This window comes from Mesorhizobium sp. CU3 (genome assembly GCF_006442965.1).
Taxonomy (GTDB): Bacteria; Pseudomonadota; Alphaproteobacteria; order Rhizobiales; family Rhizobiaceae; genus Mesorhizobium.
In genome coordinates this window covers 1-55,800 of record NZ_VFWX01000022.1, presented here as the reverse complement: position 1 = coordinate 55,800, position 55,800 = coordinate 1, and the positions used below count along the sequence as shown (strand labels likewise).

The following is a 55,800-nucleotide window of genomic DNA, read 5'->3' as shown; positions in this document are numbered from 1 at the left end:
GGATTGGCGTTTGTGACGGTCTCGAAGCCGCGGTTCTGGCGCAGCTCGCGCGCCGGCACCAGGAAATCGAGCTGCCTGAACGGCGCCTTCATGTTGTCGGGGTCGATTTTGAACTGGGCGACGCGCTGGTCGCGCTCGAAGCCGACCGTGGCGATGCCGTCCTTGACCGCCAGCCCTTCGGCGTCGACCTCCCACTTCTTGTCGATCGGTTGGCCCGAAGCGTCGACCATCTGCTGCATGCGGAAATTCGCGATGCCCGAAGGGCGCTTGTCGGCGTCACGCGTGATCGTGCCGAAGAACCAGAAGCCGGTATCGGCGACGCCGATGAAATCGCCGCCGGGCTTCAGGAACCGAAACGCCGACAGCGCGCCGAAATCGCGCGAAGGCGAACTCATTTCCAGCCCGCCGACGAATTCGAGCGTGCCGAACCGCGTCTCGTCATGGCCGATATGGAACTGATTGATCGGCCGCGCTGCAACCTCGACCGCCTCGATCGGAGCGCGTTGGGCGGCAATTGCCGGAGAAAGGACCGCGCCGCAGACCAGCATGCAGGCGAAAAGCGTCCGCCGCGCATACCGGCCAGGAAAGATCATCCGGCGCGCCGCAGGCCGCCGCGGCGGGTGTCGCGCGCGCTTTCCTCGCCGAACAGCGAGGCGAGCTGCTCGGTCATGGCGCCGGCCAGTTCCTCGGCGTCGACGATGGTGACGGCGCGGCGATAATAGCGCGTCACGTCATGGCCGATGCCGATGGCTAAAAGCTCGACCGGCGAGCGCGTCTCGATGAGCTCGATGACGCCGCGCAGGTGCCGCTCCAGATAGTTGCCCGGATTGACCGAGAGCGTGGAATCGTCGACCGGCGCGCCGTCCGAGATCATCATCAGGATCTTGCGCTGCTCGGGACGGCCGATCAGCCGGTTATGCGCCCAAAGCAGCGCCTCGCCGTCGATGTTTTCCTTGAGCAGGCCCTCGCGCATCATCAGGCCGAGATTGCGCCGTGCGCGCCGCCACGGATGGTCCGCGGACTTGTAGATGATGTGGCGCAAATCGTTGAGGCGGCCGGGGTTCGGCGGCTTGCCGTCCTTCAGCCATTTTTCGCGCGCCTGCCCGCCCTTCCAGGCCCGCGTGGTGAAGCCGAGGATCTCCACCGAAACGCCGCAGCGCTCCAGCGTACGCGCAAGGATGTCGGCGCAGGTCGCCGCCACCGTGATCGGCCGGCCGCGCATCGAGCCGGAATTGTCGAGCACCAGCGACACCACCGTGTCGCGGAATTTCGTGTCGCGCTCCTGCTTGAAGGACAAAGGCTGCATCGGATCGATGACGACGCGCACTAGCCGCGCCGGATCGAGATAGCCTTCCTCAAGGTCGAAATCCCAAGAGCGGTTCTGCTGTGCCATCAGCCGCCGCTGCAGCCGGTTGGCCAGCCGTCCGACGACACCGGAAAGATTGGCCAGCTGCTTGTCGAGGAAAGCGCGCAGCCGGTCGAGTTCTTCTTCCTCGCAAAGGTCCTCGGCGCCGACCGTTTCGTCGAAGGCAGTGGTGAAGACCTTGTAGTCGATCTCTTTCGGCAGGTTGAGGAACGGGTTGTCGTTGCGCTTGGCCTCGCCCGGCGTCTCGGCGTCGGCATCGTCCTCGTCGGAGAGATCGTCGGAGGTGGCGTCGGTCGCTTCCGTCTCGGCCGATTCTTCCTCGTCGGCGGAGGCCTCGGCATCCTCGGACTGCGACTGCTCGGAGCCGGAATCCTCCTCGCCGCCTTCCTCGCTCTGGTCCTCGCCCTGCTGTTCGTTTTCCTCGCTGTCTTCGGAGTCCTCGGTCTCCTGGTCGTCGCCGAGCTCCTCGGCCATCTCCATGGAGACCAGCATGTCGCGCACGACGCGCGCGAATGCCTGCTGGTCGTCGAGCTTGGCCGACAGGCCGTCGAGATCGCCGCTCGCCTTCTCTTCGACCCAGGGGCGCCACAGATCGACCAGCCGCTCGCCGCTCTTCGGCACGGCGCGGCCGGTGAGCTTCTCGCGCACGATCAGCGCGATCGCCTCTTCGAGCGGCGCGTCGGCCTTGTCCTTGACGTCGACGAGGTTCGCCTTGGCGTATTTGTCCTCGAGCATCGAGCCGATATTGTCGGCGACGCCCTGCATGGCGCGGCTGCCGATCGCCTCGACGCGCGCCTGCTCGACCGCGTCGAAGATGGAACGCGCCAGTTTGCCTTCCGGCGCCAGCTTGGTGTGGATGCGCTGATCGTGGCAGGCGCGCTTGAGCGCCATGGAATCGCCGATGCCGCGGGTGATCGCGATGTCGTTGCGGGTGGCTTTCTTCGGCAATTCGGGCAGCCGCGCGCGGCTGCCGGCCAGCGCCGGCCGATCCTTGGCGAAACCGACCTCGAGATCCTTGTCGCCGGCGACGGCCCGCATACAGACGGTGACGGCGCGCTTGAAGCTGTCCGCTTCAGACCCGTTTTTCGGCTTGTTGCGCGTGTTGTCGCCCGGACCCGCCATTCATCATTCCCTGCGCGATTTCATGCTGAAAGGCCGGAGGCCTTTCAACTGCGCGCTACCCCAGCACCACGTTGGCGGCGCTTTCCGGCAATTCCTCGCCGAAGGCGCGCTGGTAGAATTCGGCGACCACCGAACGCTCCAGCTCGTCGCATTTGTTGAGGAAGGTCAGCCGGAACGCCATGCCGACATCGCCGAAGATCTCGGCATTCTCGGCCCAGGTGATGACGGTACGCGGGCTCATCACGGTCGACAGGTCGCCATTGATGAAGGCCGAGCGCGTCATGTCGGCGACGCGCACCATCTTGTTGACGATGTCCTTGCCCTTGGGGTCGCGATAGTGCTTGGCCTTGGCCAGCACGATGTTCACCTCGTTGTCGTGCGGCAAATAGTTCAGCGTGGTGACGATCGACCAGCGGTCCATCTGCGCCTGGTTGATCTGCTGCGTGCCGTGATAGAGGCCGGTGGTGTCGCCCAGGCCCACCGTGTTGGCGGTGGCGAACAGCCGGAAGGCCGGATGCGGGCGGATGACGCGGCTCTGGTCGAGCAGCGTCAGGCGTCCCGACGATTCCAAGACGCGCTGGATGACGAACATCACATCCGGGCGGCCGGCATCGTATTCGTCGAAGCAGAGCGCGACGTTGTGCTGGTAGGCCCAGGGCAGGATGCCGTCGCGGAATTCGGTGACCTGCAGCCCTTCCTTGACGACGATGGCGTCCTTGCCGACGAGGTCGATACGGCTGACATGGCTGTCGAGGTTGACGCGCACGCAAGGCCAGTTGAGGCGCGCCGCGACCTGCTCGATATGGGTCGACTTGCCGGTGCCGTGATAGCCCGACACCATGACGCGGCGGTTGTAGGCAAAGCCGGCCAGGATCGCCAGCGTCGTCGCCTTATCGAACAGATAATCCGGATCGATATCCGGCACATGCTCGCTCGCCACCGAATAGGCGGGAACCACCATCTTGGAGTCGAAGCCGAATTTCTCCTTCACCGACACAGTCGTGTCGGGCAGGTTGGCGATGTCGCGATCGACCTTGTTCATCTCTATCAACGTCTCCACAAGCGAAACGCCGCGTTTCGCCGGCAATCGATTTTGTCCGGGGGCGGTCTTAGTGCCTTTTCCAACCTTATGAAAGTTGGAAAACGACATGGACCGTAGGGCCGCTCAGCACAAACCTGCCTGCTTGAGCACGCGATAGGCCTGCAGCACATCGCGGAACCGGTCTTCCGAACCTCTGTCGCCGCCATTCGCATCCGGATGGTGGCGCTTCACGAGTTCCTTATAGCGCGCCTTGATGTCCTGACCAGTCGCCTTTGTATCAAGACCAAGCGTTTCCAGCGCCTTGGCCTCAAGCGGCTTGGCCTTGCGCTCACGCGGCTCCCTGGGCCCGTTGGTGAACAGGTTGAAGGGATCGCGCATGCGGTTGTAGTAGCCGGCGCGGCCCGAGCGCTGCTGCGCGAAATCCGGCGCCGAGCGCGTCCCGCCGCCATTGGCGCCCATGCGCCAGGTCGGCCTGTGGCCGGTCAGCGCCTCTTTCTGGAAGCGGGCGATCTCTGTGTCCGACACGCCGGAGAAATAATTGAAGCCCTTGTTGTATTCGCGCACGTGCTCGAAGCAGAAGCGGAAATACTCGCCCTCCTTCAGCCGTCCGACCGGCGCGCGATGCGTGCCGGCCTCCTTGCAACCGTCCCACTGGCAGATCGGCGCGCGCGACTTCAGTTCGGCGTCCTTCTCCGGCCGGATCCGGATTTTCTCGAAATATTTGGGATACGATTTCATCTCACCCATTTATGGGCTGTTCGCATATGCGAAACAAGAATTGACATTTCGCCGATGATCGCCCTAACCGCTGAATCGCGGCTTAAAAGCGGTCGAAAACATATAGCTGCGGCTTATGCCGTCAGGATTTTGCGGCTGTGCCGCAGATAACTTGCGGCTATGCCGTCATGTGGTGAAGGGAAGCCCGAATGTCCATACAGGCAACGATGGAAGATAAGCTGAAGGCGGCATTTTCGCCGGAGCGGCTGGTCATCATCAACGAAAGCCATTTGCACGCCGGTCACCATCACCACGGCTCCGACCATCACGGCGCCTATGACGGCACCGGCGAGACGCATTTTCGCGTCCGCATCGTTTCCCCGAATTTCGCCGGCATGAGCCGCATCGACCGCCACCGCGCCGTCAACGAACTGCTTGCCGACGAACTGAAAACCGGCGTGCACGCGCTCGCGATCGAGCCGGCGGCGCCGGGTGAGAAGACGCGCTGGTAACGTTTGAGAGACCGAAACCCGGCTAGATCACCGCTTCGATAAGAAACGGCCCGGGCCGCGACATGGCGCTATCCAGCAGCGCATCAAATCTTTCGCAGGTGTCGGCACGGGCCGCTTCTACGCCCATGCCGTTTGCCAGCGCGACCCAGTCGAGCGCCGGCTGGTCGAGGTCGAGCATGCGCCTGGCATTCTCGCCGATTGAATTCACCCCGACATTGCGCATTTCGCCGTGCAGGATAGCGTAGGTGCGGTTGGAAAAGACGATGCTCACCACGTCGAGCTTTTCGCGCGCCTGCGTCCACAGGCCCTGCACCGTGTACATGCCGCTGCCATCGGCCTCCAGGTTGACCACCTTGCGGCCGGGACAAGCGATTGCAGCACCGGTCGCCATCGGAATGCCACCACCGATCGAGCCGCCAGTGCCCATCATATAGTCGTGCGGCGCGGCGAAGGCCGAGAGCGCGAAGTAGCGCCGCGCCGAGGTGACCGCCTCGTCGCAGACGATCGCATTGTCGGGCAGTTTTCTTGCAACCGAGAGCGCCATCGCATCATCGGTCAGCTTGCCACTCGGCGTGGGCTCATCGGGGAAGATCGAGGCGGCGGCAAAGTGCTGCGACGGCTTTATGCCGAGCTCGTCGCGGAGCGCCGCAAGTGCTGCCTTCAAATCCTCGCCATGCGCGGCAAGTGTCATAATCTCGCAACCGTCTTGAACAAGCCGCCCTGGCTTGCCGGGATAGGCGAAGAAGGCCACAGGCTCCCTCGCGCCGATCAGGATCAGGACATCGATGTCGGCCAGAAGAGCGCGTGCCGCATCGATCGGATAGGGAATGCGGGTCGGCGCGACACGCCCGCGTCCGCGTTGGATGCGTGCGATCAGAACCTCGCTGAACAGGCGCACGCCCCTGGCCTGCGCGATCTGGCCGGCGATTTCCAACGCATCCGCGCGTGCCGCTTGCCCGCGCACGATCATGCCGACGCGGCCGGATGCGCCACGAACGGCTTCGGCAATCTCACGCACGGCATCCATGTTCACGGCCGGTGGTGCCGGGAGATCCACCTTCGCCAATCGCACGGGGCTGGCCTCGCCCCAGGCGGCATCCGCAGGCAGGATCAGCGTCGTGACGCTCGGCGGCGTCAACGAAGCGCGGATGGCTTCTTGCGCGGCCGGAGCGATATCGGCCGGGCCGGCGATGCGGCGAACCCAGTTCGACATCGGCGCCGCGAGCCCTTCGATGTCGCTGGTCAACGGCGCATCCAGCGCCAGGTGGTAGGAGGCATGATCACCGACAATGTTGATCATCGGCACGCGGGCGCGACGGGCGTTGTGCATGTTGGCCAGGCCGTTGGCGAGCCCTGGCCCGGTATGCAGCAGCGTCGCCGCCGGCCGGTCGGTCATCCGGGCATAGCCGTCGGCGGCCCCGGTCACCACGCCTTCGGCAAGTCCGAGAACGCAGCGCATTTCCGGCTTGCGATCGAGTGCGGCGACGAAGTGCATTTCCGACGTGCCGGGATTGGCGAAGCAGACATTGACGTCGTTTGCCAGCAGCACGTCGCACAGAACGTCGGCTCCATTCATGCAATTACCCCTCTGTGTCGAAGAGCAATTGAGCCCGTATGCCTCCACGCCGCAATACGCTGTCGCCGTCTTTGACGTGATCCAGGCCGGGGACGCGACCCAGCTTCGTCTGCTCGGCTGTCAGCCGACATTCGCCTTCAAAAACGCCATCACCTTGACCGTCAGCGCGTCGCCGTCCGTGCCGAAATCGCCATTGATCGACATGTGCGTGTAGGCGCTGCCGTCGAACAGCGTGACCGCGGTGCCGGTGGCGCGCAGGCGCTCGGCGAAGGCTTTCGACTCCTCGCCGCGGCCAGGGGCGCGTGAATAGGCGATGAAGGTCGGTGGGTGCTTCTTGCCGTCGACATGGCTCGCCGGCGACAAGGCCGCCCATTGCGAAGGATCGGAAAAGACCCGCGCATAGGCCCCCACCATGCCGCCATCCTTCGACAGCGCGGCCAGATCATAGGCCCTGGTGTCGTCGAGCACGAGCGCGGCAACGCCCGGCAATCCGCCGCGCATGCCGGTGAGCGCGATCAGGTGGCAACCGGCCGAGTGGCCCATGCCGGCGATGCGGTTCGGGTTGCCGCCATAGCGGGCGATGTTGGCGCGCACATAGGCATAGGCCTTCTCGACATCGCCGGCCTGGGTCGCGACATCGGCCTCGGGCAGCATGCGATAGTCGATCGAGACGAACACGAAGCCGTTGGCGAGCAGGAAGGCGGGTTTCGCCCCGACCTGGCTGCGCTTGCCGAACATCCAGGCGCCGCCATGCACGAAAAACGCCACCGGCAGGTTCTTCGCGCCGTCAGGCGCGTAGATGTCGAGCTTGGCAGGTCCGTAATCGAGGGTGACGGGCGATGGCCGATCCCGGGCCGCCAACGCCCCGGCCGGAAGCAGCGCAGCCATCGAGGCCAGAAGCAAGGTTCGCCGATCGATCATCGTCGTTCTCTCCACGTCGCCGGGCTGCAAAATGCACCGCTGGGCGGCGGAGTTCCAATGAAGGATTGGTAAGGTACCCTAAACGACCGGCCTGATGCGCAGCCTGGCGATGCGGTTCTTCTCGCGCTTCATCACCACGAAACGCTTGCCGTGAAAGGTAAAAGCCTGCTTCTCCTCCGGGATCGACTGCGTCTCGTGGATGACAAGGCCGGCAATCGTCGTCGCCTCCTCGTCGGGCAGGTCCCAGTCGAGCGCGCGGTTGAGATCGCGGATCGGCACGGTGCCGTCGACGACCACCGAGCCGTCCGCTTCCTTCTTGACGCCCTGCATGTCGACATCGTGCTCGTCGGCGATCTCGCCGACGATCTCTTCGATGATGTCTTCGAGCGTCACCAGCCCTTCCACCTCGCCATATTCGTCGACGACGATGGCGAAATGCGTCTTGCGGCGCAGGAAGGCGTTGAGCTGTTCCTGCAAGGTGGTGGTGTCGGGCACGAACCACGGCTTTGCTGCGATCTTCATCACGTCGATCCGCGAGAAATCGTTGCCGACCTCGTTCAGGGCTCTCAGCAGATCCTTGGCGTGCAGCACGCCGACGATGTTGTCGAGCGAGCCTTTCCAGAGCGGCATGCGGGTGTGCGGGCTGGTCAGGATCTCGCGCACCACCGCTTCCGGCGCGTTGTCGGCATTGACCGAGCGCATATTGGTGCGGTGGACCATGATGTCGGAGACTTCGAGCTCTTCGAGGTCGAACAACCCTTCGAGGCGATTGCGCGGCTCCTGCGGCGAGGAACTCTCGCGGCGGGGATCCTCGTCCGTCTGTGCCGTCTGCTCCGCCCGCTTCGCCTCAACCGGCTGCAGCCTGTAGCCGAAGGCGGCGAGCAGGCGCGTGCGCAGCAGAAGCGCCAGAAGCACGATGGCGGCGAAGACGGCGGCGACGATCCAGCCGGCGTCGATCATCTGGAACGGCTCATGCCGAGCCTCCCGAATGGCTCGCCTTCAGGAAGGTCAAAACCTCCGACGGCGGCACGTCCTTGGCGATAAAAGCCTGTCCGATGCCACGCGTCAGGATGAAGGTTAGCGCGCCGCGCGACACCTTCTTGTCCTGGGTGATGAAACCGAGCAACGCTTCGGCATCCGGCAATTCGCCGGGAATATCGCTCATCCGCCAAGGGAGGCCGACGGCGCGCAGATGCGCCTCGACACGATTTGCATCGTCCGGGCTCGCCAAATTGAGCCGCGCCGAAAAGCGGTGCGCCAGCGCCATGCCGATGGCGACGCCTTCGCCATGGACGAGGCGCGCGCCGTCATAGCGCGTAGCGGCTTCCAGCGCGTGGCCGAACGTGTGGCCGAGATTGAGCAGGGCGCGATCGCCGGTCTCGAACTCGTCGCGGGCGACGACGTCGGCCTTGGCGCGGCAGGCCTCGGCGATCGCCGCGACGCGCGCCGGACCCCCGGCGAACACATCCTGCCAGTTCTGCTCCAGCCAGGCGAAGAAGGCCGGGCGGTCGATCAGCCCGTATTTGGCAAGCTCGGCATAGCCGGCGCGGAACTCGCGGATCGGCAGCGTGTCAAGCACGCCGGTGTCGGCGAGCACCAGCTTGGGCTGATGGAAGACGCCGACCAGGTTCTTGCCGCGGGCGCTGTTGATGCCGGTCTTGCCGCCGACGGAGGAATCGACCTGCGCCAGCAGCGAGGTCGGGATCTGCACGAAATTCATGCCGCGCCGCACGATGCCGGAGGCAAAGCCCGCGAGATCGCCGATGACGCCGCCGCCGAGCGCAATCACGGTATCGCGGCGCTCGAGTTTTGCCGCGAGCACGCCATCGACCACTTCTTCCAGATGTTCGAAGCTTTTGGTCTTCTCGCCCGCCGGCAGGGTGATGACGGCCGACTGGATGTCGCCTTTTTCAAGCCCGGCCTTCAGCTTTTCGAGATGCGCGGCCGCGACATTCTCGTCGGTGACGATGGCGGCGCGAGTGCCGGGCAGCCGGCGCGCGATCTCCTCGCCCGAGCGTGCCAGCAGTCCGGCGCCGATCAAAATGTCATAGGCGCGCTCGCCGAGCCCGACCTCGACCTTCACCGCTTCGCTCACGGTCCCACCTCGTCGCTGGTCGCGATCGCGGCGATGCCCAGATGGGCGCAAACCGCACTGATCACTTCGCCGGCGATGACCTCCTTACGATCGTCGCGCGTCGGCACTGTCAGGTCTGCTGTGGCGTAGACCGGATAGCGCTCGCCCATCAGCCGCTCCAGCACGCCGCGCGGATCGGCGTTTTTCAGAAGCGGCCGGTTCGGCTTCTTCGAAACCCGTTCCATCAAGAGGTCTAGATCGGCCTTCAGCCATACCGAAACGCCATGCGCGGCGATCGCTTCGCGCGTTTGCGCGTTCATGAAGGCGCCGCCGCCGGTCGACAGCACCTGCGGGCCGTTTTCCAGCAAGCGCAGGATCACCCGCTGCTCCAGCGCGCGGAATTCCGGCTCGCCATAGCGCTCGAACAATTCCGCTATCGTCATGCGCGAGACTGTTTCGATTTCATGGTCGCTGTCCATGAACGGCAGCGACAGCATCGCCGCCACCTTGCGGCCGACCGCCGTCTTGCCGGCGCCCATGAGGCCGACGAAGACGATCGAGCGGCTGCCGAGTTGTTCGAGCAGCGCGACACGGCCTTCGTCCGGCGGATTTGCTGGCGATGCGTTCATCAACGGACCCCTTTGCGCCGTATCGACATCAAAAGCCAGTTTGCGTCAAGCAGGGCAGCGGCAACCGCGCCGTGGCCGGCTTTGGCCCTAAGCCGGGGGCGAACATGCTTGGTCCTTGAATTGGCCGGATTGGCGTCCCATAAGGGCACAGGGGCTGGAATCGCAGAACAAGACGACGGGGCAAAAATTGAATGCCGACTTTGTTTCGGTTTGTCGTGACGCTGGCGGTTCTGGCCGGCATCGCCTATGGCGCGATGTTCGCACTGGCGATGTTCGTCGAACCGAAGAAGGCGGAGATTAGCGTGCGCATTCCCGCCGAAAAGCTCAACCCCAAGAAAAACTGACCTCGGCCTGATGAACAGCGCCGCCCGCATCGAAGCCTTCCTCGAAATGATGAGCGCCGAGCGCGGCGCGGCGGAAAACACGCTCGCCTCCTATCGCCGCGACCTGGAGGATGCCTCCGAAGCGATCGGCGGCGGGCTGGCGACGGCGGACGCATCCGCCATCCGCGCCTATCTCGACGATATCGCAGCCAGAGATTTCGCGACGACCACGCAGGCGCGCAAACTGTCGGCGATCCGCCAGTTCTTCAAATTCCTCTATGCCGAAAACCTGCGCGGCGACGACCCGACCGGCACGCTGGACAGCCCGAAGAAGGGCAGGCCGCTGCCCAAGACAATGAGCGAGGCGGAGACCGGCCGCCTGCTCGACCGCGCGGCCCAGGAAGCGTCAGATTCCGGGCCTGACGGCGACCGGACGGCGGCGTTGCGCCTGCATGCGCTGGTCGAGGTGCTCTACGCCACCGGCCTGCGCGTCTCGGAACTGGTCGGCCTGCCGGTGACGGTGGCGCTGCGCGACGACCGTTTCTTCATGGTGCGCGGCAAGGGTGACAAGGAACGCATGGTGCCGCTGTCGACCAAGGCGCGAACCGCCATGCGCGCCTGGCTTGCCGCCAGGGCCGAGCGCCCGGCCTTTGCCGAAAGCCCGTTCCTCTTTCCGGCCTCCTCAGACAGCGGCCATCTTTCCCGCCAGGTTTTCGCCCGCGATCTCAAGGGGTTGGCCGCGCGTTCGGGGATCTCGTCGGCAAAAATCTCGCCGCACGTGCTTCGACATGCTTTTGCCAGCCATCTCCTGCAGAACGGCGCCGACCTCAGAGCGGTGCAACAGCTTCTTGGCCATGCCGACATCTCGACGACCCAGATCTACACCCATGTGCTGGAAGAGCGGCTGGTGCGGCTGGTCAACGATCATCATCCGCTTGCCGACTAGGCCTCATATCGCTATGTGAGGGCGACGTTCCACCGCCCGGAGCCGGCATTTCAGCGGTTCCGCCAGTCCTTGCCTTCCGACGGATCGGTCCGCTCAAGCATGTATAACTACCTCGACTTCGAAAAGCCGGTGCAGGATCTGGAGCTCAAGATCCTTGAGCTGAAGAAGCTTGCCGAGAATGGCGAGGCCGTCGATGTCGCGGAGGAGATCAGCAGGCTGGAGAAGCGCTCGCGCGACGCATTGCGCGACCTCTACAAGGCGCTCACGCCCTGGCAGAAGGTGCAGGTCGCGCGCCATCCGGACCGCCCGCATTGCGTCGACTACATCAAGGGCCTGTTCACCGACTTCACGCCCTTGGCCGGCGACCGCAATTTCGGCGACGACCAGGCGATCGTCGGCGGCTTTGCGCGCTTCCGCGGCGAGCCCGTCGCGGTGATCGGCCAGGAAAAAGGCTCCGACACGGCGAGCCGCATCAAGCACAATTTCGGCTCGGTGCGGCCCGAGGGCTACCGCAAGGCGGTGCGCCTGATGGAACTCGCCGACCGCTTCCAGATCCCGCTTTTGACGCTGGTCGACACTGCCGGCGCCTATCCCGGCGTCGGCGCCGAGGAGCGCGGCCAGGCCGAGGCCATCGCCCGCTCGACGTCGGCCTGCCTGTCGCTGAAAGTGCCATCGATCTCGGTGGTCATCGGCGAAGGCGGCTCCGGCGGCGCCATCGCCATCGCCACCGCCAACCGCGTCTACATGCTGGAACACGCCATCTATTCGGTGATCTCGCCGGAGGGTGCGGCCTCGATCCTGTGGCGCGACACCACCCGTTCCAAGGATGCAGCGACCAACATGAAGATCACCGCGCAGGATCTTCTGGAAATGAAGATCATCGACGCCATCGTTCCCGAGCCGATGGGCGGCGCCCAGCGCGCCCCGGAAACGGTGATCGCCTCGACCGGCGACCTCATCGCCAAGACGATGAAGGACTTTGCCGGCGCCAACACCGATTTCCGCGAGCAGCGCCGCGAGAAATACCTGGCGATGGGTCGCAGCCTCTAGAGCAATTCCAGGAAGAACGTGAGCGGTCAGGCGCGGCGACTTCGCCGTCGCCCTCCGTGCGAAATTGCGTAAAAACAAAGAGATAGAGCGGTTCGCCGTTTCCATGAAACGGTAAAACGCTCTGGCCCATCCCGTGCTTTGGGCCAGGGTCGCGATAGACACCCCGCTTTAACGGCTGCTAATTAAGCTTTTCGTTTCAGGGGGATTTGAGATGGCGAAATACGAGAAACCCACGCTGGTCAAGGCGGCCCGCCTGCAAACGCTGACGGCTCAACAAGCGAGTTCCCAGCCGCCGGCGGACGATGGCAATGCCGACGGCAATGACGAGGGTGGCGACATAGTCTAGTCTGCGCCAATCTGGAGCTGCCAAAACGTATAATCGCCCTGGAACTGTGCCGGCCAGCACACGGCAAAGTGGCGGCCGGGCAAGATTCCGCCACAAAAATGCCGCCGCATTCGGCTCAATGGGATTGTCGCGAGGGGTTGGCCCGGATTTCCGGTCGAGGCTTGCGGTAAGGAAATTTCAAGGTTAACGGGCTTACGGTCCACTGGTGTTCAGCCTGCGGGCCGGCAATGCCGGGAGCCGTTGGCCCGAGAGAAAAGACATAGCCGTACCGATGTTTGCCAAGCTTGCCCGCACCGGAGTCCTGATTGCCGCGATCGGCGTCGCCGGCTGCAACGATTCGTCGATGAAGGATTTTGCGCCGGAGGCCAACAAGCCGCTGCCGGACAAGATCCTTGCCGACATGCAGGCCAAGGGCATGGTGCGCACCTCCTCGGTGATGGCGCGCATCTTCAAGGAAGAAGGCAAGCTGGAGATCTGGAAGGCCAAGACCAACGGCCGCTACGATCTCGTTGCCACCTACGACATCTGCAAATGGTCGGGCAAGCTAGGCCCGAAATACACCGAGGGCGACCGCCAGGCGCCGGAGGGCTTCTACACGGTGCGGCCGTCGCAGATGAACCCGCGCTCGAGCTACCATCTGTCCTTCAACATCGGCTTTCCCAATGCCTATGACCGCGCCAATGGCCGCACGGGCCAGAACCTGATGGTGCACGGCGCCTGCTCGTCGTCGGGCTGCTATTCGATGACGGATGCGCAGATCGAGCAGATTTATGCCTTCGGCCGCGACGCCTTCCAGGGCGGCCAGACCGAGTTCCAGATCCAGGCCTTCCCCTTCCGCATGACCGCCGCCAACATGGCGCGCTATCGCAACGACCCGAATTACGAGTTCTGGAAGATGCTGAAGGTCGGCTACGACAATTTCGAGATCACCAAGGTGCCGCCGAAAGTCGACGTTTGCGAAAAGCGCTACGTCTTCAACCAGGTCGCGCCCGAGGGCACCGCCTTCAACCCGACCGGCCCGTGCCCGGCGACGACGCAGCCGGACTCGCTGAAAGTCGCCTACGCCAATTACGAGAAGAGCTACGATGCGGCCTTCAATTCGGCCGTGAATTCGAGCAATCCGCCGCCGAAGCCGACCATTGCCGGCGTCAAGGAAGCCAGCATCGTTTCCGACTGGTCGAAGCGCCGCGCCCGCGGCGAGCGTGTGCCGATCGACCCGCCGTCGATGAACGCCGACGGTTCGGTGACCGAGACGACCCGCATGGGCCGCATCGATTCGCCTGCCGGCCGCAAGATGGCCGCGCTCGACGCCGAGAAGGAGGCCAAGCGCAAGGCCGAGGAGCAGCGCGTCGCGGCGATCGAGGCGGCCAAGGCCGCCAAGGAGGCCGCGAAAGCTCAGGCATTGGCTGAAAAGGAAGCCGCCAAGCAGGCTGCCCAGCAGCCGGTCGTCACCGCGGGTGTCGAGCCCACGCCGGCTCAGCCGCAGCAGGCGGCCGACGCCGACCAGGGCACCGTCTCGAAGCTGAAGAAGAAGCTGCTCGGCATGTTCGGCGGCTGAGAGCACTCCGCTTGGCAAAGCAGCCTGCCACCTACGATCTCAAGGGATTGAACTGCCCGCTGCCGGTGCTGAAGGCCCGCAGGCGGCTGGCGGCGATGCGGCCAGGCAGCAGGCTGTGGCTGGAAACCACCGATCCGCTGGCGGTCATCGACATCCCGGCCTTTTGCGCCGATGCAGGCCACCAGTTGGTCGAGACGGCGGCAATGACCGGCGGGCACCGCTTCCTCGTCGAACGCGGCAGCGCGGCCTGAGCCAGCAGAGTTTGGTTACATCCCGGCGATAGCCAGCGGATTGGCCTCGAGCGCCGCGCGGTCCGGCGTATCGATCGACGGCTTGTTGGTGAAGGCTGCGAACAGGCGCTGGATGTAATCTTGCGGCATGTCGAGCGTGATCAGCACCAGCCGCGTGCCGCGCTGGCCATCCGGCCAGGCCGGCAGCCGCGCCGGCGGATGCAGTATCTTCTGCACGCCATGGATGACCAGCGGGCGCGACGGATCCTCCATCAGCTCGATGACGCCTTTCATGCGCAACAGCTTGTCGCCATGCGTGGAACGCAGCAGGTCGAGGAACATCTCGATCGCCGAGAACGGCACCGGTCCGTCATGCACCAGCGAATGCGAGCGCACGCGTGCATCGTGGCGGTGGTGATCATGGCCGTGGTGATGACCGTGACCGTCATCGTGGCGGTGACCGTGATCATGGTGATGATCATGCGCGGCTTCTTCGCCCAGCCAGCGCCGCACGTCGGCGCTTTTGGTCTCGGGGTTGTAGAGACCGCAATTGAACAGCGCCGCAGCATTGGCATCGTTGACGCCGAGAACCACCGCGCCCGGATTGACCTGCCTTAGCCGCGTCCGCAAGGCTTCGATATCGGCCGCGTCCGCCAGATCGGTCTTGGTCAGCACGATGCGGTCGGCGACCGCGGCTTGCTTGAGAGCCTCGACATGCGCGTCGAGCGTCGCTTCGCCGTTGACCGCATCGACCACTGTAATGACGCCATCGAGCCGGAACGCCTGCACCAGCGCCGGATGCGCCATGATCGATTGCAGCACCGGCGCCGGATCGGCCAAGCCGGTGGTCTCGACGACAACCCGCGCCAGCTTTTCGATGCGGCCAGTCTGCAGCCGGTCGACCAGGTCGGCCAGCGTGTCGACGAGGTCGCCGCGCACCGTGCAGCACAGGCAGCCGTCGGAAAGCTGGATGACGCCGTCGGAAGCCTGCTCGACCAGCAGATGGTCGATCGCCACCTCGCCGAACTCGTTGATGATGACAGCCGTGTCGGTTAGCTGCGGATCCTTCAGCAGCCGGTTGAGCAGCGTCGTCTTGCCGGCGCCGAGAAAACCGGTGAGCACCGAGACGGGGATCGGAAAGCCTGCCACGAGCCTAGTTCGCCGCCTTGACCGGCTGGTCGCCCTGCGCGGCGGCATTGGCCGTTCCGGTCGCCAGCGGCTCGGCGCCGGTCGGCGCCGGTCTGTCGGGCCGCCAGCTCGGCAGCGGCACATCGGCATAGTTCTGGTCGGTCTGGTCGACGAAAGCCTTCGGCGCCGGACCGGTAGCGCCGCCGAGCCCGACCGCGATCAGCGTCGGATGGTCGAGCTTCACCTGGTAAGGCGACTTCGGCTTATCCTTGGCGGCGACCTCGGGGGCTGCCTCGGACTGCTCCTCTTTCGGCTTCTTCTTGCAGATCTCGTCTTGCATGTCGTTGGGCGACAGCGTGTCCCCATAGGGCTTCAGCGCCGCCAGCGTCGTCGAACCCGCCGCCGGCGTGTCGAACCCCTGGTCGAGCAGCTTTGCCGCCGTCTCGGCGCGGCTGACGGCCGATTTCTCGCCGAGCACCACGGCCACCAGCGTGCGGCCGTTGCGCGTCGCCGAGCCGATCATGTTGAAGCCGGACGAGCAGACGAAGCCGGTCTTCATGCCGTCGGCGCCGGGATAGCGGCCGATCAACAGGTTGTAGTTGGGGATCGCCTTCTTGCCGACAGCCAGCCCTTCGATCGAGAACCACGGCGCATATTGCGGGAAATCGCTGCGCAGCGCCGTCACCAGCACGGCAAGGTCGCGGGCCGTGGTGTATTGCTCCGGCGAATAGAGCCCGTTCGGGTTGACGAAATGCGTGCCGACCATGCCGAGCCGTGCCGCCTCGGCATTCATGCGGTCGGCGAAGGCCGCCTGCGAGCCGCCGATATTCTCGCCCACCGCCATGGCGATATCATTGGCCGATTTGACCAGCATCATCTTCAGCGCATTGTCGAGCCGCATCACCGAGCCGGGCTTGAAGCCCATCTTGCTCGGCGGCTCGCCGGCCGAATGCTTTGTCACCTTGATCGGCGAATCGAGCGCGACCTCGCCGGCCTGGATGGCGCGGAAGGTGACGTAGGCCGTCATCAGCTTGCTGAGCGAGGCCGGATACCAGCGCTTGAAGGCGTCCTGATGCTCCAAAATGGAGCCACTCTTCAGATCGAACAGCACCACCGGATTGGCGCGGACAGCGCCGGCAAATGCCGGAAGCGCCAGCGCGCCTGCCAGCAATAGGTTGAGGAAATGCCTCTGCCGCATGATCAAATCCGAAATCGCCTCTTGCCGTAATCGCTGCTGGGTCCGTAAGATTTCGTTACGCGGTCGCCAACACAATGCGGCCAGTCCCTCGACTCCGGACCGCATGCTTGCGGTGCTATTTACCCTATGTGACGCCAAAATGGCAAAATGCCAGACATTCACAATTGAAAATCATGATTGCTGAGCAGCGGGTCTGAACCGCCGCCCCAACCAGGAAATGGACGAAAAAATGCCGATTCTGAACCGCGCCGCGGAAATGCAGGAAGAAGTCGCCGGCTGGCGACGACACCTGCACCAGACACCGGAGCTGAATTTCGACGTCTTCCAGACCGCCGACTTCGTTGCCGAAAAGCTGAAGGCCTTCGGCTGCGACGAGGTGGTGAGAGGGCTCGGCAAGACCGGCATCGTCGGCGTCATCCATGGGCGCAAGGGCGACGGCCCGGCCATCGGTCTGCGCGCCGACATGGATGCGCTGCCTATCGAAGAGATCACCGGCAAGCCCTGGGCCTCGACGGTATCCGGCAAGATGCATGCCTGCGGCCATGACGGCCACACCGCGATGCTTCTGGGTGCGGCCAAATATCTCGCCGAGACGCGCAACTTCGCCGGCACCGTGGCGGTGATCTTCCAGCCGGCCGAGGAAGGCGGCGGCGGCGGCAACGAGATGGTCAAGGACGGCATGATGGAGCGCTTCGGCATCGCCAAAGTGTTCGGCATGCACAACATGCCTGGACTGCCCGTCGGCCAATTCGCCATCAAGCCCGGCCCGATCATGGCCGCGACCGCCGAATTCACCATCACCGTCAAGGGCCGCGGCGGCCATGCGGCGATGCCGCATGGCACGATCGACCCGATCGTCATCGCCAGCCAGCTGGTCGTGGCGCTGCAGACGATCGCCTCGCGCACCACCGACCCGGTCGAGGCCGTGGTCGTCTCCGTGACGAAATTCCATGCCGGCGACGCCTACAATGTCATCCCCGAAAGCGCCGAGATCGCCGGGACGGTGCGCACGCTGAAGAAGGACGTCGCCAAGAAGGCGGAAGAGCGCATGCGCGCCATCTGCGCCGGCATCGCCACCGCCTTCGGCGCCACCATCGAGGTCGACTACGACGCCAATTACCCCGTCACCTTCAACCATGCCGAGGAGACGGTCTTTGCCGGCGACATCGCCGCCGGCGTCGCCGGCGACAACCATGTCCACCGCGCCATCCAGCCGGTGATGGGCGGCGAGGACTTTTCCTACATGCTGGAAGCCCGCCCCGGCGCCTTCATCTTCATCGGCAACGGCGACACCGCCGGCCTGCACCACCCGGCCTACGACTTCAACGACGAGGTCATCCCGCACGGCATGAGCTATTGGGTGAAGCTGGCCGAAACCGCGCTGGCGGCCTGAGCGGCGCGGGCCTGGCAACCAAGGGCGGCCGCGTGTTGAAAGACGGCCGCCCGATCGGGTTTCAGACTCCCCTTGGCGAACCGGCCCGAAGCGTTTATGTGTCGGGCCGCGTGGTCCCGTAGCTCAGTAGGATAGAGCGGCAGATTCCTAATCTGTAGGTCACAGGTTCGATTCCTGTCGGGATCACCATTTCCTTCAGGGGATGCAGCGGTTCAGCTTGAGACAATTTCGTAGTGAAGGACCTGGGCGTCGCCGAGGAACGATCTGCGCCCTGGCGAGATGACGCCGGAACCGAAGAGAAGGATATCTTCGCGGCGCACGAATACCTCGTGGCCGGATGCCATCGACACAAATGTGCCCGACGAGCTTCGCTCGATAAGCCGGGCCTTGCCGTTCGAAATGTTGAAGCTCGCGTGGTGCCTCGAGACCCAGGGCCGCTGGATTACGATATCGCACTCCGGAGATCGGCCGATCGTCACCAATTCGTTGTTTGCGCAGGATCGCATCTGATCTTCATAGCGGATGACCAGATTGATCTGCGGCGGCAGGGCGGAGCGCCTGTCGACAAAGGTGCCCCGGTCGGCGATGTGCGTACTGAGGACCCCATCATCGCTCCTCAGCGTATAGACATCGAAGAGTTCCTGCTTTCCCTTGAAAGCCATCTTGTCGAGGAGCCGCAAGCTACTGCGGCTGCCCGCGGAAAGGGCTTCGAAGAAGCTCTGGCTGATCAGGACCTCCCCGGGGTTGGCCGTGCTGGACAACCTTGCTGTGACATTGACGACGTCGCCGAATACCGCGCCCCGCGCGCGGATGACCGGGCCGAAATGCAATCCGATCCGTGCGATCAAAGGTTCTTTCGGCAGTTGATGGCTGATTTCGCAGACGGCCATCAGCGCCGCCTCCGAACTCTCGAACAGGCTGAGCACATCATCGCCCTTCGAGTAAATGAAGTCGCCGCCGTTCCGGGCGACGATCTCGCGGATCGCATCGAGGCAATCAGAAATCTGTTGCAGCGCGGCATCGTCGCCGATGCGCTCATAGAGCGGCACGCTGCCCGCGACATCAGCCAAGAGGACTGCTGCTAGAACTCTTTCCTGATCCATCGGCTCGTATCCGCCCCGAGAACGCGGCGTGTATAACATACCAAAGTCAATCTTGACTTATCACTTGTGTGCCGAGGGGCCAGGCGGTGCTGTGGCGCTATTGTCCCGGACGGACAGGCATCTGCCTTTCGGCCAACCAGCTTGTCGGCCTCAAAATAGCGGCGAGAAAGTTCCCTCCCCTAACCGGGGCTACCCGCTGCCGGATTGGCGATGATCGCCGCGCGGAAGCGGGAGACGAAGTCGTCCAGCGCCTGCCGGTCTGCATCCGAGATCGCCCAGTAGGAAAAGGCGTCGTCGGTCCAGTGCACGAGCAGGAAGCCGCCGGCCGAAAGATCGTCGGCCACCGGCATCGATTTCGCCTCGTTCTGACGCGGCGCCGCCACCAGCGTGATCAGATGCTCGTGGTGGCGATAGACCAGCGCCGGCATCGGCCTGTCGCCGATCACCTCGACGCGTCCGCCGAGCAGCGCATAGCCGTCCTTGGCCATGTCGGGCGCCGGCGGCGACACACCGATGCGGCCGTCGAGCCATGGCTTCACCGTGTGGCGGTCGGACGAGACGATGTCGACCGGGGTTGCCGCAAGCAGGCTGCGGCGATGGCCGTTGGCGACGGCGACGGCAAAACTGTCGGAGCCATTGTCCGCCGTCGTCAGCCATTGCGTTGCGCCGCTGGCCAGCAACGCCGTGAGCACGATCGAGGCCGCCATCTGGCGCCAATCGAAGGAGTTCAACCAGCGCGGCGCGCGCGGCCGTATCGCAATGACCTGGCCTTGCTGCTGTTGCGGCGGCGTGGACGCATCCACCTTCACGGCGCCGGTCTGCTCCGCCTCATCGGCTCCCTTCACCTCGGCGATCGCCGCGATGCGCGCCAGGAAATCGTCGCTGACGGCGGGGCGCGGCACGTTAGCAAGCGCGCCGCGCAGAGCGACGAGCCGCGCATGCTCGGCGGCCAGTTCCGGATCGGCGGCCATGCGGCGCTCGACGGCGAGCGCTGCCGCGGCGTCGAGCTCGCCATCGACAAGGGCGTGGATCATCAACTTCATATCCTGCGGGTCTTGCGGCAATCCGTCCTCGTGCGGGCCATTTTCAAGCGGGCTCATGGCGCCCTCCAAGTTCGCTTATCAGCAGGCCGCGGGCGCGTGCCAGCCGCGACATCACCGTGCCTTGCGGCACGCCGAGCATCGCGGCGATCTCGCGGTAGCTGAGGCCGTTCATGTCGCGCAGCACCAGCGTCTCGCGGAAAGCTTGCGGCAGTCTTGCGATTGCCGCTTCCACGGCAGCCGAATTCGCCTTGGCGATCAGCGCCGCTTCCGGACTGTCCGCGTCATTGTCGGGCGGCGGCGACACATCGTCGAGATCGCCAAGATCGCCGACGGCGACGACGCTGCGCGGACGGTTGCGCGCCATCCACGTATAGGAGGCGTTGCGCACGATGGTGAGCAGCCAGGCGCGCGCATTGCCGCCGGCAAAGCCGGCAATGCCGGCATGCGCCTTGAGGCAGGCTTCCTGCACGACATCCTCGGCATCGGCGGTGTTGCCGGTCAGCCAGCGCGCGAGCGACAGCGCGTCGCCGAGATGCGGCAGCACCACTTCGGCAAAACGCGCGGCCAGGACCTTTTCGCTCAACACCGTTCCACCGCCAGGCGCTCCCGAAAGGGATTTGCGGCCACCCTCACCGGATGGCGGCGACCTGTCCCTGTCCGTGCGGGCGAAGATTGCGACCGCAGGCGACGGCGCCTGCTTCGGGGGAGGTGAAGGCATTGGGGTCACCGGAGTCAAGTGTCTGGTAAGCAAGGCGCGCCTCGGAAGCGAACGGCGCATCGCTGGCTGCAATGGGATGCTCGCCGTCATGGTCGTAGGTCTCGATGGTTGCGATCGGCACGGATCAGGGCCGGCGGCGCGGTGGTATGGCCCAGAAAAGATGCGCCCAGGTCGCCCGCTCCGAAGGACGGCGGCGGCTGATACCTTCGCCCTCTTCGGTCGCGATCAGTCTGTCTTCATGCCGCTTCATGCTGGGTCTCCTGCTGCTGCGCTCGATACGGCGCATGCCCTGAAGACCGGCGGACCCCGCCATTTATTCCCGGCCGGCGGAATTTTCTTGCTCACGCTAAAGTGATCGCATCCGTGGCGATTGAGCTCGGTTGCGCCGGATTTTGTTATCCGGCTCACGCTGGGTCGGCCAGGCGCATGGTATCAGTCCATCCGGCTTTCAGCGGAGGGGGACCATGCCGGATATGAGCTCAAGCAAGCCTTTGCCTTGGACGACACTCAGGGTGATCGCCGCCCTTTTGATCGTCACCTTCGTCTACCGCCTATGCATACCCTCGCATGAATATGATAGCCGGGGCTCCGTCATTCTCGACATCGTGCTGAACATCGGCCTGCTCGTCGGCCTCATCGGCACCGGGCGCAGTCTTCAACAACAGGCGCCCGACGACGACCGTTGGAAGGTCGGCACGCCGCTTTACTGGGCGGCGCTGATTTCCGGCATCGGCCTGCTGCTCATCCGCTTCACCAGCAATTCGGGCTGGTGGACCGGACACCTGATGTACAACCTGTCCTGATTGCGTTCGGGAAGCCGCGCTTTACTGCGCCGTCCAGCCGCCATCCATCGGCAGCGTCGTGCCTGTGATCTGCCTGGCGGCGTCTGAGCACAGGAACAGCGCCAGCGCGGCCAGTTCCTCGACGGTGACGAACTCCTTGGTCGGCTGCGCGGCCAAGAGCACGTCGTGCTTGACCTGCTCCTCGGTCATGCCGCGCGCCTTCATCGTGTCGGGGATCTGCTTTTCGACCAGCGGCGTCCAGACATAGCCGGGCGCGATGGCGTTCACGGTGATGCCGTTTTGCGCCACTTCCAGCGCCACCGTCTTGGTCAGGCCGGCAATGCCGTGCTTGGCCGAGACATAGGCCGACTTGAACGGCGAAGCGACCAGCGCATGCGCCGAAGCCGTGTTTATGATGCGGCCCCATTTGCGGCTCTTCATGCCGGGCACCACCGCCTTGATGGCGTAGAAGGCGGCCAGAAGGTTGATGCGGATGATCGCCTCCCACTTGTCGTCGGGAAACTCCTCGATCGGCGCGACATGCTGGATGCCGGCATTGTTGACCAGGATGTCGAGGCTGCCCAAGGCGGCCTCCGCATCGTGGATCATGGCGGTGACGGCGGCGCCGTCCATCATGTTGGCATCGGAATAGCGGCACTTGACGCCGAAATCCTTCTCGATGCCGGCGCGCTCCTGCTCGATCGCCGCGGCGTCGCCCAGGCCGTTGATGGTGACGTTGGCGCCCTCGGCGGCGAAGGCGCGGGCGATTGCCAGGCCGATACCGCTGGTCGAGCCGGTGACGAGCGCATTCTTCGAAGACAGGGAACCCATGGGAGATCTCGCGACAGGAGGGAGGAAGGCAGGCAATTGGAAGGCACATAGTTTGTGCGCTGCAGCATGACAATGCCACAGCCATGTGTCGGCGCTATTACAGCCCGGCAAAGGCTTTGCCGGCTTGCGGGTGGTCCGTCGCGACGCTGACACGGCACTGTCATGCTGCCATGCAACATACTTGCCAGCGCATTCGCGCGGGGTCATTTCAAACCTTCGGGGCACCAGCCATGGAAATCGCCGATGTCGTGAGGCGCGCCTATGCGATGCCGCTCACCAACCCGTCCTTCCCGCCCGGCCCCTACCGTTTCTTCGACCGTGAATACATCATCATCACCTACCGCACGACGCGCGAAGCGCTCGAGGCCGTCGTGCCGGCGCCGCTCGAGATCGACGAGCCGCTGGTCAAGTACGAATTCATCCGCATGCCGGATTCGACCGGCTTCGGCGACTATACCGAGACCGGCCAGGTCATTCCGGTGCGCTACCGTGGACAGCATGGCGGCTTCGTCCATTCCATGTATCTCGACGACGATGCGCCGATCGCCGGCGGCCGCGAGCTCTGGGGTTTCCCAAAGAAGCTCGCCAAGCCCAAGATCGTCCATGAAGGCGAAGTGATTGTCGGAACGCTGCACTACGGCAGCGTGCTCTGCGCCACCGGCACGATGGGCTACAAGCATCGCGAGGCCGACCACGACCAGGTGCTTGCAGCGCTCGCCGCGCCCAATTTCCTGATCAAGATCATCCCGCATGTCGACGGCAGCCCGCGCATCTGCGAGCTGGTGCGCTATTACCTCACCGACATCACGCTGAAGGAAGCCTGGACGGCGCCGGCCGCGCTCGACCTGCGCCCGCATGTCATGGCCGACGTGGCCAAGCTGCCGGTGCTCGACATCGTCTCGGCGGTTCACTTCAAAGCCGATCTGACGCTTGGCCTCGGCGAAGTCGTGCATGATTACCTCGCCGACCACGGCCAGCAGGCCGCCGGCGCCGCCCATCTGGAGAAAGTCAGTGCTTGAGCGCACCCGCAACAAGGCGGCCGCCGCCACCATCGCCGAAATCACCGCGCAATATGACCGCATCGCCCTGGTCTTCCAGGGCGGCGGCGCGCTCGGCGCCTACCAGGCAGGCGTCTACCAGGCACTTGCCGACGCCGGCTGCGAGCCGACCTGGCTATCCGGCGTCTCGATCGGCGCCATCAACGCCTCGATCATCGCCGGCAATGAGCCGAGCCGCCGCCTGCAGCGGCTGGAACAGTTCTGGCAGACGATCTCCGGCCGCAAGATCTGGGCTTATACGCCCGAAGGCGACCTCTATCGCGACATCCGCAACCAGACCTCGTCCTTCATGACGATGGCGATGGGCCAGCCCGGCTTCTTCAAGCCGCGCAATCCCAATCCGTGGTTCCAGCTCTCGGGCGCCGAAGGCGCCACCAGCTTCTACGACACGGCCGAGCTGAAGGACACGCTTGAGAGCCTGATCGATTTCGATGTGCTCAACGACGGCAAGAAGCGGTTGAGCGTCGGCGCGGTCAACGTGCGGACCGGCAATTTCGTCTATTTCGACACCGACAAGGTGCGCATCGGGCCGGAGCACATCATGGCCAGCGGCGCGCTGCCGCTGGCCTTCCCCTCGATCCGCATCGAAGGCGAATATTACTGGGACGGCGGCATCGTCTCCAACACGCCGCTGCAATATCTGCTCGACCAGGAAGAAGACCGCTCCTCGCTGGTCTTCCAGGTCGACCTGTTCAGCGCCCGCGGCGTGCTACCGCGCGGCATGGCCGACGTCCTGTCGCGCCACAAGGACATCATGTATTCAAGCCGCACGCGCCAGAACACCGACAATTTCCAGCGCATTCATGCCTTGAAGATGAAGCTGCTCGATGCATTGAAGCGCGTGCCGCCGGAGCAGCTCAAGGACGGCGAGAGGGAGTTGATCGCCGACTATTCCAACGCCGGCGTCGTCAACATCGTCCACCTGATCTACCAGCACAAAGGCTATGAGGGCCACGCCAAGGACTATGAATTCTCCGGCACCTCGATGCGCGAACATTGGGAGATGGGCCTGGAGGACACCGAGCGCACGCTGCGCCACAAGAAGTGGCTGATGCTGCCGACCAATGTCGAAGGCGTCGCTATCCACGATTTGCACCGCGAAGACCCGACCTGATACTCCCCCGTAAAAGAAGACCCGCCGGTCGGTCGACCGGCGGGTTTTCTTTTGTGGTGAGATCTTCTTCGATGCCGCAGTCGACGGCTGATCTTAAGTTCATAAGGGAACAGCGCCGCGAACGGCGCCGTCGGCGGCCCTGGCGTTTCTAAACTGTGCTCAGAACACCTGGCGGAAGATGATGAACAGCACGAAGGCCAAGGCGATCGAGCAAGGCAGCGTCAGCACCCAGGCCAGCAAAAGGTTGCGCACGGTCGACCACTGCAGGCCGGAGCCGTTGGCCGCCATCGTGCCGGCGACGCCGGACGAGAGCACATGGGTGGTCGAGACCGGCAGGCCGAACCGGTCGGCCATGCCGATCGTGACCATCGCCACCAATTCGGCCGCGGCGCCCTGGCCATAGGTCAGGTGGCTCTTGCCGATCTTTTCGCCGACGGTGACGACGATGCGCTTCCAGCCGACCATGGTGCCGAGCCCGAGCGCCAGCGCCACCGCGACCTTCACCCAGAGCGGGATGAACTTCGTCGCGTTGTCGACCGCCTTGTGATAGTCGGTCACCGCCTTGAGGTCGTCGGGCTGCATCGGCAGCAACTGCTTCTTGTCGATCAGCTTCAGCGCCTCGCCGATCAGGTAGATGTCGTTGCGCGCATTGCTGACCAGGTCGGTCGGCACCTTCTCGACCGTGGCGTAGGGATTAAGCTCAGCCGTGGTGTTGTGGATATAGGTCTGCAGCGCGAGCGTCGTCTGGTCGGTCCACGTCTTGGTGCGCACTGCTTCCTGCACGGCCGCCTTGGCGGCAGCGGCATCCGCGACCGTAACGCCGGGCTTCACATATTTGCCCAGCGCCTGCTCGACCGAAACGGAAGCCGCCTTGTAGGCGTCGAGATAATTGATGTCGGGCGTGCGGTTCAGCGCATAGGCGGTCGGCACTACACCGATCAGGATCAGCATGATCAGGCCCATGCCCTTCTGGCCGTCATTGGAGCCATGCGCGAAGCTGACGCCGGTGCAGGTGAAGATCAAAAGCGCGCGGATCCACCATGGCGGCGGCGTGTTGCCCTTCGGAGCCTCGTAGAGCGCCTTGTTGCGGACCAGCAGCTTCATCACATAGAGCAGGATGAAGGCGGCGAAGAAGCCGACGATCGGTGACACCAGAAGCGTGATGCCGACATTGGTCGCCTGCCCCCATTCGACGCCGCTGGTGGCGCTCCCAGCCGGCGCCATGAACTGGTTGGCGAGGCCGACGCCGATGATCGAGCCCACCATGGTGTGCGAGCTCGAAGCCGGCAGGCCGAGGAACCAGGTTCCGAGGTTCCACAGGATGGCGGCGACCAAAAGGGCGAACACCATGGCGAAACCGGAGGACGAGCCGACCTGCAGGATGAGCTCGACCGGCAGCAGCGACAGAATACCGAACGCCACCGCGCCGCTGGAGGTCAAGACGCCGAGGAAGTTGAAGAGGCCCGACCACATGACGGCGAACTCGGCCGGGAGCGACCGCGTGTAGATGACGGTGGCGACAGCGTTGGCGGTGTCGTGGAAGCCGTTGACGAACTCGAAGCCCAGCGCAATCAGCAGCGCTATGCCGAGTAGGATCCACGGCACGGTCTTGGCGATGGCCAGGTCCTGGCTCAGCGCATAGCCGACATAGACGATGCCGACGAGCACCAGCACGCCGAAGGCCGGCAGGAACCATTTCGCGCCGCTCGATTGTTCAAGCGGATGATCCGGTCTCGGGATACCCGCCTCACTGGATACTACGTCCACCATTGTCCCACTCCAATTGCATTGCGGCAAAGAACCGGGAGGACGCTATGACCCGAGGATGAAGCTGGTGTGACGCTCTTAACCAGTTTGGTCACTACCAAACCAGTTGGTCACTACCAACCGTTTGGTCACCACCAGACCGTTTGGTAGCAACCGAACCGTTTGGTGACCTATCCGGCTATCTTCAGCAGGGAAGCAACCAGCAACTCGCGCTCGCCCTGCGACAGCACGTCAGAGTCAAACAGGTTCATGCTGCGCATGCCCTCGATGGCGAGAAAGCAGACCAAGAGCGAGCCGAGGTCGTCGGTCTGCTCCTTCAGCCGTTCGAACAGCTGTCGTTTGAAGGCTTTTATCGGCGTCAGGAAATCCGGATCCTCGGCAATCGCCGAGAACATCCAGGAAGCCGAGGGTTTCGGCTGCTCGCAATCGTCGGCCGACAGCTTGATATAGGCCGCGAGCATGCCTTCATGGTCGGCTTCGGCAGCGCGGGCTTCCAGCGCCTTCCGGAAGTCGCTGAGATAATTCTCGACCAGCCCCTGCATCAGCTTGGCCTTGGTCGGGAAATTATAGAGCAGGCCGCCCTTCGACACGCCGGCGCGGGTCGCGACGGCCTCCAGCGACAGGCTTCCCGGTCCTGCCTCGCGCGCCACATCGGCCGCCGCGGCAAGAATCCTGTCGCGCGAATTTGCCCTGCGAGCTCTCATCACGCCTCCCCTACATTAGCCTACGCGGAATTGACAAGACCGTCCAGACGGTACAGTAAGACGCCCGCCATTTGAAATCGGGACTTGTCGTCGATATCTGTCCCGGCATCGATTGTTTTGCCGGTTGCCGGCCGAGGGGGACTGTCCGTGAAGCGCTTTTTCATCATCTTCGGCTTCTTGCTGCTGCTCGTCCTGATCTGCGTCGGCATCGTCGGTTTCAATTTCATGCGCGATGCCGGCATCAAGCAGTATTTCGCCACCATGAAGCCGCCGGCGGCGACTGTATCGACCGTGATCGTCAAGCCTTCGGACTGGACGCCCGGTGTCGAGGCGATCGGCACCGTCAATGCCGTGCGCGGCGTCGATTTGACGCTTGAGACGAGCGGCATCGTCAAGCAGATCCTCTTCCACGCCAACCAGAAGGTGGCTGCCGACGCGGTGCTGGTGCAACTCGACGACGCCGTCGAGAAGGCCGATCTGGTGGCGCAGAAAGCGCAGGCCGCTTCCGACCAGGCGGCGCTGACCCGCGCGATCGAATTGCAGCGGCGCGGTGTCGGCACCGACGCCACACTTGATGCCGCGCGCGCCGCGGCGGACGCCTCGGCCGCGCAGGTCAACAAGCTGCAGGCGGTGCTCGACCAGAAGCAGTTGTCCGCGCCGTTCAACGGCACGGTCGGCATTCCGAAGATCGATATCGGCCAGTATCTGGCGCCGGGCAACTCGGTGGTCACGATTCAGGACCTCGACACGATGCGGGTCGACTTCACCGTTCCCGAGCAGCAGCTGCCGCTGCTGAAGATCGGCCAGACCATCCGCATTGGCGGCAGCCTGGCGGATCTGTCTTTTGCCGGCGCCATTCGCGGCATCGACCCCAAGATCGATCCGGCGAGCCGCCTGGTCTCGATCCGTGGCGAGGTTGCCAACACTGAAGGCAAGCTGACCCCGGGCCAGTTCGTGCAGATCCGCGTCGAACTGCCGAAGGAAAGCAACGTCATCGACGTGCCGCAGACCGCGGTGACGTCGAGCCTCTATGGCGACTTCGTCTTCGTCGTCGAGCCGGCGAAGCCTGCGTCCAGCGCAGCCCCGGCAAAGCCGGAGGACGCCAAAACCGATGCGCAGAAGCCGGCCGCCGATGCCGCCAAGCCGGCTGACGCTTCGAAGCCCGCGACCGACGCAGCCAAACCAGCTGATGCAGCCGCCAAGCCAGCCGATGCCGCGCAGCAGCCGGCACTCGTCATCTCGCAGGTGTTCGTTAAGCTCGGCCGCCGCAACAACGGCATGGTCGAGATCACTGAAGGTCTCAAGGAAGGCGACCAGGTCGTTACCGCCGGCCAGAACCGACTCTTCAACGGCATGTCGGTCGCCGTCGACAACACCATCGATCCCAGCAAATCGGCGAACAAGCAGGTTCAGCAGCCATGAGCTTCTCCGACCTCTTCATTCGCCGGCCGGTGCTTTCCACCGTGCTGGCCTGCATGATCCTGCTTCTGGGCTTCCAGGGCATTTTCGGCCTGTCGATCCGCCAGTATCCCAAGGTCGACGAGACGGCTATCACCATCACCACGGCCTATCCCGGCGCCAGCGCCGACCTGATCCAGGGCTTCATCTCCGCCCCGATCGCGCGCGCCGTCGCCTCGACGGAAAACATCGATTACGTCACCTCTTCCAGCCGTCCTTCTTCAAGCACGGTGACGGTGCAGATGAAGCTCGGCTCCAACCCGGACGTCGCGCTGGCCGAAGTGCTGTCGAAGGTCCAGGGCGTACGCGGCACCTTGCCGGACGCATCGAAGGATCCGGTGATCGTCAAGGGCACCGGCCAGCAGTTCGCGATGATGTATATCTCGATGCAGAATCCGAACATGACCAAGGAGCAGCTCACCGAATACATCGAGCGCGTCATTCGGCCTCGCATCTCGACCGTGGAAGGTGTCGCCGACGTCCAGATCTTCGGCGCCCAGGAATATTCGATGCGTATCTGGATCGATCCGATCCGGCTGGCCGCGCGCGGCGCCACGGCTGTCGACGTGCTGACCGCGATCAACAACTCGAATTTCCTGTCGGCGCCCGGCAACACCCAGAACGAATATGTGGTGTCCTCGATCACCGTGCATTCGACCCTGCAGACGCCCGAAGCCTTCGCCGAGCTGCCGATCCGCTCGACGAACGGCCAGGTCGTGCGCCTGCGCGACGTGGCGCGTGTCGAGCTCGGCGCGGAAAATACCGACACCAGGGTGAGCTTCAACGGCAAGCCCGGCACCTTCCTCGCTATCTTCCCGACACCGGCGGCCAACCCGCTGACGACCGCGGCCGCCGTCACCAAGCTCGTGCCGCAGATCCAGGAGACGCTGCCCAAGGGCATGACGATCGAGGTCGTCTACGACGCGACCGGTCAGATCAGCGCTTCGATCGAGGAGGTGTTCAAGACCATCGGCGAGGCCGTCGCCATCGTCATCGTGGTCATCCTTCTGTTCCTCGGCTCGTTCCGCTCGGTGATGATGCCGATCGTGACCATCCCGCTGTCGCTGATCGGCGTCTGCTTCATCCTTTTCGCAGTCGGCTATTCGATCAACCTTCTGTCGCTGCTTGCCATGGTTCTGGCGATCGGCCTCGTCGTCGACGACGCCATTGTGGTGGTGGAGAACATCCACCGCCACATGGAAGAAGACCACATGTCGCCGATGCAGGCGGCCTTCAACGGCATGCGCGAGATCGCGACGGCCATCGTGGCGATGACCATCACGCTGGCCGCGGTGTTCGCCCCGCTTGCCTTCACCGGCGGCCTGACCGGGGCGCTGTTCCGCGAATTCGCCGTCACGCTGGCCGGCTCGGTGGTGCTGTCGGGCTTGATCGCCATGACCATCACGCCGATGATGTCCGCCCGCCTGCTGAAGCCGGGCGCGCATGGCCGCTTCCAGCGCATCGTCGACGGCACCTTCAGCCGTGTCGAGCGCGTCTACGAACGGGCGGTTACCGCTTCGCTCAGGAACCGGCCGGTGACGCTGATCATTGTCGTCGCGCTTGTCGCCCTTACCGGCTTCATGTTTACCAAGACCTCGACCGAGCTGGCGCCGGAAGAAGATCAGGGCTTCCTGCTCTCGATCGTGACCGCGCCGCGCTACGCGACGTCGGACTACACCGAGACCTACGTCAACCAGATGCTCGGCCTGGTGAAGGATATTCCCGAGACCAGGGCGCAGTTCTCGGCAGTCGCCTTCGGCGGCGCGACCAACGGCGCCTTCGTTGGCTTCGCCTTCAAGGACTGGGCGGAGCGCAAGCGCAGCTCGAAGCAGTTGCAGGCCGATATCCAGGGCCGCCTTTCCAAGGTTGCCGGCGTCGAGGCCTTCGTCTTCGCGCCGCCGACGCTGCCCGGCTCCGGCGGCGGCCTGCCGATCTCCATGGTGGTGCGCTCCACCGGCGATCCCTCCGAGGTCTTCGAGCAGGCGGAGAAGATCAAGAACAAGGCACAGGCCTCCGGCCGCTTCATCGTCGTGCAGAACTCGATGGCCTATGACGCGCCGCAAGTGACGGTGACCATCGACCGCGAGCGCGCGGCGGCGCTTAACCTGCCGATCGCCGATATCGGCAACACGCTGACGCTGCTTGTCGGCGGCGCCGAAGTCGCGCAGTTCGACCGCGACTCCAACAGCTATGACATCATCCCGCAGGTGCCGCAGGAGTTCCGCGACAATCCCGAGAAGCTCGGCGAATATTTCGTGCGCAGCGTCGACGGCAAGATGGTGCCGCTGTCGGCGGTGGTGAAGATCTCCACCAATGCCTCTCCGGCGGCGATCGAGCAGTTCAACCAGCTGAATTCCTCGACGATTTCCGCCCTGCCGCTACCTGGCGTCACCACCGGTGATGGGCTGAAGGCGCTGGAGGACATCGCCAGGGAGAGCCTGCCCGATACCTTCTTTATCGACTATTCCGGCCAGTCGCGGCAGGAAAAGGAACAGGGCAACACCATCCTGATCGCCTTCGCCGCGGCCGTGGTCGTCATCTACCTGGTACTGGCGGCGCAGTTCGAAAGCTTCCGCGATCCGCTCATCATCATGATGGCGGTGCCGCTATCGATCTTCGGCGCCATCGTGCCGCTCAACATCGGCCTGGGAACGCTCAACATCTACACCCAGGTCGGTCTGATCACGCTGATCGGCCTGATCACAAAGCACGGCATCCTGCTAGTCGAGTTCGCCAACCAGCAGCGCGAGATACATGGCATGCGGCGGCGCGACGCCATTATCGCCTCGGCCAAGGTGCGCCTGCGGCCGATCCTGATGACGACCGCCGCCATGGCGCTGGGCGTCGTGCCGCTGATCGTCTCCAGCGGCGCGGGCGCCGCGGCCCGCTATTCGATGGGCCTGGTGATCTTCACAGGCATCCTGGTCGGCACCATGTTCACGCTGTTCGTCGTGCCGATGTTCTACACCTTTATCGCCAGCAAGGACCTGCCGCATCTCGCCGAGAAGCCCGATCCGAAGCTGATGCCGGCGCTGCCGGGCTGAACAGCTCAAAACAAAAGAGGCCGGAAATTCCGGCCTCTTTTTTGGCGGTAGCCACACAGCTCCAGTCTAAAGCACCGGAGGCGGCAACCCGCCTGCTACTTGACGATCACGATGCTGGTGTTGGCCGGGCCGAAAACCTCGACAAGCTGGTAGAAATCGGCCGCCGCATCCGGATGCAGCCGCACGCAGCCATGCGAGGCCGGCTGTCCGAGGCGCTTGATGGCGTAAGTGGCGTGCACGGCATAGCCGCCGCTGAAGAACACCGAATGCGGCATCGGCGCGTTGTCGTATTTCTTCGAATACCACATCTCGTGCATGCGGGTCGGCTTGAACGATCCGGTCGGCGTGATGTGGCTCCGGTCGCCCGTCGACACCTTCCAGGTGAAGGTCGGCCGGCCATCGACCGTGACTTCCATGATCTGCTGCGACAGCGAGACCTTGGCGACGACCTGATTGGCATGGGCGGCATTGCTGCCGATGAGCAGCGCAGCGCCGGTGAGCGCGGCGGCGGTGATGTTGATGAGCTTGGCGGAAATGGCGGTATGCATGACGACCCCTCTGTGTGTTTTGCCGTTCTCGTCCGGCTTCAATTTCGATGGACCGCTTTATCGTCGCCGCCTGTTTCGGTCATATTTCGCTTGATGCGCATTTATGTTTCGAATCCGTTTCTCGATCTTAACGGCCATGCCAATCGAAATTCTCCTTTCGAGTTCGGTATGGTTAACGGTAGCGAGGCTGAAACACGGGACAAACTCACCTATCACACTGATATAAAGACATTTTCGGCAATCTCGATACCGGGTTGCAACAAAGCACGGCCCGCGCGGCATGATGCTGATACACGGCGATCGCAATCTCGCTGCAACGGGAACAGAAACAGCAAAACGAAAATGGGCAGGACAACGAATCTCCGCTCCTGGTTTCTCAGGATCAGCGTCGCGGCGATCATCCTCGGCGGCGCCGGCTCATTGGCCGGCTACCCGGTGACGACGCTGGCCGCGATGACCCCTGGCGAGGTTTCGACGCTGCACATGTCTCTGTTCATCGCCTCGGTCTGGATCATCTCCAGCCTGCGTGTCCACCGGCTGAAGGCCCTCTGGCGGGTCGGCCTTCGGTTGATGAGGACGCGCGGCCCCTCCGGCTACTTGCTGCCGAGAGGACCGAAGGCCCGCGCCGCGACGGGGGGCTCCGTAGGCGGCGCGGGCGCTTCGGGAGTTTCTTGAAGCGCCTACGCATACCGATTTTTTTTTGGGGCCGATTTTTTGGGGATAGCGATATGAACACGAAATTTGCAGCTTCGGTGCTTTCCGCACTGCTCTACGCGCAAGGCCTGCTCGGCTTTGCCGCGCTCGCGACCGTGCTCATGAAGGAGCGCGCCGCCAACATCGAAATCACCGCCAGTGCCGACTTGCCGTCGGGCCCCTCCGTCTTGGTGGTTCGCTGAGCGCCGGGCATCGGACCCAAAGGAACCGGCTTTGGGGGATCCGATGCCGAAAGAGCAAATCAGCCCTGATCGCGCTATCTCATTCGCCGCGCGGCGTCGGCGGATCGAAACGATAGCCGGCGCCGCGGATCGTCGTGATGGTCTCGGTGTCGAGCTTGCGGCGCAGTCGCACGATGCGCGAATCGATCGAGCGGTCGAAGGCGTCGGCATTCTCGGCAGGCGCCGCGGCGATGATGTCGTCGCGCGTCAGCACCTTGCGGGGGCTCGCCAAAAACAGCCTGAGCAGCGCAACTTGCCCGGGCGAGAGCTGATCCTCTGTCCCCGAGCGGTGCATGACCATGGCCGACCGCAGGTCGACGGTCGTATTCTCCAGGACGATCAGTTCGCCCGCCGCCCTGCCGCGGCGCATCAGCAGGCCGCCGATGCGCGCGGCAAGCTCGCGCACGTTGAGCGGGCTTTCGACGACGTCGGCGGCGCCGAGTTCCAGCGCCAGCACCTTGTCGACGAGGTCGCGCGGCCGGCAGATCAGGATGAAAGCCGGACCGCCGTCGCCGCCCCCGCCTTGACCGCCATAGCGCTTGAGCAATTCCCGCCCATCCGCCTGGCTGACGTCGTCGCCGACGACCACGACGTCGATGTCGCCGGCCGAAAGCAGCGATTCCGCTTCCCAGGGCTGGCGCGCCTGGCGCACGTCATGCCCCCGCCGCTCGAGATGATCGGCAAGGTCGCCGGTCACCACATCGGCGACGGACACAAGCGCAATGACGGATCGTGCGGCCATTTTCTTTCACCCCGCCACAGACAACTCGAGATGAGTGCTGGACATCATGTTTATACCCAATCTACTTTCCACTGAAAGCGGGAGCGAGCGCGTCGTGAAGGCACGCATTATCGTCGTCGAGGACGAACCGGATCTGCGGGAAGCGGTTGCCGAATATCTCGGCGCCAGCGGCTACGACGTCGCCACGGCCGAAAATGCCGCGGCCGCACGGAGTTTGTTCGAGGAACAGTCATTTCATCTGGCCATTCTGGACATCGCCATGCCCGGCGAGGACGGGCTGTCGCTCGGTCGCTGGCTGCGCTCGAAAACGCAGATCGGCATCGTCTACGCCACCGCCGCAGGCACGGCGCTCGACCGCATCGTCGGGCTGGAGCTTGGCGCCGACGATTACATCGTCAAGCCTTATGAACTACGCGAGGTGCTGGCCAGGGTGCGCAGCGTGCTGCGCCGTGTGCCGCAGCCGGCCGAACCGCAGGCGGCCAAAGCCGCGACCAGCGATCGTCGCTTGATGAATTTCGGCGGCTTCCAGGCCGATTTCGATGGCCGCCTGGTCACCGGCGCCAATGGCGCGGTCATCGAGATGGCCAAGAGCGAGTTCGACGTGCTGGAGGTCTTCCTCACCCGCGCCAACCGCCTTCTGACCAGGGCTGCGATTTCCGAGGCGATCGGCTTCGTCGAGGATCCGGAATCCTCGCGCGCCGTCGACATCCGTATCATGCGGTTGCGCAAGAAGATCGAGGCCGATCCGGCCAACCCGAAGTTCCTGCGCACGGTGCGCGGCGAAGGCTATATCTTCTCGCTCCCCACAAGCGACGGCAACTGACCGCGGCGCTGCGCATCCTTCCGGATACGCGATTAAAGCGCGTCGCGTTGAAACGAATTCAAGCAACGCGCTTTAACTCTTTCTTTAGATGCATGTCGTTGCCGCAAAACCGCTGCGCACTTTTGCGCGACATGCATTAGCGCTGTAGCATTGCGATCCAGCACATGGCCCATGACCTATTTCGGGGCTTGTGTGCTGGATTTCATGGTTTACCGATATGGCTATGGGGATGAAGCTTGACCATGACTGCTGAGGCGGCACGCATCGATATGCATGGCTCGCGCCCGGGCGGCGCGGCGATGGCGGCCGTGCATGTCGTGCGCCGGCTGCGCGAGGCCGGCGACTGGCAGCGCGAAATGGACGGCATACTGGAATCGATGTGCCGCAAGATGGATTGCCAGCGCGGCATCCTGTTCCGCTTGCGCGAGCTGCCGGGCGAAGGCTTCGCCCAGTCCGTCAATTCCTACTGGATCGATCCGGATTTCGGCGGCGAGCTCGCCTTGCCCACCGTGATCCTGCAGTCGATCATCAACGAGGACCCGCTCCTGGAGCGCCTGCAGGAGGACGAACGGCAGGGCAAGATCTTCTCCGGCCACACGCGCGACCTAGACGGATTCCTCAGAACCGATTTCGAGAAGCAGAGCATCAAATCGTTCCTGTCGGTCTCGGTCTTCGCGCATGGCCACCTCTGGGGCACGCTCGCCATCAACGACTGCGTGGCAGAGCGCGAATGGACGGACGAGGAAGAGGCGACGCTGCACATCATCGCCCTGGCCATCGGCGACGCCATCGAGCGTTCGCCCTCCGAAGCGCATGCCAGCGAAGTCATCCGCCGCACCATGCTGCAGGCCTCGCTCGACGCCATCATCGTCATCGACGAAGCCGGCTCGATCATAGAATTCAATCCCGCGGCGGAGAAGATGTTCGGCTTCCCGCGCAGCGCCATCCTCGGCAAGGACCTGCTCGACACCATCGTGCCGATCTATTACCGCAAGGGCTATACTTCGGGCGCCGACTACATGTCGGGCCGCGGCGCGCCGATGGTCGGCCAGCGGATGGAGACCGTCACCCAGAATGCCGCCGGCGAGATCTTTCCGATCGAACTGACGGCAACCGAGATGCGCGTTGCCGACCGCCGCCTGATCTTCGGCTCGATCCGCGACCTGCGCGACCAGTTCCGGGCCGAGGAGGAGATCAACCGCCAGCGCGAGAAGCTGCACCAGAACGAGAAGATGGCGGCGATGGGCTCGCTGCTCGCCGGTGTCTCGCACGAGCTCAACAACCCGCTTGCCGTGGTGGTGGCGCAGTCGACGCTCCTGCACGAATTCGCCGCCGACCCGCAGACCAAAGTGCGCGCCGAAAAGGTGCGCGCCGCCGCCGAACGCTGCGGCCGTATCGTCAAGAGCTTCCTGTCGATGGTGCGCCTGCATCCAACCGAGCAGGCCGAGACCGATCTCAACCAGGTGATGCGCTCGGCGCTCGAGGTCACCGCTTATGGCGCGCGTTCGAGCGGCATCGTCATCGACACGGATTTCGCCAACGGCCCGCTGCTCGCCATGGCCGATGCCGACCATGTCACGCAGGTGGCCGCGAACTTCCTCATCAACAGCCAGCACGCGCTGGCCGGCGCCGAGGGCGAACGACGCATCAAGGTACGGACCTTCCGCAGCGAGCGCGGCAATCCGGGCTTCTCGGTCGAGGACAATGGCCCGGGCATTCCCGAGGCGATCCGCTCGCGCATCTTCGAATCCTATTTCACCACCAAACCGGTCGGCGTCGGCACCGGCATCGGCCTGTCGATCTCGAAGTCGATCGTCGAACGCCATAACGGCAACATCTGGTTCGAAGAGGTGGATCCGCAGGGCGCGCGCTTCGTCGTGCAACTGCCCGCGATTGCCGGCGGCGCCGCAAGTGCCGGCGAAGGGCCGGCGCGCTCGAGCGGGCTGCGCCATGCCTTGATCATCGACGACGAGCCCGATGTCGCGGGTTCGCTTTCGGACATATTGGAGCTGATGGGCCTGAAGTCGCGCGTGGTGGCAAGCTGGACGTCCGCCGCCGAGGTCCTGAACGGCCATATGCCGCCCGACATCGTCTTTTCCGACCTGCGCATGCCCGGCACCAGCGGCATGGCGATCTATCGCGAACTGCTTGCCGAGAAGCCGGTGCTGGCAAAGCGCTTCGTGCTGGTGACCGGCGATCTGATCGGCGCCAAGGCCGAGATCGAGGCGCTACCGCCGCTGCAACGGCCGCAAATCCTGGAGAAGCCGTTCTCGACGCTCGACGTCCGCGGCATCCTGTCGACCGTGGCCGACGAAGCCGCAGCCGCAGCCGACAGCGGCGCTCATATCTGAAGTGAGGTCGCGGCAAAACGCAGCCGGGCCTCGAGCTCGCGCCGCCGCAGGCTCTTTCGAGATTCAGGTCAGGCCGAGTCGAGAAGGGTGGATTCCGAGAACCGGAGCGGAGCGTACTTGAAGTACGTGAGCACCGGAAGCGCAGGAAGCCGCCCTTCGCAGGCCGGCCTCACCTGAATACCGACAGAGCCGAAAAAAAGAGGCTCCCGACCGACTTTGCGGCGGGAGCCTGACTGGAGCGCAGGAGGGCGCGCTCAGGGGAGATCAAAAAACATTCGGCGTGTTGGTCAGCGGCGCGGCGTTGGCAATCATGCGCACCGCGCGCTCCCTGTGCTGGCCGGACTGCTCGGCGATGGCGCGCAGGCAATCGGCGCTTTCGGCGCCCCAATTCTGGCCCTTGCAGGCGAAATCGACCTGCGGCAGCGGCAGGCGCGCGGTCTTGAGCGTCGTCGGTGCGCCCTCGACGATATTGGCCGGCGGATTGATCGAGGCGAAAGCCGGACCGGAGGCCGGCGCCACCATCATGCTGGCAAAGGCCGAGCCGCCGATCAGCAGGAACATCACCATCGGATGGTCGCTGGCGCGCTGGCGCAGCGAAAGCTTCGGCCGGCGGTCGCTGCGCTCGGGGCCATGCAGGCGGCGGTTGGTATCCACGGATTGAACTTTCGCGAACATCGCGGTTCCCTTCGTTATGTTTTCTTTTTGCTGTGAAACGAACATAACCGCACCAGGTAACAGCCGAATGATTGGTGACGATTGCCTGTGTAACAGCCATGAAACAGCGGCTCGGCACCCGATTGGCTGGATTGATGCACCTGCCACATCGGGCTGACTGTAACCGGCCTCACACAGCAGGCTGAATCGGGCTTGAAGCGATCCTTTAGACGGGCCGGCCATCCGCGAAAAACGCTTCACCGGGGTGAAGGAACTGGGCTCGGAATCGCTGTTTTACATCCCTGGATAAGGCCCGGATTTTCCGGGATTTTTTCGACTTGGGTGCCTTCGCATCTACCGTTTCGGAATTTGCATATCTCCGCAAACCATTGCATTTCAACGCAAAATATGCCTATATTGAATGAGTATTCAACAAAAAGAAGAGCAATTCCATGAACCCGCACCTCCGTGACGTGGCGATCCCCAACGACTGGGACCGGCGGGGTTTGCCGGGGTGGAGCTACCACTCCAACGCCCTTCTCGAGCTCGAGAAAGAATACGTCTTCCGCAACCACTGGCAGATCGCCGGCCACGTCGCCGACGTGCCGAATGCCGGCGATTACCTGACCATGGATGTCATCGGCGAGCGCGCGTTGATCGTGCGCGGCAAGGACGGCGTCGTGCGCGCCTTCAACAACATGTGCCGCCATCGCGGCAGCCGCGTCGTCGCCGACAGCCAGGGCACCTGCAAGAACGCGCTGGTCTGCCCGTTCCACGGCTGGGTCTACAATCTCGACGGCACGCTGCGTGGCGCCGCCCGTCCGCGCTCCTTCCCCGAACTCGACAAGACCGAGTTCGGCCTGATGCCGCTCGATCTCGAGATCTGGATGGGCTTCATCTTCATCCGCTTCCGCAAGGGCGGCCCGCAGCCTTCGGTCGCGGAACTCTTGAAGCCGATCGAAGCTGAGATGGCGCACTACAACGTCGCCGACATGGTGCCGTCCTGGGGCATCTGGACCCAGAAATCCCCAGTCAACTGGAAGTCGGTGCGCGACGTCGACAATGAAGGCTACCACGTCGCCATGGCGCATCCTGCACTGCAGGATCTCTATGGCGCGACCTATTTCGACGAGCCATTCATCAACGGCGTGTCGCGCTCCTTCGCCACCTACAACCCGCATGCCGGCAGGCGCTGGAGCGTCAAGGAATATATGAAGATCGCGCCGGAGCCGACGCATCTGCCGGAGCATCTGCGCAAGGCCTGGATCTATTACGGCATCTTCCCCAACAACGCGCTGTCGATCATGCCGGAATCGGTGCAGTTCTATCAGGAGTTCCCGCTGTCGACCGGCGAGACGCTGCTGCGCGGCGCGCTCTACCGCTACAAGGACGAGACCCGCGAACAGGCGGCGGCGCGCTACCTCGCCTACCGCATCGACCGCGACACGATGAACGAGGACGTGCAGCTTTCGGTCTGGTCGAACGAATCGATGCTGTCCGAGGCTTTCGAGGGCTTCTATCTCTCCGACCTCGAATACGGCGTGCGCACCCACCACGACCATCTGCGCAAGCAGGTCCCGGTGCTGAACCTGGAGACGGCGCCCGAGGAGAAGGACATGTGGGGCCTTAACGACGCGCTGCGGTCGAGGGGTTAGGCGAGGCGCCGAAGCTGCTGATCTCCCCCCTCGTGGGGGAGATGTCCGGCAGGACAGAGGGGGGCGCGAAGGAACGCGACCTCCGTTACCTGCGACGAGTCACAAACTCACAAAAAGAATATTGCTACGACTGAGAAGCCGGCGGGACAGCGCCCCCCTCTGCCCTGCCGGGCATCTCCCCCACAAGGGGGGAGATTAGCCAATCACCCCCGCCAGACGCCTTCTTTCCGCAGATCATCCATCGTCCGCGAAATCCCCTCGCGCAGGATCGCCACCATATCGTCGACCTGCTCCTTGGTGATGATCAGCGGCGGCGACATCACGCACATATTGATCAGTGGCCTGACCAGCAGGCCGAGTTCGTGGCAATGCGCGTCGATGCGCTTGCCGACATCCTTGTCGAGCTGCAGCGGGTCCTTGCTGTCGCGATCGGCGACGCATTCGACGCAGCCCATCAGGCCCATGCCGCGCACCTCGCCGACCAGCGGCAGCTCTTCCAGCGTCTTCAGCCGCGCCTGGAAATAGGGCGCGATCTCGCGCGTGTGCTGAAGCACGCCCTCTTCCAGCAGGTCGAGGTTCTTCAACGCCACCGCGCAGCCGATCGGGTGGCTGGTGTAGGTCAAGCCATGGCCGAACAGGGCATCGGGATGATTGGAGCGGCGCAGCGTCTCCAAGAGCCGCTCGGAGATGATGACGCCGCCGAGCGGGAAATAGCCTGAGGTCACACCCTTGGCGAAGGTGATCATGTCCGGATCAATGCCGAACACGTCGCCCGAGGCAAACACGTGTCCCAGCCGTCCGAAGCCGGTCACCACCTCGTCCGAGACATAGAGGATATCGTTGTCGCGGCAGATCTCGCGGATGCGCTTCAGGTAACCGTCCGGCGGCACCACCACCCCGCCCGAGGCCTGCACCGGCTCGCCGACAAAGGCGCCGATACGGTCGGCGCCGACGCGCGCAATCGTGTCGCGGAACTGGTCGACCAGGAAATCGGCGAAGGCGGCGATGCTCATGCCTTTCGGCCGCCGGAACGGATCTGGCGAAGCGAGCTTCACCACCAGTTCGTCAGCGCCATCCATCCAGTGACGATCGCGCGGCCGGCCGTTGAGCGAGGCCGACAGATAGGTCGAGCCGTGATAGGCGCCGCCGCGGCTGAGGATCAGCTTCTTCTCCGGCCGCCCGCGCACATTGTTGTAGAACTGCATGAAGCGCAGCGCCGTCTCCACCGCCGACGAGCCGCCGGTGGTGAAGAAGGTGTGGCTGAGATCGCCCGGCGCGGCGTCCGCGATGCGCCGCGCCAGCTCGGCCGAGGGCGCGTTCATCGTGTACCAGGGCGTGTTGTAGGAGAGCGCCATCGCCTGGTCGTACATGACCTTGGCCAGTTCCTCGCGGCGATGGCCGACATTGATGCACCACATGCCGGCCGGCCCGTCGATCAGCCGCTTGCCGGAGGCGTCGGTGATATAGATGCCATCGCCCTCGCCGATCAGCGCCCGCGCCTCCGTCCCGACCGACCCTGCATAGGGCCATGGCTGGACGAGATGGCGCTTGGCAAGCTCGACCGCGTCGTCGTCGAACTCGATGGTTTCGCTGATCTTGCTTTGAGCCGCCATGTTCGCCTCGCATCGTCCGGTTGCGCTATTTTCCTCGGGCACCTGAAGTCGCGGAAAACCATGGAAATTCGGCTTTTCATCACTTCATTTTGAATGTCCGTTCAATCAATATTGCAGAAATAGCGCTTGATTTCAATCGGCGGATGCGCTCATGATGAAAGAAAGCCGGCAAGCCTAGGGAGCCATCGCGCTCCACGCATAATTTGGGAACAGGCGCCGGCGTCACGAATGGGAAGGCCGCATGGCGGGACAGTCCGAGCCAGCAACCGAAATCACGCCCGGAGCGCTGCAATGACGGCAGCGGCGGAAGGGTCGCCCGCGCTACGCGCGGCGGGGCCGAGACGAAGTCCCCTTCTGCAATCGGAAGCCGCGCAGGGTTTTGCGCTGATCAGCCCGACCTTCGTTTACGCGCTTATTCTGCTCGTCCTGCCGATCCTAGTCGTCATCGCCCATTCCTTCTGGACGCAGAACTACCTCACCATCGACCACACATTCACGCTGGAGAACTACCGGATCGCGCTGACCGAGCCGATCTACCGCGACCTCCTCTGGCGCTCGCTTTACATCTCTTTGACGGTCAGCCTGCTCACCGTCGTGCTCGCCTACCCGATCGCCTATTTCATCTCCTTCCACGGCGGCCGCCACAAGAGCCTGTGGCTCTTCCTCATCACCATCCCGTTCTGGACCAGCTACCTGCTGCGCGTGATGTCGTGGAAGGTGATCCTCGGCTATAACGGCGTCTTGAATTCCGGCCTGATGGGCCTCGGCATCATCAGCGAACCGTCGGATGCGCTGCTTTACAATTCTACCGCCGTCATCATCACCCTGACCCATGCCTGGGCGACCTTCGCCATCCTGCCGATCTTCGTGTCATTGGAGAAAGTCGACCGCACGCTGGTCGAGGCGGCGACCGATCTCGGCGACGGGCCGTTGCGCTCCTTCCTGCGCGTGACCTTGCCGCTGTCGGCGCCGGGCGTCATTTCTGCGGCGCTCATCGTCATGATCCCGACGGTCGGTGATTACGTCACGCCGAAGCTCGTCGGCGGCAAGGACGGTGTCATGATCGCCAACGCCATCCAGGCGCAGTTCGGCAAGGCGGCGAACTGGCCGCTCGGTGCGGCTCTTTCCGTCACCACCATGGTTATCGTCTCGCTGATGGCCGGCGCCACGGTGCTGATCATCCGGGCTCTGCAGAGGTTGGCGCGATGACGGCGATCAGACGTTTCCTGCCCGGATGGCTGTCGAGCTATGCCACGCTCTACATCCTGTTCCTTTACCTGCCGGTGATCTTCCTGCCGATCTTCTCGATCAACACGGCGGCGACGCCGAAATTCCCGCTCTCCGGCGTCACGCTGCACTGGTACGAGGACCTGCCGAAAACGCCGGCGCTGATCGACGCCACCTGGAACAGCCTTCTGGTCGGCATCTCGGCTGCGATCCTGTCGACGGTGCTCGGCATCCTCGCGGCGCGTTCGATCACCCGCTACCGCTATCCCGGCCGCCGCGCCATCAACGGGCTGATCATGGCGCCGCTGGTGCTCCCGGAGGTGATCGTCGCCATCTCGATGCTGCTGGTCATGCTGCAGCTCGGCCTCAGCCTGTCGCTGTTCACCGTCGTGCTCGGCCATGTGCTGGTCTGTATCCCCTATTCGATGACGGTGCTCACCTCCGGCTTCGAAGGTTTCGACCGCAGCCTCGAAGAAGCGTCCGCCGACCTCGGCGAGAGCGCCTTCGGCACCTTCCGGCGGGTGACGCTGCCGATGGTGGCGCCGGCGATCATCTCCAGCCTGCTGGTCTGCTTCACCATCTCGCTCGACGAGTTCATCATCGCCTTCTTCCTCACTGGCACTGAAGCGACGCTGCCGATCTACATCTGGGGCCAGCTGCGCTTTGCGGCCAAACTCCCCGGCGTGCTGGCGCTCGGCACCTTGCTGCTGCTGGCGTCCTTCGTGCTGATGACTGTCGCCGAAATCCTGCGCCGCCGCGCGGCGAGACGCACCCAGAACGAGGGAGGCCTCTATGCTTGAGCGGGTCCAAACCGAGCGTACCCAATCCGAGCGGACCATGATCGAGATCCGCGACGTCACCCGCAGCTACGGATCGTTCAAGGCACTCGACAATGCCTCGCTGGCGATCCGGGAAGGCGAGTTCTTCTCGCTGCTCGGCCCTTCGGGTTGCGGTAAGACCACGCTGTTGCGCATGATCGCCGGCTTCGACAATCCGACCAGCGGCTCCATCCTTGTCGGCGGCCAGCCGATGGACGGCATCCCGCCCAACCGCCGCCCGACCAACATGGTCTTCCAGAGCTATGCGATCTTCCCGCATCTCAATGTCGAGCAGAATGTGGCCTATGGGCTGAAGCGGCTGAAGCTCGCAGCCGGCGAGGAAAAGCGCCGTGTCGAGGAAGCGCTGGCGCAAGTCTCGCTGACCGGCCTCGGCAAGCGCCGTGCCACCGAGCTTTCCGGCGGCCAGCGCCAGCGCGTGGCCCTGGCCCGTGCGCTGGTCATGCGGCCAAAGGTGCTGCTGCTCGACGAGCCGCTCTCCGCGCTCGACAAGAAGCTGCGCGAGCAGATGCAGGTCGAACTGCGCCGCCTGCAGCAGGCGGTCGGCATCACCTTCGTGCTGGTCACGCATGACCAGTACGAAGCCTTGGCCATGTCCGACCGCATCGCGGTGATGTTCGGCGGCCGCATCGCGCAGGTCGCTTCGCCCAAGGAGATCTACCAGCGCCCGGTCAACCGCCAGGTCGCCGACTTCCTCGGCGGCATGAACTTCGTCAAGGCCGAGATCGTCGAGGAGAACGGCGCCTCGCTGGTGCTCGACACGCTGGGTTTCGGCCGCGTCAAGACCGACAAGCCGAAGGCTTTCGTGCGCAATGGCGGCAAGGCGACACTCGGCATCCGGCCGGAACGCCTGCGCGTCTTGTGGGACAATGCGACGGCGAAATTCGAAGTGGCCGGCAAGGTGGTCGAGCGCCACTATTTCGGCGAGATCACCCATCTGATCGTCGAGATACCCGGGCTGGAAAAGCCGCTTTCGGTGACCGAGACCAACGACTTCGGCGCCGACGATATCCCGGTCGGCACCTCGATCCGCCTCGGCTACGACCCGGAGGCTCTGGTGGCGATGGCCGACTGAATCTTGGCGGCCGCGATGCGGCCGGCAACGATGGCGCCTTCGACATAACCCGGGAACGACGGCGAGACTTCCGAAGCGGCGAAATGGAGATGCGGCGCGCCGGCGAGGATGGTGCGCTCGGCATCCCGTGCCGTCACATCGACGATGAGGTCGCTATAGGCGCCGCCGCTCCAGCGGTCATGCGCCCAGTCGCGGGGACTGAAATCGATCACGTCGCCCGCCTCCGCGCCGAGTGCATCGACAAGCTTCGCGGTCACTTCCGCCTGGAATGCCGTATCGCCAAGCTCGCGCCAGCGCAGCGCCAGGGGGCCACCGATGAAGACGATCAGCGCTGCGTGTTCGGCATCCTTGCTGGCGTCGCAGGCAAACAGTCCCGGCATGTCGCGCCACATGACCATGCCGCTCAAGCCATGCTCGCGCCAGAACGGTCGGGCGTAGCGCACCAGGATCTTGATCACCGCGCCGCTCTCCCAGACGCTCAGAGCCTTCGCCAGATCGGATGGCAAAGCCGGCGCGAAATCGAGCTTCGCGGCCGTCGCCGGCGGCAAAGCGATCAGCACCTCGCGCGCTTCGATCGTGCCGCTGGCCGTCGTGACGCGAACCCCCTGTGGCCCGCGCTCGATCCGAGTCGCCGCTTCGCCCAGGCGCAGCCGATCGCCGAGTTCGGCGGCAATATCCTCGGCCAGCGATTGCATGGTGTCGCGCAGGAAATATTGCAGCTCGAACACCTCGTTGGTGATGCGGCGGTCATTGTCGATCAGGTACCAGAGCGGCACCTTGTCCGCCGCCAGGCACCACAAGCCTTCGACCAGCGAGCGGAAGGCTGCCTTGGCATCGGCCTCGTCTTGCTGGCGTTCCAGCCAGTCGGCGACGGTCATTGCGGCGATCGCAGGATCGTCCGGATCGATCTTGTTCATGCGCTCGCGGATCGCCATCGAGACATGGTAGGTGCGCTCGGCCCTGACCGGCGTCATCGACGGATGGGTGACGAATTCGCCCTCGATATAGGTCTCGACGAATTCCTTGCCATGCGCCTTGGCCAGCGCCATCAACTCGGGCATGTCGACGCAGAAGAACTGGCCGCCGCTGTCGATCAGCTCGCCGAGCCCGTTGCGGACAGCCTCGACCCTGCCGCCGACGCGGTCGCGCGCTTCGAGGATGACGAAGTCGATGCCGGCGCGCTTGAACTCAAGCGCGGCCGACAGGCCGGTGAAGCCGGCGCCGACGATTGTGACGTCGGTTTTCAGGGATGCGCTGCTCAATAGCCGGCCTTGATCTTCTCGAATTCGGCAACCATGCGCTGCTTGAGATCCGGCGAGACCGGCTGCTGGAACAACGTCTTGTCGAGGAACTTGTCGAGATTGTCGAAGCCGCGGTCGGAAAGCAGCTTCTGGTCCATCGCTGCCATGCCGGCGCTGTTGCCATGACCGTAGCCGAAGGTCTTCACCATATACTCCGAGACGCCCGGCGTGTTGACCGCGCTGAGGAAATCATAGGCCTGGTCGCGCTTGCCGGGCGCATCCTTCATCAGCACATAGCCGCACACCCAGGTCGAGATGCCTTCCTTGGTGTCGCGGTTCATCTCGATCGGCATGCCCTGGCCCTTGAGCGTCACAAAGGTCTCGTTCCAGCCCCAGACCAGGTCGACCTCGTTGCCGCTGAAGGCCTGGTTGAGGTCGGTGTCGTCGGTCCAGTAGAAGCGGATATTCTTGTGCACGTCGCGCAGGAAAGCCGAGGCCTGCTTGAACTGCTCGTCGGTCATCTTGGTCCAGTCCTTGAGACCGATGACAAGGCTCGCCAGCGCATAGGCGTCGTCGACATTGTCGCCGATGGTGACGCGGCCCTTGAACTTCGGGTCGGCGAAGATTTTCAGCGACTGCGCTTCCTCCTTGCTCACCTTGTCGGTGCGGTAGAGCAGCGAAGTGTTGCCCCAGTCGAACGGCATGAACCAGGTCTTGCCGTCGGCCGTGGTGACGAGATCCTTCATCGCCATGATGCCGGGATTGAGGTCCTTCCAGCCGGCGATCTTCGAGGTGTCGAGCGGCTGCAAGAGGCCGGCCTCGCGCCATTTCACCACGCTTTGCGAACAGGGATGCGCGATATCGGCCTTGAAGCCGGCGCGCATTTTTTCGAACGCCTCGTCCTCGTCGCCGAAGAAGGAAAAAGTCGGCTCGGCGCCGTATTTGGCGGTGTAGTCCGGATGCAGCAGCGGGTCCTCGTAACCCGACCAGTCGAAGACGACGAGATCGCCGCCGCCCTCGGCAATCGCATGGGCGGCGCCGGCGCCGACGGTGACCGCGGCGGCGAGGGCAAGACGGCGAATGATGGATGCCATGACGCGAAAACTCCCCCATTTCGGAAACATCGAGGGAGGTTAGGAGGATTCCCCAGTTTTGGCGAGCCCGCCTCTTTTAGGGCTGACTTAGTCCAAACCAAGCGGGCCGACTAAAAACTCGGCTCTCTTCTGGCATCTCGGGCAGTGCATCCATCGCTCGTACCCGCCCTTGCTGTTGAGAGGTACGTCGTGGATGGTGAGAGCGGCGGCCTCACAGAACGGACAGATCACGGGTTCGTTCTTGCGTTCCTCAAACTTCTTGGCCACCGCCACCCATTTTCCAGACGCCTCACCGAACCCCCCGCCACCTCTTATGAGGCGGCGGAGAAATTTCGGCACTCGGCGAAGGCTCGAAAACAAGCCTCAATAGCCGGCTTTGATCTTCTCGAACTCGGCGATCATCTTGAGCTTGAGCGCCGACGGCACCGGCGCCTGGAACAGCGTCTTGTCGACGAATTTTTCGACGTCGTCATAGCCCTTTTCTTTCAGGATAGCCTGGTCGACGCCGGCCATGCCCTTGGCATTGGCCTGGCCGTAGCCCCAGTCCTTGACCAGCACCTTGGCGACTTCCGGATCGTTGACGGCGTTGAGATAGTCATAGGCCTTGTCGATGTTGCCAGGCGCATCCTTGAACAGCACATAGCCGCACACCCAGGTCGAGATGCCTTCGTCGGTGTCCTTCTTCGACTTGATCGGCACGCCGGCCTTGACCGACTGCACGGTCGCATCGTTCCAGGCCCAGGCGAGATCGACCTCACCGCCCGAGAGCAGTTGCACGATGTCGGTGGTGTCGGTCCAGTAGGAGCGGACATTCTTGTGCACCTGGCGCAGGAAGTCGGACGCCTGCTTGAACTGCTCGTCGGTCATCTTGGTCCAGTCCTTCAGCCCGATGGCGAGACTGGCAAGAGCATAGGCGTCGTCGACATTGTCGCCGATCGACACCCGGCCCTTATACTTCGGATCGGCGAAGGCCTTCAGCGACTGCACGTCCTTCTCGGCGATCTTGTCGGAATTGTAGGTCAGCTGCGTATTGCCCCAGTCCCACGGCATGAACCAGGCCTTGCCGTCGGCGGTGGTGGCGAGATCCTTCATCGCCATGATGCCCGGATTGAGATCCTTCCAGCCGGCGATCTTGGAGGTGTCGAGCGGCTGCAGGAGCCCGGCCTCGCGCCATTTCACCACGCTCTGCGAGCAGGGATGGCCGAGATCGGACTTGAAGCCGGAGCGGATCTTTTCGAACGCCTCATCCTCGTCGCCGAAGAAGGCGAAGGTCGGCGAGTCGCCGTTCTTCTCGACATATTTCGGATGGAAGCTCGGGTCCTCGTAGCCGGACCAGTCGAAGACGATCAGGTCCTTGTCGGCGGCAACGGCGAAAGCCGCCGCCGAAGCCGCTAGCGCGCTCCCAAGCGCCAATGTCAAAGTCAGACGTCGGCTAAGATTTTTCATGCTGCTCCATCCTCTTTTGGTCTTGCCGGTCTTGGCGGCCGGCTGTTGCTAACCGTAGTGTTTCGGGAAGGCGGCGGCCAAGAAGGCATTGGCCGCCTGCAAGGCTGTCTCGCGCGTCGTGTCCTCGGTGCCCATCATCAGCCGCAGCCACAGCCCTTCCAGCATGGCCGACAGCGCCAGCGCGATGACCTGGGGCTCATAGCTGTAACCGCCGCTCTCCTTCAGCGTCGCGCAGAGATCGATGAAGACCTGCTGGTAGTAATTGTCGCGCGAGCTGCTCAGCGCCTGGTAGGTGGGCCGCGACTTGGCCTCGCCCCAGAAAGCCAGCCACGCCGCGAGCTTGCGCTTGTTGCAGATCGAGCGGTCGAAATCGGCCCACACCAGTTGCTGCAGCTGCCGCGCCGGATCGTCGCCCGCCTTCTGCAGGGAGGCGCGCCAATGCGCGGAATATTCGTCATACATGTGCTGCAGCGTGGCGATCAGCAGCTTTTCCTTGCTCTCGAAATGGAAGTTGACGATGCCACGCGACAGGCCGGCGCCATCGGCGACATCGGCCATCGTCGTTTCCGCATAGCCGCGCTTGGCCAATGAATCGATCGTTGCCTCGATCAGCTGCAACTGCCTAACCTCTTTCGAAGCCTTGCGGCCGCGCTTTTCGGCGTCGCCTTTGCGCGTCGATTCAGGGACGTTATCGGTCGCCTCTGCTGTCTTCATAAGCGTGACGGTCTCCAGCATTGCCGGCTATCCAACCGGCTTCCAACCGCGCAGATGAGTGGGACGGTGCTCGCCACTGTCAAGCACCTTCTGCATTGCCTCCCAGGTGTGGATGTTCTTGTCGACATAGGCCGCGCCGACCGCGGCAGCAGCCTTGGCATAGAGCGGTCCCTTGAGCCGCGCCAGTTCCTCCCGCGCGACTTCGCGATACCAGGGATTACGGTCGCGTATGGTGATGTCGGTGAAGCCGGCGCGCCGCATCGCCTCGGCATAGCGCGCCGGCGAGGCCATGGCGAAGGAGAGCCCTTCGGCCGCGACATAGGCCTTCATCTCGCGCGACGGTTCGCCGTCATGCCCGATCATCCAGTTCGACGCCGCGAAAACGCCGCCCGGCCGGAGCACGCGAAAGATTTCGGCAAACAGCGCGTCCTTGTCGGGCACGTGCAGCAGCGCGTCCTTGGAGAAGACCACATCGAAGGACGCGTCGGTGAACGGCAGCGGTCCTGGCGCAGCCTGGACGAAGCTGACGCGGTCTTCGAGGCCTTGCCTAGCCGCCCCACGCCGCGCCGTCTCGATCACCGGCTTTTCGACATCGAAGCCGATGGCATGGGCCGCGCCGTGCCGCGCCGCCAGGTGCAGCGTGATGCCGCCGGCGCCGCAGCCGATGTCGAGGATGGTCTTGCCCTTGAGCGACAAGCCTTCGACGACGCGGTCGACCTCGTCCGGACCGCCCGGCGACAGGTAGCCCTCGCCCCACAGCGCTTCGAGGAAGCGGATGGCGGTGTCGTCATATTCCGGCTCGGCGTCAGCCGTTTCGATCATCGGATCCTGGGCCCCCAAAGCCTAAAGATCAGTCCAGAAATGCCGGCAAAGCCTAGCGCATCAACGGCAAAACGCAACACCATTTGTTGAACATTCATTCAAAATGGCTGGACAAAAATCCGTGATCCGTGCCAAATTCGTCCAATCAGGGAACAGATAGCCCCGAACAATCCGAGGAAATGCGCGAAGCGGGTTTCCGGCCGGAATTGCACAAAAACAACAAGATAGGGAAAGCCGAATGGAGGGTGAGCGCACATGAAGGCGTGGGATGCGATCGTCATCGGCGGCGGCCATAACGGCCTGGTCAACGCCTGCTATCTGCAGCGCGCCGGGCTCGACGTGCTGGTTCTCGAAAAGAACGAATGGGTCGGTGGCGCGGCCACCAGCCGCGAGCTGACGCCGGGCTTCCTCTACTCGAACTGCTCCTATGTCTGCTCGCTTTTCAGGCCCGAGATCATGCGCGACCTGGAGCTGCCGCGCTTCGGCCTGCAGGTCATCTCCTATGAAGGCGGCGCGGTGTTCACGCGCGACGGCGATTACCTCGCCAATTACCGTGACCACGACGCGCATCGCCGCGAGTTCGCCCGCTTCTCGAAACGCGACGCCGAGGGCTATGACCGCTATTCGCGTGACGTCACCAGGCAGTGCCGCTTCATCCAGCCGCTGTTGATGCGCACCGCGCCCGACCCGACCAGTTTCAGGCCGCGCGACATCGGCGAACTGCTCTATCTCGGCAAGAAATTCGCCGGACTTTCGGCCGAGGAGATGGCGCTGACCTTGCGCTTCTGGACGATGTCGATCTCGGACTTCCTCGACGAGTATTTCGAAACCGACGTCATCAAGGCGAACTTCGCGCTCTCCGGTATCATCGGCACCGCGCTCGGGCCGATGTCGCCCGGCACCGCTTATGTCTTGCTGCACCACTATATGGGCGAGGTCGACGGCTCGGTCGGCGCCTGGGGTTATGCGCGCGGTGGCATGGGCGCCGTCACCAAGGCGCTGGCAGCGTCCTTCAAGGCCTCAGGCGGCACCATCCGCACCGGCGCCGAGGTCGACCATGTGCTGATCAGGAACGGCAAGGCGAAGGGCGTCGTTCTCGCCGACGGCGAGGAGATCTACGGCAAACTCGTCATCTCCAATGCCGACGTCAAGCGCACCTTCCTGAAGCTGGTCGAGGAGAAGGAACTGCCCGACATCTTCCTGCGCCGCGTACGGAATTTCAAGATTCGCGGCTCGTCCGGCAAGGTCAACATCGCGCTGGATTCGCTGCCCGAATTCCCGGCTCTGCCGAAGGATTCGCCGGTCTACCGCGCCGACATGCACTTCACCGATTCCATCGAGCGCATGGAGCGTGCCTATGACGACTGGAAGGCCGGACGCTGGTCGGCCGATCCCTTCCTCGACATGATGATCCCGACCACGCTCGACCCGACCATGGCGCCGCCGGGCAAGCATTTCATGAGCTGCTTCGTGCAATACGCGCCGCCCAAGATAAACGGTCGTGACTGGACCGACGCCGACCGCGACGGCTTCGCCGAAAGCGTGATCTCGCAGATCGCGCAATATTCGCCCGGCTTTCGCGATCGCATCGTCCATATGGAGGTGCGCACCCCGCGCGAGATCGAGGCCGAGGTCGGCCTTACCGAGGGCAACATTTTCCAGGGCGAACTCACCTTCGACCAGTTGCTCTTCAACCGCCCGGTGCCGGGTTACGCGCAATACCGCTCGCCGGTCGGCGGGCTCTATATGTGCGGCTCCTCCACCCATCCGGGCGGCGGCGTCATGGGCGCGCCCGGACGCAACGCCGCCGCCGAGATCCTGCGCGATCTCGCCAAGCCAACCCTGCATATGAGCCCCGCCCATGACGTCATCTGATTTGAACTGGGACGCCATCGTCATCGGTGGCGGCCACAACGGCCTCGTCGCCGCCGCCACGCTGGCCAAATCCGGCCGCAAGGTGTTGCTGCTCGAAGCCGGCAACGAGGTCGGCGGCGCCGCGCGGACCGAAGAATTCGCGCCCGGCTTCCGTGTCTCGGCCGTCGCGCATCTCCTCAATCGCCTGCATCCCGATGTGGTGAAGACGCTTGAGCTGGAACGCCACGGCTTGACGGTCGAGCGCGGTGATCTGGTGCCGTCGGTCGCGCTGTCGAAGGACGGCCCGCTGACGCTGCACGGCGCCTATGGCGAGGTGCTGACCGGCGCCAGCCCCTCCGAGCAGTCCGCCTGGAAGGAATTGCGCGCCCAGCTGCTGCGCTATGCCGGCATACTGAAGCCGTTCCTAGCGCGCCGGCCGCCGGACCTTGGCGGTCTGTCGCTCGCCGAGATGACCGGGCTCGGCCAGACGGCGCTGGCGCTGAAGAAGCTCGGCAAGGAAGACATGCGCGACTTCCTGCGCGTGCTTTTGATGAACGTCTACGACCTGCTCGACGAGCAGCTGTCCGACAACCGGCTGAAGGGCCTGCTTGCCTTCGACGCGACGCTGGGCTCGCATCTCGGGCCGCGCTCGCCAACCTCGCTGCTCGGCCTCTATTACCGGCTAGCCGGCGAGATCGGCGGCCTCGCCGGCGCGCAGATGCAGCCGAAAGGCGGCATGGGCGCGGTCGTCGCGGCGATCCGCGCGGCGGCGGAGAAGGCCGGCGTTTCGATCCGCCCCGCATCACCGGTCGCCCGGGTCATCGTCGAGAAGGGTCGCGCCGTCGGCGTCGTCACGCAAAGCGGCGAGACGCTGCGGGCAAAGACCGTCGTCTCAGCCATCAATCCGGCAACGACGATCCTCGACCTCGTCGGGCCGCGCGAAGTCGACACCGGCTTCGTGCGCAAGGTAAAAAACATCCGCATGAAGGGCGATGCTGCGAAGTTGCACCTCGCGCTCGATCGGCCGCCGCAATTCGCCGGCGTCGATGCCGCCGGCCACAAGGGCCGCCTGGTCATCGCGCTTTCGCCCGACCATGTCGAGCGCGCCTTCAACCCTTCGAAATATGGCGAGTTCTCGCCCGAGCCGGTGATGGAGATCACGCTGCCCAGCCTGGCCGATCCATCTCTCGCGCCGTCCGGCGCCTGCGTGCTCTCGGCCGTGGTGCAATATGCACCCTATGCGTTGAGAGAGGGCTGGACGACCGGCAAGCCGAAATTCCTCAAGGCGATCATGGGTGCGCTCGAAACCTATGCGCCAGGCATCGGCGCGAGCGTGCGCCACGCCGAGTTGTTGACGCCAGCCGACATCGAGGCCCGCTACCGCATGCCGGGCGGCCACTGGCACCATGGCGAATTACAGGCCGACCAGATGCTGATCTCGCGACCAGTCTCCGGCTGGTCGGGCTACGACACGCCGCTCGAAGGACTGTTCCTCGCCGGCGCCGGATCGCATCCGGGCGGCGGCATTTCCGGCGCACCCGGCCTCAACGCCGCGCGCCGCATCATCGCGATGAGGGCATGAGCATGGCACAGGCAACCAGGAAGAAGCTCGTCGAGACCGAGGTCGACACGGCGCTCGACGCCCGCACAGCCGCGCAATCGCATTTTCGCACGTTGCGGCTCGGCACGCCGTTCCAGCCGCGTATCGACGCGCTCGGCCTGAAGCAGGATTGGTACAGCTGGGCCGGCTACCGCGCGCCGCATTCGCTGTGGGACGAGGAGCTGGAATACTTCGCCATCCGCAGCCAGGCGGCGCTGTTCGACATTTCGCCGATGACCAAATACCGGATCGAAGGCCCGGACGCCGAAGCCTATCTCGATCGCGTCACGCTGCGCGACGTGACCAAGCTGAAACCCGGCCGCGTCCATTACACCGCCTGGTGTGACGACGAGGGCTTCGTGCTCGACGACGGCACGTTGTTCCGGCTGTCGCCGACGCGCTTTCGCCTCTGCTCGCAGGAGCGGCATTTGCCCTGGCTGCTCGACAGCGCCGTCGGCTACGAGGTCAGCGTCGAGGAGGAGACCGAGGCCGTCGCCGGCCTCGCCCTGCAAGGCCCAACCTCCTTCGCCATCCTGCGCGATGCCGGTTTCGCCGGCGTCGAGCGGCTGAAGGTTTTCGATCTTGCCGAATTCGCGCATGACGGCGCGACCGTGACGATCTCGCGCACCGGCTTCACCGGCGATCTCGGCTACGAATTGTTCGTGCCGGCCGACAAGGCGCTGAGCCTGTGGGACCGGCTGATGGCGGCGGGCGAATTGCGTGGCATCCGAGCCATCGGTTACACGGCGCTGAACCGCGCCCGGCTGGAAGCTGGCCTGATCGTCGCCAATGCCGACTTCACCACGTCCGAGCACGCCATCCGAACCGACCGCCTGCGCATGCCGGACGAGATCGGCCTCGGCTTCATGATCGACCCGGCAAAAGGCCATTTCAACGGCCGCCGCGCCATCCTCGAAGCTCGTGCAAAGAAAAAGCTGCGGCATGTCCTGGTCGGGCTGGAGATCGAAGGCAACATCCCGGCCGAGCATGCCATCGTCTATTATCGCAAAAGCCAGGAGGTCGGGCTGGTGAGTGCGGCGATGTGGTCGCCCATGGCCAAGCGCAACATTGCGCTTGCCTCGCTCAAGCGACCCTATGGCGACACCATCGTCGACGACCTCTGGGTCGAGATTTACGCCATGCGCGAGCTGCAGTACCAGAAGCTGATGAAGAAGGCGAAAGTGGTGCAGCGGCCCTTCATCAAGCTCGACCGCCGCACCGCCAACCCGCCGTCGGATTTTTGAGGATGGCAAGTGAAGATTTCGACACGGCGGCGGAAGCCGCCGAGCAGTGGCAGTTGGTCAACACGCCGCTCGGCGAGATGTGGTCCGGCCGCACCCGCTATGCGGCGGCGATGTTCTTCTTCAAGCGCGGCGAGATGAATGCCGAGACGCTGGAGGTCTACCGTATCTGCGCCCGGCTCGACGCGGAAAATCCCCTGCCGATCATCCGCGACCGCGGCGTCGGCAAGGAATGGCTGAAGCGCATGAGCTACGCGTAGTAGGCGCGCTTCACCCTATCGTCCTCTCCAGCACGCTCAACCAGTTGCGATAAGCGATCTTCTCGATCAGCGCGCGCCCGAAACCGCGCGCTGCAAGCGCGTCGATGAGCTTCGGCAGGCCGGCGACGTCGCCGATCACCGCCGGGATCATCGCGCCGTCGAAATCGGAACCCAGACCGATGCTGTCCTCGCCGAGCGCCTGCAGGAGCGAATCGATGTGGCGCACCATGATGTCGAGGCCTGTATCGGCGTTCATGCGGCCGTCCTCGCGCAGGAAGCCGGTGGCGAAGTTAAGGCCCACCATGCCGCCCGACTCACGGATCGCGCCGAGCTGCCATTCGGTCAGGTTGCGCGAATGGCCGCAGATCGCATGCACGTTGGAATGGGTCGCGACCAGCGGCGCGTCGCTCAATGCAGCGACATCGCGAAAACCCTTCTCGTTGAGATGCGACAGGTCGATCATGATTTTCAGCTTGTTACAGGCCTTGACCAGCGCCTTGCCGGCGTCCGTCAGACCAGGGCCGGTGTCGGGCGAGGAGGGAAAGCGGAACGGCACGCCATTGCCGAAGGCGTTCGGCCGGCTCCAGACGATGCCCAGCGAGCGCAGGCCGGCGGCATGCAGCACGTCGAGCATGGCAAGCTCCGGGTCGATCGCCTCGACGCCCTCGATATGAAAGACGGCGGCAATCGAGCCCTTCGCCATCGCCGTGCGGACATCGCCGGCGCTGCGGCAGACGGTCAGCGCGCCGGCGCGCTCCAGCCGAAACAGGATCGAGGCCATGCCGATGGTGGACTGGATCGCCTCGGCCTGCGGCAGTTCCGGCGGCAGCGGCTCGTTATCGCTCGGCGCCGGCGGCACGGCGCTGCGCTTCGATTTCTCGACCGGCGGCGGAAAGATCGCGAACATGCCCCCCGCGAAGCCGCCCTTCTTGGCGCGCGGCAGGTCGATATGGCCGCCCGGCGTCCCCTCGATGAACAGCTTTTCGACATCGGCGTCCTTCGACTGGTAGAGACGCAGGAGCGTGTCGTTGTGGCCGTCGAAGACGGGGATCAAGTCGGTATCGGTCATCAGGGAAGCCATTCAATTCGGTGACGGGCGGGACGACGGGTTTCGTCCGAGCGAACCACCAACTTAGGCAAGATGACCGGGCGGCGCAAATGCGAAGAGCTTCCCTTCTCCCCTTGTGGGAGAAGGTGTCGCCGAAGGCGACGGATGAGGGGTGCTCCAGGGAACGCCAGCGTCTCACTCCGCTGGAACACCCCTTGTGTGTTTGGAATCGTGCATTGTTGAGGGTGCCACGGACCAGGTGCTTGCC

53 protein-coding genes and 1 tRNA gene (1 of these 54 only partly in view) are annotated in these 55,800 nt (G+C 64.0%); 26 read left to right on the top strand and 28 right to left on the bottom strand.

What is annotated here, in order from left to right; all coding sequences use genetic code 11:
- The 4 genes from FJ988_RS26985 to FJ988_RS26970 form a co-directional block, all read right to left on the bottom strand.
- Nucleotides 1-593, bottom strand: the 5' portion of a protein-coding gene (locus FJ988_RS26985) for an esterase-like activity of phytase family protein (RefSeq protein WP_140821734.1). Its footprint begins 433 nt before the window's first position; only the first 593 of its 1,026 coding nucleotides appear in the window; its start codon is at nt 591-593; its stop codon lies beyond the left edge, outside the window.
- Nucleotides 590-2,488 carry a cobaltochelatase subunit CobT gene (cobT, locus tag FJ988_RS26980; RefSeq protein ID WP_140821732.1) on the bottom strand — a complete coding sequence of 633 codons (1,899 nt, stop codon included), beginning with the start codon at nt 2,486-2,488 and terminating at the stop codon, nt 590-592. Before cobT ends, FJ988_RS26985 begins: the two co-directional genes overlap by 4 nt.
- A gap of 55 nt (nt 2,489-2,543) precedes the next feature.
- Nucleotides 2,544-3,530 (bottom strand): cobaltochelatase subunit CobS, encoded by a 987-nt coding sequence (gene cobS / locus FJ988_RS26975; protein WP_140821730.1) that lies wholly within the window; start codon nt 3,528-3,530, stop codon nt 2,544-2,546.
- Between the two features lie 123 nt (nt 3,531-3,653).
- A complete protein-coding gene (locus tag FJ988_RS26970) occupies nt 3,654-4,277 on the bottom strand; it encodes a J domain-containing protein (protein WP_140821728.1) in 624 nt (207 codons plus the stop codon).
- Nucleotides 4,278-4,456: 179 nt separating this feature from the next.
- Here FJ988_RS26970 and FJ988_RS26965 point away from each other — a divergent pair, with 179 nt between their 5' ends.
- A complete protein-coding gene (locus tag FJ988_RS26965) occupies nt 4,457-4,759 on the top strand; it encodes a BolA family transcriptional regulator (protein WP_140821726.1) in 303 nt (100 codons plus the stop codon).
- A gap of 22 nt (nt 4,760-4,781) precedes the next feature.
- On the opposite strand, the gene FJ988_RS26960 is transcribed toward FJ988_RS26965, so the two are convergent.
- From FJ988_RS26960 to FJ988_RS26940, 5 genes are all read right to left on the bottom strand, one after another.
- Complete coding sequence (locus FJ988_RS26960) at nt 4,782-6,335, bottom strand: acetolactate synthase large subunit (RefSeq protein WP_140821724.1); 1,554 nt, start codon at nt 6,333-6,335, stop codon at nt 4,782-4,784.
- A 120-nt stretch (nt 6,336-6,455) separates the two neighbouring features.
- Nucleotides 6,456-7,256: an alpha/beta hydrolase gene (locus FJ988_RS26955; protein WP_140821722.1), complete on the bottom strand. Its 801-nt coding sequence runs from the start codon at nt 7,254-7,256 to the stop codon at nt 6,456-6,458.
- 78 nt (nt 7,257-7,334) lie between these two features.
- The gene (locus tag FJ988_RS26950; RefSeq protein ID WP_140821720.1) at nt 7,335-8,216 is read right to left on the bottom strand and encodes an HlyC/CorC family transporter; all 882 of its coding nucleotides are present in this window, start codon (nt 8,214-8,216) and stop codon (nt 7,335-7,337) included.
- A gap of 10 nt (nt 8,217-8,226) precedes the next feature.
- The gene (gene aroB / locus FJ988_RS26945) at nt 8,227-9,351 is read right to left on the bottom strand and encodes a 3-dehydroquinate synthase (protein ID WP_140821718.1); all 1,125 of its coding nucleotides are present in this window, start codon (nt 9,349-9,351) and stop codon (nt 8,227-8,229) included.
- A complete protein-coding gene (locus FJ988_RS26940) occupies nt 9,348-9,959 on the bottom strand; it encodes a shikimate kinase (protein ID WP_140821716.1) in 612 nt (203 codons plus the stop codon). The genes aroB and FJ988_RS26940 overlap by 4 nt, the downstream gene beginning before the upstream one ends.
- A 191-nt stretch (nt 9,960-10,150) precedes the next feature.
- Here FJ988_RS26940 and FJ988_RS26935 point away from each other — a divergent pair, with 191 nt between their 5' ends.
- The 6 genes from FJ988_RS26935 (at nt 10,151) to FJ988_RS26915 (ending at nt 14,433) form a co-directional block, all read left to right on the top strand.
- A complete protein-coding gene (locus tag FJ988_RS26935) occupies nt 10,151-10,303 on the top strand; it encodes a histidine kinase (protein ID WP_140821714.1) in 153 nt (50 codons plus the stop codon).
- A gap of 10 nt (nt 10,304-10,313) precedes the next feature.
- Entirely contained in the window at nt 10,314-11,228 is a 915-nt protein-coding gene (locus FJ988_RS26930; protein ID WP_140821712.1) for a site-specific tyrosine recombinase XerD, read from the top strand.
- 99 nt (nt 11,229-11,327) lie between these two features.
- Entirely contained in the window at nt 11,328-12,278 is a 951-nt protein-coding gene (locus FJ988_RS26925; protein ID WP_140821710.1) for an acetyl-CoA carboxylase carboxyltransferase subunit alpha, read from the top strand.
- Between the two features lie 211 nt (nt 12,279-12,489).
- Complete coding sequence (locus FJ988_RS31455; protein WP_281407759.1) at nt 12,490-12,624, top strand: hypothetical protein; 135 nt, start codon at nt 12,490-12,492, stop codon at nt 12,622-12,624.
- A 271-nt stretch (nt 12,625-12,895) separates the two neighbouring features.
- Nucleotides 12,896-14,182, top strand: coding sequence for a murein L,D-transpeptidase family protein (locus FJ988_RS26920; protein ID WP_140821708.1), 1,287 nt, complete (start codon nt 12,896-12,898; stop codon nt 14,180-14,182).
- A gap of 11 nt (nt 14,183-14,193) precedes the next feature.
- Nucleotides 14,194-14,433, top strand: a complete 240-nt coding sequence (locus FJ988_RS26915) for a sulfurtransferase TusA family protein (RefSeq protein WP_140821706.1) — start codon at nt 14,194-14,196, stop codon at nt 14,431-14,433.
- Nucleotides 14,434-14,448: 15 nt separating this feature from the next.
- Here FJ988_RS26915 and FJ988_RS26910 read toward each other — a convergent pair whose 3' ends face one another.
- A complete protein-coding gene (locus tag FJ988_RS26910; protein ID WP_181183682.1) occupies nt 14,449-15,561 on the bottom strand; it encodes a GTP-binding protein in 1,113 nt (370 codons plus the stop codon).
- Nucleotides 15,562-15,565: 4 nt separating this feature from the next.
- Complete coding sequence (locus tag FJ988_RS26905; RefSeq protein WP_140821702.1) at nt 15,566-16,738, bottom strand: D-alanyl-D-alanine carboxypeptidase family protein; 1,173 nt, start codon at nt 16,736-16,738, stop codon at nt 15,566-15,568.
- 229 nt (nt 16,739-16,967) lie between these two features.
- Between FJ988_RS26905 and FJ988_RS26900 the strand changes: the two genes are divergently transcribed.
- Nucleotides 16,968-18,131 (top strand): M20 aminoacylase family protein, encoded by a 1,164-nt coding sequence (locus FJ988_RS26900; RefSeq protein ID WP_140821700.1) that lies wholly within the window; start codon nt 16,968-16,970, stop codon nt 18,129-18,131.
- A 112-nt stretch (nt 18,132-18,243) separates the two neighbouring features.
- Nucleotides 18,244-18,320, top strand: a tRNA-Arg gene (locus FJ988_RS26895).
- A gap of 23 nt (nt 18,321-18,343) precedes the next feature.
- Here FJ988_RS26895 and FJ988_RS26890 read toward each other — a convergent pair.
- The 4 genes from FJ988_RS26890 to FJ988_RS30955 form a co-directional block, all read right to left on the bottom strand.
- Nucleotides 18,344-19,234: an adenylate/guanylate cyclase domain-containing protein gene (locus FJ988_RS26890; protein ID WP_181183681.1), complete on the bottom strand. Its 891-nt coding sequence runs from the start codon at nt 19,232-19,234 to the stop codon at nt 18,344-18,346.
- A gap of 179 nt (nt 19,235-19,413) precedes the next feature.
- Nucleotides 19,414-20,334: an anti-sigma factor gene (locus FJ988_RS26885; RefSeq protein ID WP_140821696.1), complete on the bottom strand. Its 921-nt coding sequence runs from the start codon at nt 20,332-20,334 to the stop codon at nt 19,414-19,416.
- Nucleotides 20,321-20,860 (bottom strand): sigma-70 family RNA polymerase sigma factor, encoded by a 540-nt coding sequence (locus FJ988_RS26880; RefSeq protein ID WP_246688669.1) that lies wholly within the window; start codon nt 20,858-20,860, stop codon nt 20,321-20,323. The genes FJ988_RS26885 and FJ988_RS26880 overlap by 14 nt, the downstream gene beginning before the upstream one ends.
- A gap of 46 nt (nt 20,861-20,906) precedes the next feature.
- On the bottom strand, nt 20,907-21,116 hold the full coding sequence (locus FJ988_RS30955) for a hypothetical protein (protein WP_181183687.1): 210 nt from the start codon (nt 21,114-21,116) through the stop codon (nt 20,907-20,909).
- A 343-nt stretch (nt 21,117-21,459) separates the two neighbouring features.
- Here FJ988_RS30955 and FJ988_RS26875 point away from each other — a divergent pair, with 343 nt between their 5' ends.
- A complete protein-coding gene (locus FJ988_RS26875) occupies nt 21,460-21,798 on the top strand; it encodes a hypothetical protein (RefSeq protein WP_140821692.1) in 339 nt (112 codons plus the stop codon).
- A gap of 21 nt (nt 21,799-21,819) precedes the next feature.
- On the opposite strand, the gene FJ988_RS26870 is transcribed toward FJ988_RS26875, so the two are convergent.
- Complete coding sequence (locus FJ988_RS26870; RefSeq protein ID WP_140821690.1) at nt 21,820-22,608, bottom strand: 3-hydroxybutyrate dehydrogenase; 789 nt, start codon at nt 22,606-22,608, stop codon at nt 21,820-21,822.
- A gap of 230 nt (nt 22,609-22,838) precedes the next feature.
- On the opposite strand from FJ988_RS26870, the gene FJ988_RS26865 reads away from it, so the two are divergent.
- Both FJ988_RS26865 and FJ988_RS26860 read left to right on the top strand, forming a co-directional pair.
- Nucleotides 22,839-23,627: an acetoacetate decarboxylase gene (locus FJ988_RS26865; protein ID WP_140821688.1), complete on the top strand. Its 789-nt coding sequence runs from the start codon at nt 22,839-22,841 to the stop codon at nt 23,625-23,627.
- On the top strand, nt 23,620-24,780 hold the full coding sequence (locus tag FJ988_RS26860; RefSeq protein ID WP_140821686.1) for a patatin-like phospholipase family protein: 1,161 nt from the start codon (nt 23,620-23,622) through the stop codon (nt 24,778-24,780). Before FJ988_RS26865 ends, FJ988_RS26860 begins: the two co-directional genes overlap by 8 nt.
- 159 nt (nt 24,781-24,939) lie before the next feature.
- Here the strand turns inward: FJ988_RS26860 and FJ988_RS26855 are convergent, their stop codons facing one another.
- Both FJ988_RS26855 and FJ988_RS26850 read right to left on the bottom strand, forming a co-directional pair.
- Entirely contained in the window at nt 24,940-26,550 is a 1,611-nt protein-coding gene (locus tag FJ988_RS26855) for an inorganic phosphate transporter (protein ID WP_140821685.1), read from the bottom strand.
- 167 nt (nt 26,551-26,717) lie between these two features.
- Entirely contained in the window at nt 26,718-27,251 is a 534-nt protein-coding gene (locus FJ988_RS26850; RefSeq protein ID WP_140821683.1) for a TetR/AcrR family transcriptional regulator, read from the bottom strand.
- A gap of 147 nt (nt 27,252-27,398) precedes the next feature.
- Between FJ988_RS26850 and FJ988_RS26845 the strand changes: the two genes are divergently transcribed.
- Nucleotides 27,399-28,673: an efflux RND transporter periplasmic adaptor subunit gene (locus tag FJ988_RS26845; RefSeq protein WP_246688668.1), complete on the top strand. Its 1,275-nt coding sequence runs from the start codon at nt 27,399-27,401 to the stop codon at nt 28,671-28,673.
- On the top strand, nt 28,670-31,753 hold the full coding sequence (locus FJ988_RS26840) for an efflux RND transporter permease subunit (RefSeq protein WP_140821681.1): 3,084 nt from the start codon (nt 28,670-28,672) through the stop codon (nt 31,751-31,753). Before FJ988_RS26845 ends, FJ988_RS26840 begins: the two co-directional genes overlap by 4 nt.
- Nucleotides 31,754-31,848: 95 nt before the next feature.
- Here the strand turns inward: FJ988_RS26840 and FJ988_RS26835 are convergent, their stop codons facing one another.
- Nucleotides 31,849-32,301: a L,D-transpeptidase gene (locus FJ988_RS26835; RefSeq protein WP_140821679.1), complete on the bottom strand. Its 453-nt coding sequence runs from the start codon at nt 32,299-32,301 to the stop codon at nt 31,849-31,851.
- Between FJ988_RS26835 and FJ988_RS31295 the strand changes: the two genes are divergently transcribed.
- Both FJ988_RS31295 and FJ988_RS30950 read left to right on the top strand, forming a co-directional pair.
- Nucleotides 32,296-32,976 (top strand): hypothetical protein, encoded by a 681-nt coding sequence (locus FJ988_RS31295; RefSeq protein ID WP_246688667.1) that lies wholly within the window; start codon nt 32,296-32,298, stop codon nt 32,974-32,976. The genes FJ988_RS26835 and FJ988_RS31295 overlap by 6 nt on opposite strands.
- Nucleotides 32,977-33,029: 53 nt before the next feature.
- Nucleotides 33,030-33,197 carry a hypothetical protein gene (locus FJ988_RS30950; RefSeq protein WP_181183680.1) on the top strand — a complete coding sequence of 56 codons (168 nt, stop codon included), beginning with the start codon at nt 33,030-33,032 and terminating at the stop codon, nt 33,195-33,197.
- A gap of 79 nt (nt 33,198-33,276) precedes the next feature.
- Here FJ988_RS30950 and FJ988_RS26825 read toward each other — a convergent pair whose 3' ends face one another.
- A complete protein-coding gene (locus FJ988_RS26825; RefSeq protein WP_140821677.1) occupies nt 33,277-33,978 on the bottom strand; it encodes a response regulator transcription factor in 702 nt (233 codons plus the stop codon).
- A 94-nt stretch (nt 33,979-34,072) separates the two neighbouring features.
- On the opposite strand from FJ988_RS26825, the gene FJ988_RS26820 reads away from it, so the two are divergent.
- Together FJ988_RS26820 and FJ988_RS26815 are read left to right on the top strand one after the other, a co-directional pair.
- On the top strand, nt 34,073-34,801 hold the full coding sequence (locus tag FJ988_RS26820) for a response regulator (RefSeq protein ID WP_246688666.1): 729 nt from the start codon (nt 34,073-34,075) through the stop codon (nt 34,799-34,801).
- 242 nt (nt 34,802-35,043) lie between these two features.
- Nucleotides 35,044-37,152 carry an ATP-binding protein gene (locus FJ988_RS26815; RefSeq protein WP_181183686.1) on the top strand — a complete coding sequence of 703 codons (2,109 nt, stop codon included), beginning with the start codon at nt 35,044-35,046 and terminating at the stop codon, nt 37,150-37,152.
- A 264-nt stretch (nt 37,153-37,416) separates the two neighbouring features.
- Here the strand turns inward: FJ988_RS26815 and FJ988_RS26810 are convergent, their stop codons facing one another.
- Nucleotides 37,417-37,827, bottom strand: coding sequence for a hypothetical protein (locus FJ988_RS26810; protein ID WP_140821675.1), 411 nt, complete (start codon nt 37,825-37,827; stop codon nt 37,417-37,419).
- Between the two features lie 431 nt (nt 37,828-38,258).
- Here FJ988_RS26810 and FJ988_RS26805 point away from each other — a divergent pair, with 431 nt between their 5' ends.
- Nucleotides 38,259-39,461 carry an aromatic ring-hydroxylating dioxygenase subunit alpha gene (locus FJ988_RS26805; protein WP_140821673.1) on the top strand — a complete coding sequence of 401 codons (1,203 nt, stop codon included), beginning with the start codon at nt 38,259-38,261 and terminating at the stop codon, nt 39,459-39,461.
- A 203-nt stretch (nt 39,462-39,664) separates the two neighbouring features.
- Here the strand turns inward: FJ988_RS26805 and FJ988_RS26800 are convergent, their stop codons facing one another.
- Entirely contained in the window at nt 39,665-41,074 is a 1,410-nt protein-coding gene (locus FJ988_RS26800) for an aminotransferase (RefSeq protein WP_140821671.1), read from the bottom strand.
- Between the two features lie 291 nt (nt 41,075-41,365).
- Between FJ988_RS26800 and FJ988_RS26795 the strand changes: the two genes are divergently transcribed.
- The 3 genes from FJ988_RS26795 to FJ988_RS26785 are packed head-to-tail and all read left to right on the top strand — an operon-like array spanning nt 41,366 to nt 44,212.
- Nucleotides 41,366-42,283: an ABC transporter permease gene (locus FJ988_RS26795; protein WP_140821669.1), complete on the top strand. Its 918-nt coding sequence runs from the start codon at nt 41,366-41,368 to the stop codon at nt 42,281-42,283.
- A complete protein-coding gene (locus FJ988_RS26790) occupies nt 42,280-43,101 on the top strand; it encodes an ABC transporter permease (protein WP_140821667.1) in 822 nt (273 codons plus the stop codon). The genes FJ988_RS26795 and FJ988_RS26790 overlap by 4 nt, the downstream gene beginning before the upstream one ends.
- A 37-nt stretch (nt 43,102-43,138) precedes the next feature.
- On the top strand, nt 43,139-44,212 hold the full coding sequence (locus tag FJ988_RS26785; protein ID WP_140821876.1) for an ABC transporter ATP-binding protein: 1,074 nt from the start codon (nt 43,139-43,141) through the stop codon (nt 44,210-44,212).
- Here the strand turns inward: FJ988_RS26785 and FJ988_RS26780 are convergent.
- The 5 genes from FJ988_RS26780 to FJ988_RS26760 form a co-directional block, all read right to left on the bottom strand.
- Nucleotides 44,176-45,474, bottom strand: a complete 1,299-nt coding sequence (locus FJ988_RS26780) for a flavin monoamine oxidase family protein (RefSeq protein WP_140821665.1) — start codon at nt 45,472-45,474, stop codon at nt 44,176-44,178. The genes FJ988_RS26785 and FJ988_RS26780 overlap by 37 nt on opposite strands.
- Nucleotides 45,471-46,547, bottom strand: a complete 1,077-nt coding sequence (locus tag FJ988_RS26775; RefSeq protein ID WP_140821663.1) for an extracellular solute-binding protein — start codon at nt 46,545-46,547, stop codon at nt 45,471-45,473. The genes FJ988_RS26780 and FJ988_RS26775 overlap by 4 nt, the downstream gene beginning before the upstream one ends.
- A 363-nt stretch (nt 46,548-46,910) precedes the next feature.
- Nucleotides 46,911-47,993, bottom strand: coding sequence for an ABC transporter substrate-binding protein (locus tag FJ988_RS26770; protein ID WP_140821661.1), 1,083 nt, complete (start codon nt 47,991-47,993; stop codon nt 46,911-46,913).
- A gap of 48 nt (nt 47,994-48,041) precedes the next feature.
- Nucleotides 48,042-48,728 carry a transcriptional regulator BetI gene (betI, locus tag FJ988_RS26765; protein ID WP_140821659.1) on the bottom strand — a complete coding sequence of 229 codons (687 nt, stop codon included), beginning with the start codon at nt 48,726-48,728 and terminating at the stop codon, nt 48,042-48,044.
- Between the two features lie 6 nt (nt 48,729-48,734).
- Nucleotides 48,735-49,529 (bottom strand): class I SAM-dependent methyltransferase, encoded by a 795-nt coding sequence (locus tag FJ988_RS26760; protein ID WP_140821657.1) that lies wholly within the window; start codon nt 49,527-49,529, stop codon nt 48,735-48,737.
- A gap of 255 nt (nt 49,530-49,784) precedes the next feature.
- Between FJ988_RS26760 and FJ988_RS26755 the strand changes: the two genes are divergently transcribed.
- Genes FJ988_RS26755 through FJ988_RS26740 form a run of 4 tightly spaced genes read left to right on the top strand, consistent with a single transcriptional unit; the run spans nt 49,785 to nt 54,484 of the window.
- Nucleotides 49,785-51,404 (top strand): NAD(P)/FAD-dependent oxidoreductase, encoded by a 1,620-nt coding sequence (locus FJ988_RS26755; protein ID WP_140821655.1) that lies wholly within the window; start codon nt 49,785-49,787, stop codon nt 51,402-51,404.
- On the top strand, nt 51,391-52,965 hold the full coding sequence (locus FJ988_RS26750; protein WP_140821653.1) for an NAD(P)/FAD-dependent oxidoreductase: 1,575 nt from the start codon (nt 51,391-51,393) through the stop codon (nt 52,963-52,965). Before FJ988_RS26755 ends, FJ988_RS26750 begins: the two co-directional genes overlap by 14 nt.
- Before the next feature lie 2 nt (nt 52,966-52,967).
- A complete protein-coding gene (locus tag FJ988_RS26745; RefSeq protein ID WP_140821651.1) occupies nt 52,968-54,227 on the top strand; it encodes an aminomethyltransferase family protein in 1,260 nt (419 codons plus the stop codon).
- Nucleotides 54,228-54,229: 2 nt separating this feature from the next.
- The gene (locus tag FJ988_RS26740; RefSeq protein WP_140821649.1) at nt 54,230-54,484 is read left to right on the top strand and encodes a hypothetical protein; all 255 of its coding nucleotides are present in this window, start codon (nt 54,230-54,232) and stop codon (nt 54,482-54,484) included.
- 10 nt (nt 54,485-54,494) lie between these two features.
- Here FJ988_RS26740 and FJ988_RS26735 read toward each other — a convergent pair whose 3' ends face one another.
- A complete protein-coding gene (locus FJ988_RS26735; RefSeq protein WP_140821647.1) occupies nt 54,495-55,553 on the bottom strand; it encodes a dipeptidase in 1,059 nt (352 codons plus the stop codon).
- Nucleotides 55,554-55,800: the final 247 nt, after the last annotated feature.

Bases quoted from the DNA above. Each gene is read 5' to 3' on its own strand.
- cobT (WP_140821732.1), bottom strand. From the start codon at position 2,488: ATGGCGGGTCCGGGCGACAACACGCGCAACAAGCCGAAAAACGGGTCT.
- cobS (WP_140821730.1), bottom strand. From the start codon at position 3,530: ATGAACAAGGTCGATCGCGACATCGCCAACCTGCCCGACACGACTGTG.
- FJ988_RS26970 (WP_140821728.1), bottom strand. From the start codon at position 4,277: ATGGGTGAGATGAAATCGTATCCCAAATATTTCGAGAAAATCCGGATC.
- FJ988_RS26965 (WP_140821726.1), top strand. From the start codon at position 4,457: ATGTCCATACAGGCAACGATGGAAGATAAGCTGAAGGCGGCATTTTCG.
- FJ988_RS26960 (WP_140821724.1), bottom strand. From the start codon at position 6,335: ATGAATGGAGCCGACGTTCTGTGCGACGTGCTGCTGGCAAACGACGTC.
- FJ988_RS26955 (WP_140821722.1), bottom strand. From the start codon at position 7,256: ATGATCGATCGGCGAACCTTGCTTCTGGCCTCGATGGCTGCGCTGCTT.
- FJ988_RS26950 (WP_140821720.1), bottom strand. From the start codon at position 8,216: ATGATCGACGCCGGCTGGATCGTCGCCGCCGTCTTCGCCGCCATCGTG.
- FJ988_RS26940 (WP_140821716.1), bottom strand. From the start codon at position 9,959: ATGAACGCATCGCCAGCAAATCCGCCGGACGAAGGCCGTGTCGCGCTG.
- FJ988_RS26935 (WP_140821714.1), top strand. From the start codon at position 10,151: ATGCCGACTTTGTTTCGGTTTGTCGTGACGCTGGCGGTTCTGGCCGGC.
- FJ988_RS26930 (WP_140821712.1), top strand. From the start codon at position 10,314: ATGAACAGCGCCGCCCGCATCGAAGCCTTCCTCGAAATGATGAGCGCC.
- FJ988_RS26925 (WP_140821710.1), top strand. From the start codon at position 11,328: ATGTATAACTACCTCGACTTCGAAAAGCCGGTGCAGGATCTGGAGCTC.
- FJ988_RS31455 (WP_281407759.1), top strand. From the start codon at position 12,490: ATGGCGAAATACGAGAAACCCACGCTGGTCAAGGCGGCCCGCCTGCAA.
- FJ988_RS26920 (WP_140821708.1), top strand. From the start codon at position 12,896: ATGTTTGCCAAGCTTGCCCGCACCGGAGTCCTGATTGCCGCGATCGGC.
- FJ988_RS26905 (WP_140821702.1), bottom strand. From the start codon at position 16,738: ATGCGGCAGAGGCATTTCCTCAACCTATTGCTGGCAGGCGCGCTGGCG.
- FJ988_RS26900 (WP_140821700.1), top strand. From the start codon at position 16,968: ATGCCGATTCTGAACCGCGCCGCGGAAATGCAGGAAGAAGTCGCCGGC.
- FJ988_RS26890 (WP_181183681.1), bottom strand. From the start codon at position 19,234: ATGGATCAGGAAAGAGTTCTAGCAGCAGTCCTCTTGGCTGATGTCGCG.
- FJ988_RS26885 (WP_140821696.1), bottom strand. From the start codon at position 20,334: ATGAGCCCGCTTGAAAATGGCCCGCACGAGGACGGATTGCCGCAAGAC.
- FJ988_RS26875 (WP_140821692.1), top strand. From the start codon at position 21,460: ATGCCGGATATGAGCTCAAGCAAGCCTTTGCCTTGGACGACACTCAGG.
- FJ988_RS26870 (WP_140821690.1), bottom strand. From the start codon at position 22,608: ATGGGTTCCCTGTCTTCGAAGAATGCGCTCGTCACCGGCTCGACCAGC.
- FJ988_RS26865 (WP_140821688.1), top strand. From the start codon at position 22,839: ATGGAAATCGCCGATGTCGTGAGGCGCGCCTATGCGATGCCGCTCACC.
- FJ988_RS26855 (WP_140821685.1), bottom strand. From the start codon at position 26,550: ATGGTGGACGTAGTATCCAGTGAGGCGGGTATCCCGAGACCGGATCAT.
- FJ988_RS26850 (WP_140821683.1), bottom strand. From the start codon at position 27,251: ATGAGAGCTCGCAGGGCAAATTCGCGCGACAGGATTCTTGCCGCGGCG.
- FJ988_RS26840 (WP_140821681.1), top strand. From the start codon at position 28,670: ATGAGCTTCTCCGACCTCTTCATTCGCCGGCCGGTGCTTTCCACCGTG.
- FJ988_RS31295 (WP_246688667.1), top strand. From the start codon at position 32,296: ATGCATGACGACCCCTCTGTGTGTTTTGCCGTTCTCGTCCGGCTTCAA.
- FJ988_RS26835 (WP_140821679.1), bottom strand. From the start codon at position 32,301: ATGCATACCGCCATTTCCGCCAAGCTCATCAACATCACCGCCGCCGCG.
- FJ988_RS30950 (WP_181183680.1), top strand. From the start codon at position 33,030: ATGAACACGAAATTTGCAGCTTCGGTGCTTTCCGCACTGCTCTACGCG.
- FJ988_RS26825 (WP_140821677.1), bottom strand. From the start codon at position 33,978: ATGGCCGCACGATCCGTCATTGCGCTTGTGTCCGTCGCCGATGTGGTG.
- FJ988_RS26815 (WP_181183686.1), top strand. From the start codon at position 35,044: ATGACTGCTGAGGCGGCACGCATCGATATGCATGGCTCGCGCCCGGGC.
- FJ988_RS26810 (WP_140821675.1), bottom strand. From the start codon at position 37,827: ATGTTCGCGAAAGTTCAATCCGTGGATACCAACCGCCGCCTGCATGGC.
- FJ988_RS26805 (WP_140821673.1), top strand. From the start codon at position 38,259: ATGAACCCGCACCTCCGTGACGTGGCGATCCCCAACGACTGGGACCGG.
- FJ988_RS26800 (WP_140821671.1), bottom strand. From the start codon at position 41,074: ATGGCGGCTCAAAGCAAGATCAGCGAAACCATCGAGTTCGACGACGAC.
- FJ988_RS26795 (WP_140821669.1), top strand. From the start codon at position 41,366: ATGACGGCAGCGGCGGAAGGGTCGCCCGCGCTACGCGCGGCGGGGCCG.
- FJ988_RS26790 (WP_140821667.1), top strand. From the start codon at position 42,280: ATGACGGCGATCAGACGTTTCCTGCCCGGATGGCTGTCGAGCTATGCC.
- FJ988_RS26785 (WP_140821876.1), top strand. From the start codon at position 43,139: ATGATCGAGATCCGCGACGTCACCCGCAGCTACGGATCGTTCAAGGCA.
- FJ988_RS26775 (WP_140821663.1), bottom strand. From the start codon at position 46,547: ATGGCATCCATCATTCGCCGTCTTGCCCTCGCCGCCGCGGTCACCGTC.
- FJ988_RS26770 (WP_140821661.1), bottom strand. From the start codon at position 47,993: ATGAAAAATCTTAGCCGACGTCTGACTTTGACATTGGCGCTTGGGAGC.
- betI (WP_140821659.1), bottom strand. From the start codon at position 48,728: ATGCTGGAGACCGTCACGCTTATGAAGACAGCAGAGGCGACCGATAAC.
- FJ988_RS26760 (WP_140821657.1), bottom strand. From the start codon at position 49,529: ATGATCGAAACGGCTGACGCCGAGCCGGAATATGACGACACCGCCATC.
- FJ988_RS26755 (WP_140821655.1), top strand. From the start codon at position 49,785: ATGAAGGCGTGGGATGCGATCGTCATCGGCGGCGGCCATAACGGCCTG.
- FJ988_RS26750 (WP_140821653.1), top strand. From the start codon at position 51,391: ATGACGTCATCTGATTTGAACTGGGACGCCATCGTCATCGGTGGCGGC.
- FJ988_RS26745 (WP_140821651.1), top strand. From the start codon at position 52,968: ATGGCACAGGCAACCAGGAAGAAGCTCGTCGAGACCGAGGTCGACACG.
- FJ988_RS26740 (WP_140821649.1), top strand. From the start codon at position 54,230: ATGGCAAGTGAAGATTTCGACACGGCGGCGGAAGCCGCCGAGCAGTGG.
- FJ988_RS26735 (WP_140821647.1), bottom strand. From the start codon at position 55,553: ATGACCGATACCGACTTGATCCCCGTCTTCGACGGCCACAACGACACG.